This window comes from Bradyrhizobium sp. HKCCYLS1011 (genome assembly GCF_051167795.1).
GTDB lineage: Bacteria > Pseudomonadota > Alphaproteobacteria > Rhizobiales > Xanthobacteraceae > Bradyrhizobium.
Genome location: NZ_JBNPTT010000003.1, coordinates 230,687 through 286,359, shown reverse-complemented (window position 1 = coordinate 286,359; position 55,673 = coordinate 230,687). Strand labels below are relative to the sequence as shown.

At 64.7% G+C, this 55,673-nt stretch carries 53 protein-coding genes and 1 tRNA gene (2 of these 54 running past the window's edge); 23 read left to right on the top strand and 31 right to left on the bottom strand.

Features of this window, described 5'->3' with window-relative positions; all coding sequences use genetic code 11:
* From ACQR1W_RS10230 to ACQR1W_RS10200, 7 genes are all read right to left on the bottom strand, one after another.
* Positions 1–107 carry the 5' end (the start) of an Hsp20 family protein gene (locus ACQR1W_RS10230; RefSeq protein ID WP_008971965.1) on the bottom strand. The gene continues 319 nt to the left of window position 1, outside the view, so 107 of the gene's 426 nt are visible here — the first part of the coding sequence; its start codon is at positions 105–107; its stop codon lies off the left edge, out of view.
* 134 nt (positions 108–241) lie between these two features.
* Positions 242–1,345, bottom strand: coding sequence for a sn-glycerol-3-phosphate import ATP-binding protein UgpC (locus ACQR1W_RS10225; RefSeq protein WP_434850667.1), 1,104 nt, complete (start codon positions 1,343–1,345; stop codon positions 242–244).
* A gap of 96 nt (positions 1,346–1,441) precedes the next feature.
* On the bottom strand, positions 1,442–2,290 hold the full coding sequence (gene ugpE / locus ACQR1W_RS10220; protein WP_434850666.1) for a sn-glycerol-3-phosphate ABC transporter permease UgpE: 849 nt from the start codon (positions 2,288–2,290) through the stop codon (positions 1,442–1,444).
* Positions 2,290–3,171 carry a sn-glycerol-3-phosphate ABC transporter permease UgpA gene (ugpA, locus tag ACQR1W_RS10215; protein ID WP_434850665.1) on the bottom strand — a complete coding sequence of 294 codons (882 nt, stop codon included), beginning with the start codon at positions 3,169–3,171 and terminating at the stop codon, positions 2,290–2,292. The genes ugpE and ugpA overlap by 1 nt, the downstream gene beginning before the upstream one ends.
* A 48-nt stretch (positions 3,172–3,219) precedes the next feature.
* Positions 3,220–4,542 carry a sn-glycerol-3-phosphate ABC transporter substrate-binding protein UgpB gene (ugpB, locus tag ACQR1W_RS10210; RefSeq protein ID WP_434850664.1) on the bottom strand — a complete coding sequence of 441 codons (1,323 nt, stop codon included), beginning with the start codon at positions 4,540–4,542 and terminating at the stop codon, positions 3,220–3,222.
* Between the two features lie 210 nt (positions 4,543–4,752).
* A complete protein-coding gene (locus ACQR1W_RS10205) occupies positions 4,753–5,958 on the bottom strand; it encodes a CaiB/BaiF CoA transferase family protein (protein ID WP_434850663.1) in 1,206 nt (401 codons plus the stop codon).
* Between the two features lie 147 nt (positions 5,959–6,105).
* Positions 6,106–6,531, bottom strand: coding sequence for an organic hydroperoxide resistance protein (locus tag ACQR1W_RS10200; RefSeq protein WP_434850662.1), 426 nt, complete (start codon positions 6,529–6,531; stop codon positions 6,106–6,108).
* A gap of 162 nt (positions 6,532–6,693) precedes the next feature.
* Here ACQR1W_RS10200 and ACQR1W_RS10195 point away from each other — a divergent pair, with 162 nt between their 5' ends.
* Positions 6,694–7,164, top strand: a complete 471-nt coding sequence (locus tag ACQR1W_RS10195; RefSeq protein ID WP_434850661.1) for a MarR family winged helix-turn-helix transcriptional regulator — start codon at positions 6,694–6,696, stop codon at positions 7,162–7,164.
* Positions 7,165–7,185: 21 nt separating this feature from the next.
* On the opposite strand, the gene ACQR1W_RS10190 is transcribed toward ACQR1W_RS10195, so the two are convergent.
* The 3 genes from ACQR1W_RS10190 to ACQR1W_RS10180 form a co-directional block, all read right to left on the bottom strand.
* Complete coding sequence (locus ACQR1W_RS10190; RefSeq protein WP_434850660.1) at positions 7,186–7,437, bottom strand: GIY-YIG nuclease family protein; 252 nt, start codon at positions 7,435–7,437, stop codon at positions 7,186–7,188.
* Between the two features lie 141 nt (positions 7,438–7,578).
* A tRNA-Ala gene (locus ACQR1W_RS10185) sits at positions 7,579–7,654 on the bottom strand.
* A gap of 65 nt (positions 7,655–7,719) precedes the next feature.
* Positions 7,720–8,130: a TIGR02300 family protein gene (locus tag ACQR1W_RS10180; RefSeq protein ID WP_008971957.1), complete on the bottom strand. Its 411-nt coding sequence runs from the start codon at positions 8,128–8,130 to the stop codon at positions 7,720–7,722.
* Positions 8,131–8,284: 154 nt separating this feature from the next.
* Here ACQR1W_RS10180 and aroA point away from each other — a divergent pair, with 154 nt between their 5' ends.
* The 12 genes from aroA (at position 8,285) to ACQR1W_RS10120 (ending at position 20,269) form a co-directional block, all read left to right on the top strand.
* Complete coding sequence (aroA, locus tag ACQR1W_RS10175) at positions 8,285–9,622, top strand: 3-phosphoshikimate 1-carboxyvinyltransferase (protein ID WP_434850659.1); 1,338 nt, start codon at positions 8,285–8,287, stop codon at positions 9,620–9,622.
* Positions 9,619–10,257: a (d)CMP kinase gene (gene cmk / locus ACQR1W_RS10170; protein WP_434850658.1), complete on the top strand. Its 639-nt coding sequence runs from the start codon at positions 9,619–9,621 to the stop codon at positions 10,255–10,257. The genes aroA and cmk overlap by 4 nt, the downstream gene beginning before the upstream one ends.
* 249 nt (positions 10,258–10,506) lie before the next feature.
* On the top strand, positions 10,507–12,216 hold the full coding sequence (gene rpsA, locus ACQR1W_RS10165; protein WP_008971954.1) for a 30S ribosomal protein S1: 1,710 nt from the start codon (positions 10,507–10,509) through the stop codon (positions 12,214–12,216).
* A gap of 229 nt (positions 12,217–12,445) precedes the next feature.
* On the top strand, positions 12,446–13,426 hold the full coding sequence (gene sppA, locus ACQR1W_RS10160; RefSeq protein ID WP_434850657.1) for a signal peptide peptidase SppA: 981 nt from the start codon (positions 12,446–12,448) through the stop codon (positions 13,424–13,426).
* 173 nt (positions 13,427–13,599) lie between these two features.
* Positions 13,600–13,914 (top strand): integration host factor subunit beta, encoded by a 315-nt coding sequence (locus ACQR1W_RS10155; RefSeq protein WP_008971952.1) that lies wholly within the window; start codon positions 13,600–13,602, stop codon positions 13,912–13,914.
* A 71-nt stretch (positions 13,915–13,985) separates the two neighbouring features.
* Positions 13,986–14,378, top strand: coding sequence for a lipopolysaccharide assembly protein LapA domain-containing protein (locus tag ACQR1W_RS10150; RefSeq protein WP_008971951.1), 393 nt, complete (start codon positions 13,986–13,988; stop codon positions 14,376–14,378).
* 62 nt (positions 14,379–14,440) lie between these two features.
* Complete coding sequence (locus ACQR1W_RS10145; RefSeq protein WP_434850656.1) at positions 14,441–15,100, top strand: phosphoribosylanthranilate isomerase; 660 nt, start codon at positions 14,441–14,443, stop codon at positions 15,098–15,100.
* Positions 15,097–16,314 (top strand): tryptophan synthase subunit beta, encoded by a 1,218-nt coding sequence (trpB, locus tag ACQR1W_RS10140; RefSeq protein WP_434850655.1) that lies wholly within the window; start codon positions 15,097–15,099, stop codon positions 16,312–16,314. Before ACQR1W_RS10145 ends, trpB begins: the two co-directional genes overlap by 4 nt.
* A complete protein-coding gene (trpA, locus tag ACQR1W_RS10135) occupies positions 16,311–17,147 on the top strand; it encodes a tryptophan synthase subunit alpha (protein ID WP_434850654.1) in 837 nt (278 codons plus the stop codon). The genes trpB and trpA overlap by 4 nt, the downstream gene beginning before the upstream one ends.
* A 90-nt stretch (positions 17,148–17,237) precedes the next feature.
* Positions 17,238–18,176: an acetyl-CoA carboxylase, carboxyltransferase subunit beta gene (gene accD, locus ACQR1W_RS10130; protein ID WP_008971947.1), complete on the top strand. Its 939-nt coding sequence runs from the start codon at positions 17,238–17,240 to the stop codon at positions 18,174–18,176.
* Positions 18,173–19,516: a bifunctional folylpolyglutamate synthase/dihydrofolate synthase gene (locus ACQR1W_RS10125; RefSeq protein WP_434850653.1), complete on the top strand. Its 1,344-nt coding sequence runs from the start codon at positions 18,173–18,175 to the stop codon at positions 19,514–19,516. Before accD ends, ACQR1W_RS10125 begins: the two co-directional genes overlap by 4 nt.
* Before the next feature lie 12 nt (positions 19,517–19,528).
* Positions 19,529–20,269: a metallophosphoesterase family protein gene (locus ACQR1W_RS10120; protein ID WP_434850652.1), complete on the top strand. Its 741-nt coding sequence runs from the start codon at positions 19,529–19,531 to the stop codon at positions 20,267–20,269.
* Between the two features lie 133 nt (positions 20,270–20,402).
* Here ACQR1W_RS10120 and ACQR1W_RS10115 read toward each other — a convergent pair whose 3' ends face one another.
* The 9 genes from ACQR1W_RS10115 to ACQR1W_RS10075 all read right to left on the bottom strand — a co-directional run bounded on the left by ACQR1W_RS10115 (position 20,403) and on the right by ACQR1W_RS10075 (position 33,165).
* The gene (locus tag ACQR1W_RS10115; RefSeq protein ID WP_434851134.1) at positions 20,403–21,416 is read right to left on the bottom strand and encodes an ATP-dependent DNA ligase; all 1,014 of its coding nucleotides are present in this window, start codon (positions 21,414–21,416) and stop codon (positions 20,403–20,405) included.
* A 145-nt stretch (positions 21,417–21,561) separates the two neighbouring features.
* Positions 21,562–21,882, bottom strand: coding sequence for a thioredoxin (gene trxA / locus ACQR1W_RS10110; protein WP_008971943.1), 321 nt, complete (start codon positions 21,880–21,882; stop codon positions 21,562–21,564).
* A gap of 98 nt (positions 21,883–21,980) precedes the next feature.
* On the bottom strand, positions 21,981–25,457 hold the full coding sequence (gene addA / locus ACQR1W_RS10105; protein WP_434850651.1) for a double-strand break repair helicase AddA: 3,477 nt from the start codon (positions 25,455–25,457) through the stop codon (positions 21,981–21,983).
* Positions 25,451–28,627, bottom strand: a complete 3,177-nt coding sequence (gene addB, locus ACQR1W_RS10100) for a double-strand break repair protein AddB (protein ID WP_434850650.1) — start codon at positions 28,625–28,627, stop codon at positions 25,451–25,453. Before addB ends, addA begins: the two co-directional genes overlap by 7 nt.
* Positions 28,628–29,031: 404 nt before the next feature.
* Positions 29,032–29,754, bottom strand: coding sequence for a nucleotidyltransferase family protein (locus ACQR1W_RS10095; RefSeq protein WP_434850649.1), 723 nt, complete (start codon positions 29,752–29,754; stop codon positions 29,032–29,034).
* A 148-nt stretch (positions 29,755–29,902) separates the two neighbouring features.
* On the bottom strand, positions 29,903–30,214 hold the full coding sequence (locus ACQR1W_RS10090) for a PilZ domain-containing protein (RefSeq protein WP_008971938.1): 312 nt from the start codon (positions 30,212–30,214) through the stop codon (positions 29,903–29,905).
* A gap of 156 nt (positions 30,215–30,370) precedes the next feature.
* Positions 30,371–31,852 (bottom strand): M20 family peptidase, encoded by a 1,482-nt coding sequence (locus ACQR1W_RS10085; protein ID WP_434850648.1) that lies wholly within the window; start codon positions 31,850–31,852, stop codon positions 30,371–30,373.
* 108 nt (positions 31,853–31,960) lie between these two features.
* Positions 31,961–32,497 (bottom strand): inorganic diphosphatase, encoded by a 537-nt coding sequence (gene ppa, locus ACQR1W_RS10080; protein ID WP_008971936.1) that lies wholly within the window; start codon positions 32,495–32,497, stop codon positions 31,961–31,963.
* Between the two features lie 158 nt (positions 32,498–32,655).
* Positions 32,656–33,165, bottom strand: coding sequence for a GNAT family N-acetyltransferase (locus tag ACQR1W_RS10075; protein WP_008971935.1), 510 nt, complete (start codon positions 33,163–33,165; stop codon positions 32,656–32,658).
* A 235-nt stretch (positions 33,166–33,400) separates the two neighbouring features.
* Here ACQR1W_RS10075 and ACQR1W_RS10070 point away from each other — a divergent pair, with 235 nt between their 5' ends.
* From ACQR1W_RS10070 to ACQR1W_RS10040, 7 genes are all read left to right on the top strand, one after another.
* Positions 33,401–34,300 carry an alpha/beta hydrolase family protein gene (locus ACQR1W_RS10070; protein WP_434850647.1) on the top strand — a complete coding sequence of 300 codons (900 nt, stop codon included), beginning with the start codon at positions 33,401–33,403 and terminating at the stop codon, positions 34,298–34,300.
* 10 nt (positions 34,301–34,310) lie between these two features.
* Positions 34,311–34,778, top strand: a complete 468-nt coding sequence (locus ACQR1W_RS10065) for a DUF2269 family protein (protein ID WP_434850646.1) — start codon at positions 34,311–34,313, stop codon at positions 34,776–34,778.
* Between the two features lie 11 nt (positions 34,779–34,789).
* A complete protein-coding gene (locus ACQR1W_RS10060) occupies positions 34,790–36,118 on the top strand; it encodes an SDR family oxidoreductase (RefSeq protein WP_434850645.1) in 1,329 nt (442 codons plus the stop codon).
* On the top strand, positions 36,118–36,525 hold the full coding sequence (locus ACQR1W_RS10055; protein WP_434851133.1) for a thiol-disulfide oxidoreductase DCC family protein: 408 nt from the start codon (positions 36,118–36,120) through the stop codon (positions 36,523–36,525). Before ACQR1W_RS10060 ends, ACQR1W_RS10055 begins: the two co-directional genes overlap by 1 nt.
* Before the next feature lie 260 nt (positions 36,526–36,785).
* On the top strand, positions 36,786–37,760 hold the full coding sequence (locus ACQR1W_RS10050) for a YeiH family protein (RefSeq protein WP_434851132.1): 975 nt from the start codon (positions 36,786–36,788) through the stop codon (positions 37,758–37,760).
* A gap of 6 nt (positions 37,761–37,766) precedes the next feature.
* On the top strand, positions 37,767–38,660 hold the full coding sequence (locus ACQR1W_RS10045; protein ID WP_434850644.1) for a LysR family transcriptional regulator: 894 nt from the start codon (positions 37,767–37,769) through the stop codon (positions 38,658–38,660).
* Between the two features lie 228 nt (positions 38,661–38,888).
* Positions 38,889–39,725, top strand: a complete 837-nt coding sequence (locus ACQR1W_RS10040) for a CPBP family intramembrane glutamic endopeptidase (protein ID WP_434850643.1) — start codon at positions 38,889–38,891, stop codon at positions 39,723–39,725.
* A 139-nt stretch (positions 39,726–39,864) separates the two neighbouring features.
* On the opposite strand, the gene ACQR1W_RS10035 is transcribed toward ACQR1W_RS10040, so the two are convergent.
* From ACQR1W_RS10035 to ACQR1W_RS10005, 7 genes are all read right to left on the bottom strand, one after another.
* On the bottom strand, positions 39,865–41,124 hold the full coding sequence (locus tag ACQR1W_RS10035; RefSeq protein WP_434850642.1) for a flavin monoamine oxidase family protein: 1,260 nt from the start codon (positions 41,122–41,124) through the stop codon (positions 39,865–39,867).
* Between the two features lie 165 nt (positions 41,125–41,289).
* On the bottom strand, positions 41,290–43,116 hold the full coding sequence (gene typA / locus ACQR1W_RS10030; RefSeq protein ID WP_434850641.1) for a translational GTPase TypA: 1,827 nt from the start codon (positions 43,114–43,116) through the stop codon (positions 41,290–41,292).
* Between the two features lie 346 nt (positions 43,117–43,462).
* Entirely contained in the window at positions 43,463–43,720 is a 258-nt protein-coding gene (locus tag ACQR1W_RS10025; RefSeq protein ID WP_434850640.1) for a hypothetical protein, read from the bottom strand.
* A 33-nt stretch (positions 43,721–43,753) separates the two neighbouring features.
* The gene (locus ACQR1W_RS10020) at positions 43,754–44,008 is read right to left on the bottom strand and encodes a hypothetical protein (RefSeq protein WP_434850639.1); all 255 of its coding nucleotides are present in this window, start codon (positions 44,006–44,008) and stop codon (positions 43,754–43,756) included.
* A complete protein-coding gene (locus ACQR1W_RS10015; RefSeq protein WP_434850638.1) occupies positions 44,008–45,417 on the bottom strand; it encodes a radical SAM protein in 1,410 nt (469 codons plus the stop codon). The genes ACQR1W_RS10020 and ACQR1W_RS10015 overlap by 1 nt, the downstream gene beginning before the upstream one ends.
* Positions 45,398–46,117 carry a prolipoprotein diacylglyceryl transferase gene (locus tag ACQR1W_RS10010; protein WP_434850637.1) on the bottom strand — a complete coding sequence of 240 codons (720 nt, stop codon included), beginning with the start codon at positions 46,115–46,117 and terminating at the stop codon, positions 45,398–45,400. The genes ACQR1W_RS10015 and ACQR1W_RS10010 overlap by 20 nt, the downstream gene beginning before the upstream one ends.
* 76 nt (positions 46,118–46,193) lie before the next feature.
* Positions 46,194–46,955 (bottom strand): Crp/Fnr family transcriptional regulator, encoded by a 762-nt coding sequence (locus ACQR1W_RS10005; protein WP_434850636.1) that lies wholly within the window; start codon positions 46,953–46,955, stop codon positions 46,194–46,196.
* A 162-nt stretch (positions 46,956–47,117) separates the two neighbouring features.
* On the opposite strand from ACQR1W_RS10005, the gene ACQR1W_RS10000 reads away from it, so the two are divergent.
* Positions 47,118–47,492, top strand: a complete 375-nt coding sequence (locus ACQR1W_RS10000; RefSeq protein ID WP_434850635.1) for a response regulator — start codon at positions 47,118–47,120, stop codon at positions 47,490–47,492.
* 96 nt (positions 47,493–47,588) lie between these two features.
* Here ACQR1W_RS10000 and ACQR1W_RS09995 read toward each other — a convergent pair whose 3' ends face one another.
* Together ACQR1W_RS09995 and ACQR1W_RS09990 are read right to left on the bottom strand one after the other, a co-directional pair.
* A complete protein-coding gene (locus tag ACQR1W_RS09995) occupies positions 47,589–49,163 on the bottom strand; it encodes an alkaline phosphatase D family protein (RefSeq protein ID WP_434850634.1) in 1,575 nt (524 codons plus the stop codon).
* 153 nt (positions 49,164–49,316) lie between these two features.
* Positions 49,317–50,657: a TAXI family TRAP transporter solute-binding subunit gene (locus tag ACQR1W_RS09990; protein WP_434851131.1), complete on the bottom strand. Its 1,341-nt coding sequence runs from the start codon at positions 50,655–50,657 to the stop codon at positions 49,317–49,319.
* Between the two features lie 360 nt (positions 50,658–51,017).
* On the opposite strand from ACQR1W_RS09990, the gene ACQR1W_RS09985 reads away from it, so the two are divergent.
* Together ACQR1W_RS09985 and ACQR1W_RS09980 are read left to right on the top strand one after the other, a co-directional pair.
* Positions 51,018–51,320, top strand: a complete 303-nt coding sequence (locus ACQR1W_RS09985) for a 4a-hydroxytetrahydrobiopterin dehydratase (protein ID WP_008971918.1) — start codon at positions 51,018–51,020, stop codon at positions 51,318–51,320.
* Positions 51,321–51,426: 106 nt separating this feature from the next.
* A complete protein-coding gene (locus ACQR1W_RS09980; protein WP_434850633.1) occupies positions 51,427–51,828 on the top strand; it encodes a YkvA family protein in 402 nt (133 codons plus the stop codon).
* A gap of 117 nt (positions 51,829–51,945) precedes the next feature.
* Here ACQR1W_RS09980 and ACQR1W_RS09975 read toward each other — a convergent pair whose 3' ends face one another.
* The 3 genes from ACQR1W_RS09975 to ACQR1W_RS09965 form a co-directional block, all read right to left on the bottom strand.
* Positions 51,946–53,124: a TAXI family TRAP transporter solute-binding subunit gene (locus ACQR1W_RS09975; RefSeq protein WP_434850632.1), complete on the bottom strand. Its 1,179-nt coding sequence runs from the start codon at positions 53,122–53,124 to the stop codon at positions 51,946–51,948.
* Positions 53,125–53,151: 27 nt separating this feature from the next.
* Positions 53,152–54,174 carry a hypothetical protein gene (locus ACQR1W_RS09970; protein WP_434850631.1) on the bottom strand — a complete coding sequence of 341 codons (1,023 nt, stop codon included), beginning with the start codon at positions 54,172–54,174 and terminating at the stop codon, positions 53,152–53,154.
* Between the two features lie 572 nt (positions 54,175–54,746).
* On the bottom strand, positions 54,747–55,673 hold the 3' portion of the coding sequence (locus ACQR1W_RS09965) for an NADPH:quinone oxidoreductase family protein (RefSeq protein WP_434850630.1). It continues 48 nt past the right edge of the window; the window shows 927 of its 975 coding nt (coding positions 49–975); the start codon falls outside the window, past its right edge; the stop codon is at positions 54,747–54,749.

Here is a 55,673-nt window from a genome sequence, read left to right as displayed (position 1 = left end):
TTGTAGGGCGGATAGCCGTCGGCACCTTTGACGACGCGGTCGAGCACGCGCTCGATCTCGTCGAATCCCAGCAGAAACGGACTGGAAAGCGTAGGAACACGAGACATAGTTTACAAAGTCCTCTCGAAGCGACTTTGACGTTTCAGGGCCCTGTCGGCACCCCTTGAACAGCAATATGGGCACGAGCCCCGGGCGGTTCAAGCGCCCGCCCAACCCCTAAACCGCGTGTGTCTCGAACGGGTTAAAGCGCGATCCGGCGGCGTCCGTCGGCCGAAAACAGATGCAGCCTGTTGCGCGGCGCCACCACGCGGATGGCGGCGCCGATTGCGGGCGCCGTTGTGCCGGGCACCCGCACGATGACGTCGTTCGCCGTCGCCGCGAGGGTCGGCGTGCCGTTCGCATCGGTCTGGACGGCCGTATTGGACGGCCGGCGCGCGCCATAGACGAACGTCTCCGCCCCGACATGCTCGATCGCCTCCACGGTCAGATCGAGCGCGAGACCGCCGGCCGGCTGTCCCTCGGCAAGCTCGAGATCCTCCGGCCGGATGCCGAGCAGGCCGGCGTCGCCCGGGATCTGGCCCGAGCCATCCAGCTGCGATCTGGCGCCGTCGAGCGGCATCAGGTTCATCGGCGGCGCGCCGATGAAGGACGCGACGAAGGTCGTTGCCGGCTTGTGATAGATGTCCAGCGGATTGCCGATCTGCTCGACCTGTCCGCCATTCATCACCACCAGGATGTCGGCGAGCGTCATCGCCTCGAGCTGGTCGTGGGTGACGTAGATTGCCGTGGTGTTCAGCCGGCGTTGCAGCTTGCGGATCTCGACCCGCATCGCGATCCGGAGCTTGGCGTCGAGATTGGACAGCGGCTCGTCGAACAGAAACACCTTGGGCTGGCGCACGATGGCGCGGCCCATCGCCACGCGCTGGCGCTGGCCGCCGGACAATTGCCGCGGCTTGCGCTGGAGCATCGCGCCGAGCTCGAGGATACGCGCAGCCTCTTCGACGCGCGTCTTGATCTCGGCCTCGCTCATGCCGCGGTTGCGCAGGCCATAGGCCATGTTGTTGTACACGCTCATATGCGGGTAGAGCGCGTAGTTCTGGAACACCATGGCGATGTCCCGATCGGCCGGCTCGATCGTGTTGACGATCCGGCCGCCGATATCGATCTCACCCGAGGTGATCGTCTCCAGCCCTGCGACCATCCGCAGCAGCGTGGATTTGCCGCAGCCGGAGGGGCCGACCAGAACACAGAACTGGCCGTCGCCGACCTCGAAATCGATGCCTTTGATGGCCTCGAAGCCGCCTTGGTAGACCTTGCGGACGTTGCGGAGCGTGACGTTAGCCATGGAGATGTCCAGCGAATGGCGAATAAGAAGGAGCGAATAGGGGGCAGGCGTCGGCGGGAATCTCTATTCGCCATTCACCACGCGCGATTTGCCCTCTCATTTTTCCGTCTCCACCAATCCGCGCACGAACAGCTTCTGCATGACGACGACGACGAACACCGGCGGGAGCATTGCGAGCACGGCGGTCGCCATCACCACCGGCCACTCGGTCAGCGCGTCGGTGGTGGTGATCATCTTGCGGATGCCGATCTGGATGGTCTGCATGTCGTCGCGTGTCGTGATCAGCAGCGGCCAGAGATACTGGTTCCAGCCGAAGATGAAGAGCACGACGAACAGCGCCGCCATGTTGGTGCGCGACAGCGGCAGCAGCGTATCCCAGAAGAAGCGCAAGGGACCTGCGCCGTCGATGCGCGAGGCTTCCAGGAGCTCGTCCGGCACGGTCATGAAGAACTGCCGGAACAGCAGGGTTGCGGTGGCGGACGCGATCAAGGGCAGCGCCAGGCCCGCATAGCTGTCGAGCATGTGCAGGTCGGCCGTGATCTTGTAGGTCGGATAGATGCGCACTTCCACCGGCAGCATCAGGGTGATGAAGATCACCCAGAAGATCGGCATCCGGAACGGAAAGCGGAAGTAGACGATCGCATAGGCCGAGATGATCGAGATCGCGATCTTGCCGACCGCGATCAACAGCGCCATCACCAGCGAGTTCAGCAGCATGGTGGCGACCGGCTCGCGGGTCGTGCCACTCGTGCCGACGAAAATGGTCTGGTAATAGGTCTGCAGGAAATGGCCGCCCGGCAGCAGCGACATCTGCCCGTTGGCAATCACGGCATTGTCCTGCGTCGAGGCGATGAAGGCGAGGTAGACCGGGAAGGCGACGATGACGATCCCGATCCACAGGATGAGATGGGCGACGTAGCGCCGAATGCCCTCTTGCTCGACCATCAGTAGGTCACCTTGCGTTCGACGAAGCGGAATTGGACCGCCGTCAGCACGATGACGATCACCATCAGGATCACCGACTGCGCCGCCGAGGAGCCGAGATTGCCGCCGATCAGACCCTCGGTATAGACCTTGTAGACCAGCGTGACCGTCGACTTGCCGGGGCCGCCGCGGGTCATCGTGTCGATGATGCCGAACGTGTCGAAGAAGGCATAGACGATGTTGACGACCAGCAGGAAGAAGATGGTCGGCGACAGCAGCGGGAAGATCACGGTCCAGAAGCGTCGCATCGGGCGGGCGCCATCGATCGCGGCAGCCTCGATCACGCTTCTCGGGATGCTCTGCAGGCCGGCGAGAAAGAACAGGAAGTTGTAGGAAATCTGCTTCCAGGCGGCCGCCAGGATAATCAGCAGCGCCGCCTGATTGCCGTCGAGCAAGGGGTTCCAGTCGACGCCCATCGCGCGGAGATAGCGGGCAAGCACGCCGAGCGAGGGGTGCAGCATGAAGATCCAGAGCACGCCGACCACCGGCGGAGCCACCGCATAGGGCCAGATCAGCAGCGTCCGATACAGCGTGCCGCCACGTAGCGGCTTATCCGCCATCACGGCGAGCAGCAGCGCAAACGAGAGTGACGAGAACGCGATCGCGAATGAGAACGCGAAGGTGCGGCCGATCGTGGCGAAGTAATCGGCGTCCTGCAGCAGATCCTGATAGTTCTCGAACCAGACGAAGCTGGTCGAAAGTCCGAACGCGTCCTGCAGCAGGAACGACTGCACGACGGCTTGCGCCGCCGGCCAGTAGAAAAAGATCAGGACGATCGCGAGCTGAGGCGCAATCAGCGCGTAGGGCAGCAGCTTTGATTGGAAAATCGCGTTCTTCTGCATGGGTGTTTTGGAGCGGCAGGCCGTCAATTCGGCCTGCCGCTCACGGCCTCACTTCACGGCCGTCTTTTCGAACTGCCGCAGCATCTGGTTGCCGCGCTCGACGGCGGCATCAAGCGCCTGTTTGGCGGTCTTCTTGCCGGCGAGCGCCTGCTCGATCTCTTCGGACCAGACGTCACGGAGCTGCACCATGTTGCCGAGCCGCAGCCCGCGCGAATTCTCGGTCGGCTCCTTGTTGGTCAGTTCGAGCAGCGGCGTTTCGAGGTAGGGCTGGTCCTTGTAGAATCCTTCCGCCTTGGCCTTCTCGTAGGCCGCCTTGGTGATCGGCAGATAGCCGGACTCCTTGTGGATGTAGACCTGACGGTCGGTGTCCGAGAGGAAGGTCAGGAATTTGGCGACGCCCTTATATTCCTCTGCGGTTTTGCCGCCCATGACCCAGAGCGAGGCGCCGCCGATGATGGAGTTCTGCGGGGCACCCTTCACGTCGGGGTAGTAGGGCATCGGCGCTGCGGTGAAGTTGAACTTGGCCTGGGCCTTGACGTTGCCGAAGAACGACGACGAGGTCAGGTAGATCGGGCATTCGCCCGAGGTGAAGCGGCCTTCGCCGGTGTTGGTCCGGCCGGCATAGTCGTAAGTCTTGTCCTTCTGCAGCTCGACCAGGTTCTCCAGGTGCTTGACCTGCAGCGGCCCGTTGAACTCGAGAACCGTGTCGAAGCCGTCGAGGCCATTGGCCTTGCTGGCAAGCGGCACGTTGTGCCAGGCCGAGAGCTGCTCGAGATTGACCCAGGTGACCCACGAGCCGGAGAAGCCGCAGGTGGAATAGCCGGCAGCCTTCAGCTTCTTCGCATCGTCGAAGACTTCCGGCCAGGTCTTCGGAATCTCGGCGATGTTGGCTTTCTTCAGCGCATCGAGATTGACCCACATGACTGTGGAGGACGAATTGAAGGGGAACGACAGCATCTCGCCCTTCGAGGTCGAGTAATAGCCGGTGATCGCGGGCAGGTAGCTCTTGGGATCGAACTTCTCTCCGGCCTCCTGCATCAGCTTGTAGACCGGCTTCACGGCGCCGGTCGCGGCCATCATGGTCGCGGTGCCGACCTCGAAGACCTGCATGATGTGCGGCGCGTTACCGGCACGGAAGGCGGCGATGCCGGCATTCATAGTATCGGCGTAGTTGCCCTTGTAGGTCGGGACCACCTTGTAGTCGCTCTGCGACGCGTTGAAATCATTGGCGAGCTTGACGATGACGTCATTGTTCGCGCCCGTCATCGCGTGCCACCACTGAATCTCGGTCACGGCATGAGCCGGCGAGGCGGCCGTGAATGCCAAGGCGGCTGCAGTTGCAGCGGCAGCGCAAAATTGTCGAAGTGACATCAAAAAATACCTCCCGTGGAGCGTCATCGGCGTTGGGGCCGTAGCAGTGTCAGATGACGGTTATGTGAACTTATAACCGTCTGTACAGGCGGGGAAAAGTGCGTCGCACGGGCTGCGGGAAATGGTCGAAGCAAGCACGCGCAAACTCAGCTCTCATGCGAGCCCGCCATCCCGTAGCTTGTAAGGCGACGAGACGACAGGTCGATGGCGTCAGCGTTTGCGTTCGGTGCAAACGACGCCTTGCTGCATCAGCGTCTCGATCTCCGGTTCCGAATAGCCGAACTCGCCCAGCACTTCGCGGGCGTGCTGGCTGAATTTCGGGGGCGTCGCGCGCAGGCTCGGTTTGGTGCGGTCGAGCCGGATCGGCGAGGCGACACCCTTGTACCAATCCTTTTGGATAATATCGCCCCGGTAGAGCGTATGCGGATTGGTCAACGCCTGATCGATCTTCTGGACCGGCCCGGCGGGCAGGCCGGCTCCGAGCAGCCGGTCGCACAGCGGCTCGGCGTCGAACTCTTTGAATACGGCAGCGAGCTCTTCGCGCAGCGCCTCGCGGTTGGCGACGCGGTCGCGATTGCGGGCAAAGCGCGGATCGGTGCCGAGCTCGGGGCGGCCGATCTCCTTGCACAGTTTCCGGAACGTGCCGTCATTGCCGACGCCGATGAAGATGTCGTCGGTCTTGGTCGGGAAGATCGCGTAAGGCACGAGATTCGGGTGCTCGTTGCCGGTCAGCGACGGCGGCTTGCCATGCATGAAATAGTTTGCCGTGTGCGGGTGCATGATGGCGAGCCCGGTCTCGTACAGCGTCACTTCCAGGAACTGCCCGATCCCGGAGCGTTGCCGCTCCGACAGCGCCATCAGGATGCCGATCGCGGCATAGAGGCCGGTGGTGATGTCGACCAGCGGCACGCCGATCCGCATCGGGCCGCTCTCGGGCGAGCCGGTCGCGGCGATCATGCCGGTCATCGCCTGGATGATCGCATCATAGCCGGGATTGCCGCCACGAGGTCCGTCGGCGCCGAAGCCGCAGATGCGGCAATGCACCAGCTTCGGGAATGTCTCGCGCAGGACATCGCTGCCGATGCCCCACTTCTCCAGCGTACCCGGCTTGAAGTTCTCGATCAGGACGTCCGCCGTGTCCAGCATCTTCATCAGCACCGTGCGACCGCCTTCTGCGGCGAGGTCCAGCCCGACCGAGCGCTTGTTGCGGTTGATGCCGACGAAGTAGGCCGCGTCCTCCTCGTGAAAGGGCGGACCCCAATCGCGCACCTCGTCGCCGGCCGGCGGCTCGACCTTGATCACGTCGGCGCCGTGATCGGCAAGAATCTGGGTGCAATAGGGACCGCCGAGCACGCGCGTCAGATCGATTACGCGCAGGCCGGCCATCGCGCCAGGAGCAAAGGGTGGTGGTGTCATCTTTGGGTTCGCGAGGTTCTGAGCCAACTCGCGATCATTAAGCATTGGCGGCGCGATGGCGCAAATCCGAGATCGCGACGCGGCGATGCACAAAAGAGCAGGGGACCGCTGGGTGCGATCCCCTGCCGTATCATGGAATAACTAAGGTCAAACCACGCTCAGCTTGACGTCGACATTGCCGCGAGTGGCGTTCGAATAGGGGCACACCTGATGCGCCTTCTCGACCAGCGCTTCCGCGTCGGCCTTGGCGAGACCGGGCAGCGACACTGCAAGCTCGACGGTGATGCCGAAGCCGCCTTCCGAGCGCGGTCCGATGCCGACGGTGGAGGTCACGGAGGTGTCGGCCGGCACCTTCGGGCCGCCCTGGGAGGCCACGAACTTCATCGCGCCGAGGAAGCAGGCGGCGTAGCCGGCGGCGAACAGCTGCTCGGGGTTGTTGCCGGCGCCGCCGCCACCGCCGAGTTCCTTCGGCGTTGCGAGCTTGACGCTCAGCGCGCCGTCGAGGGTCTTGGCCTCGCCGTCGCGGCCGCCGGTTGCCTTGGCGCTGGTCTTGTAGAGCACGTTCACGGACATGGTCGGGTCTCCCGCTTTGTGAATTTCAATGCGAAAGCATATTGCACGCAATTCAATTGTGTACAATATAGTTGTCGATCGAAAATTCGTGATCACGACGCCCGCCGTTGATCGGCGGACCCGTCGCACCCTAGATGGGTCACGATCTGCGCTGAGGTCAGCATGCCTAAGAAAGCCGCGGCGGACGCGCCGCTTCTGCTCGGAAACCAGCTCTGTTTTGCGGTGTATTCGACCGCGCATGCGTTCAATCGCGTCTATAAGCCGCTGCTGGACCGGCTCGGGCTGACCTATCCGCAATATCTGGTGATGCTGGTGCTTTGGGAGCGCGACAGCCTGTCGGTCAAGGAGATCGGTGAGCGGCTGTTTCTGGACTCCGGCACCTTGACCCCGCTGCTCAAGCGGCTGGAGAGCGCGCATCTGGTGAAGCGCACGCGCTCGGCCGAGGACGAGCGGCAGGTGCTGGTGGCGTTGACCACGCAGGGCGCAGGCTTGCGCGAGAAGGCCAGGACCATCGTGCCGCCGGCGATTCTCGCCGCGACCGGATGCTCGGTTGCCGAATTGACGGCGCTGCAGAAGAACCTGGTGGCGCTGCGGGACAGCCTGAACGCGGCGGCGGCGGCGGGGGAGGGGTGAGCTTTGCCGCAGAGGCCCCGTTCAAGCAGGGCCGCCCAGACGCTTCTTCGAGAATGCCCGTCCCGAATGCGATTTGAGATAGGCCTCAAACGCAAGCGCCCGCTGTTTGTCCGGAAAGGCGCAGTACCAGACCAGTGTCCACGGTCTGAACTTCGCTGTGTGCGGCGATCGGCCTGCGTTATGGTCTGGGAGGCGCTGCCTCAGATTAGCAGTCGCGCCAACATATTCTTGATCGGGAAAGGCAACGCTACGGATAATGTAGACGTACCACATCGATCATTGCGCTCGTAGGCCTGAAACGAAAGCTTGGAGTATGCCTCGGCCCGTCTTCGCCCGTTGGGCTTCGCCGGGCACCACGCTTCGCCCTTCAGGCTGCGGCGCGGCTGCGCCACGCGTAGCCCGAAGGGCGAAGCGTGGTGGAGCCAGGCGGGATCGAACCGCCGACCTCTTGCATGCCATGCAAGCGCTCTCCCAGCTGAGCTATGGCCCCTTAACAGCACCGGCGGTCTGGGCGACGCGCCGGGATGCACCGTGAAACACGTTTTCAGAATTATCTCAAGTGTCTTCGTCACCGCCGACGTCGCCAATGATGTCGGTCACGTCCTCATCACCTTCTTCTTCGTCGGCGATGAAGGTCGAGTCATCGTCCTCATCGTCGTCGAGGGTCTCATCGATCTCGATGTCGTCTTCCGATTCGGGAACGGCCGCCTTGACCTTCCCGGTGTTCTCCTCGGCATCGGCCTCCTCGAGCGAGACCAACTCTTCGGTCTCCGCCGGCTCCGGCGTGGTGTCGGCATGGGCTGCAGCCCGGGCGGCCTCGCCGCGCGGCATCCGCGCCGGTGCCACAGGCGCAATCGGCACCACCTCGCCGGTGTAGGGTGAAATCACCGGGTTCTTGTTGAGGTCATAGAACTTTTTGCCCGTCGTCGGGCAAACGCGTTTGGTTCCAAGCTCGGCTTTGGCCACGTGCAGCGTCCTGGCAATGTCTGAAAAGCGGTGCTTCACTTGGCTAGTTGCGGGGCCGCTGTCAATAGCGCTGCGCACGAGAATTTCGTTGGCCGGTGACGGCCGGGCAGGCGTGTGATACCTGCCGACCCCGACTTGACCCGAGGGTATGACCTTGTCCGCTTCAGTAGCCCCGACCCCGCTCGAATCCCGCGCCAGTGGCCCCCTGACGGGTACGATTCGCGTCCCAGGCGACAAATCGATCTCTCACCGCGCCCTCATTCTGGGGGCCCTTGCGGTCGGCGAGACCACGATTTCCGGCCTGCTCGAGGGCGAAGACGTGCTCAACACCGCCAAGTCGATGCGGGCGCTGGGCGCCACCGTGCAGCGCACGGGCGATTTTGCCTGGTCTGTCCGCGGGGTCGGCGTCGGTGGTTTCGCCCAGCCGAGCGAAACCCTGGATTTTGGCAATTCCGGCACCGGCTGCCGGCTGGTGATGGGCGCAGTGGCGGGCTGCCCGATCACGGCCGTGTTCGACGGCGACGCGTCGCTGCGCAGCCGGCCGATGCGCCGGGTGCTCGATCCGCTCGCTTTGATGGGCGCCAAGGTCATTGCCGGCGGCGAGGGTGGCAAGCTGCCTTTGACCCTGCAGGGCGCCCGTGACCCGGTTCCGATCGAATATCGCACTCCGGTGGCCTCGGCGCAGATCAAGTCGGCGGTGCTGCTGGCGGGACTGGCCGCCCCCGGCATCACCACCGTGATCGAGCGGGAGGCGAGCCGCGACCACACCGAGCTGATGCTGAAGCATTTCGGCGCCGAGATCGTCACGACTGCGGAAGGCGCGCACGGCCGGCGTATCGCGCTGACTGGCCAGCCCGAGCTGTGCGGCGCGAGGGTGATCGTTCCGGCCGACCCCTCTTCGGCGGCGTTTCCGGTGGTGGCCGCGCTGATCGTCGAGGGCTCCGACATTGAATTGCCGGACGTGATGACCAATCCGCTGCGCACCGGCCTGTTCACGACGCTCCGCGAGATGGGCGCGTCGATCGAGGAGCGCGACGTCCGCGGCGATGCCGGCGAGCCGATGGCGCGGCTGCGGGTCCGGGCCTCGCGCTTGCGCGGGGTCGAGGTGCCGCCGGAGCGCGCGCCATCCATGATCGACGAATATCTCGTGCTGGCGGTGGCTGCAGCCTATGCCGAGGGGACCACGGTCATGCGCGGCCTGCACGAGCTGCGCGTCAAGGAGTCCGATCGGCTGGAGGCGACCGCGGCGATGCTGCGGGTCAACGGTGTCAAGGTCAAGATCTCGGGCGACGACCTGATCGTGGAGGGCAGGGGCCATGTGCCCGGCGGCGGATTGGTGGCAACCCATATGGATCACCGGATCGCGATGTCGGCCCTGGTGATGGGGCTGGCGGCCGATCAGCCGGTCAAGGTCGACGACACCGCCTTCATCGCCACCAGCTTCCCGGATTTCATCCCGCTGATGCGCAAGGCGGGCGCGGATTTCGCATGATCATCGCCATCGACGGCCCGGCGGCCTCCGGCAAGGGCACGCTCGCCAAGCGGCTGGCGGCGCATTACGGATACCGGCACCTTGATACCGGCGTGATCTACCGTGCCGTGGCCCATGCCCTGCTGACCACCGGTATCGACCTGAACGATGAAGCCAGGGCGGTGCAGGCGGCCTTGAAGCTCGATCCGGAAAGCTTCGACAATCCGGCCCTGAAATCGCAGGCGGTGGGTTCCGCGGCCTCGGTCGTCTCGGCCCTGCCGAAGGTCCGGGAGGCGCTGGTCACGTTTCAGCGCCAGTTCGCAGCAGGCCCGCCGGGCGCCGTGCTCGACGGCCGCGACATCGGCACGGTGATCTGCCCCACCGCCGACGTGAAAATCTATGTCGTCGCCGATCCCAAGATCCGCGCCCGGCGCCGGACGCTGGAGGCGCGTGCCCGGGGCGAGGAGGCGGATGAAGCCGTCGTCCTGGCCGACATCCTGGCGCGGGACGAGCGCGACCAGAACCGCGCAGTCGCTCCTTTAAAACAAGCACCGGATGCTTACTTGCTTGACAACTCTCAGTTGGATATAGAGAGCGGCGTCCGGGCCGCCATCGATATTGTCGAGGCCGTCCGAGCGGGCCGTCAGCGGGTTTGATATTTTCCGCCGGCGTCATTGGAGGAATGCCCGCTCCCGCCCTTGATCATCGATAGCTCGATTGCGGTTCAATCGAGTTCGATCAGCCGGACACATTCAAACGTATCGCATGTGCAGGCACTGCCGGCCCGCTTTTGCGCGTTTCGCGCAAATCAGCGGTCGTCTGGGGTTTTCGCGGACCTCCAGGCACTGTGCGTTCGATGCGCCGATCAACCCCCGCCGGCGAGACTGTCCGCGTCTGGAGAACCAATGGCTTCGAGTACCACTGCTGCTTCCTACAACCCCAGCCGCGATGATTTTGCCGCGATGCTGGATGAGTCCTTCACGCGCGGCAACCTGCAGGAAAGTTCCGTCGTCAAGGGCAAGGTGGTTGCGATCGAGAAGGACATGGCCGTCATCGACGTCGGCCTGAAGACCGAGGGCCGCGTTGCGCTGCGCGAATTCTCAGGCCCTGGCCGTGATAGCGATTTGAAGGTCGGCGACGAGGTCGAAGTGTTCCTCGATCGCATCGAGAACGCGCTCGGCGAAGCCGTGCTGTCGCGCGACAAGGCCCGCCGCGAAGAGAGCTGGGGCAAGCTCGAGAAGGCCTTCCAGAACAACGAGAAGGTCAACGGCGTCATCTTCAACCAGGTCAAGGGCGGCTTCACCGTCGACCTCGACGGCGCCGTGGCGTTCCTGCCGCGCTCGCAGGTGGACATCCGTCCGATCCGCGACGTCGCGCCGCTGATGAACAACTCCCAGCCGTTCCAGATCCTCAAGATGGATCGCCGCCGCGGCAACATCGTGGTGTCGCGCCGCACCGTGCTGGAAGAGACCCGCGCCGAGCAGCGCCAGGAGCTGGTGCAGAACCTCGAAGAGGGTCAGGTGATCGACGGCGTGGTCAAGAACATCACCGATTACGGTGCGTTCGTCGACCTCGGCGGCATCGACGGCCTCTTGCACGTCACCGACATCGCCTGGCGGCGTGTCAACCACCCGACCGAGGTGCTCTCGATCGGTCAGACCGTCAAGGTCAAGATCATCAAGATCAACCACGAGACGCACCGCATCTCGCTGGGCATGAAGCAGCTGTTGGATGATCCGTGGCAGGGCATCGAGGCGAAGTATCCGCTGGGTGCGCGCTTCCACGGCCGCGTCACCAACATCACCGACTACGGCGCCTTCGTCGAGCTGGAGCCGGGCATCGAAGGCCTGATCCACGTCTCGGAGATGTCGTGGACCAAGAAGAACATGCACCCCGGCAAGATCGTCTCGACCTCGCAGGAGGTTGAGGTGCAGGTGCTCGAGGTCGATTCGGTCAAGCGCCGCATCTCGCTCGGCCTCAAGCAGACCATGCGCAATCCGTGGGAGGTCTTCGTCGAGAAGCATCCGACGGGTTCGGTGGTCGAGGGCGAGGTCAAGAACAAGACCGAGTTCGGCCTGTTCCTGGGTCTCGAGGGCGACGTCGACGGCATGGTCCACTTGTCCGACCTCGACTGGAAGCTCCCGGGCGAGCAGGTCATCGACAACTACAAGAAGGGCGACATGGTGAAAGCCGTGGTGCTCGACGTCGACGTGGAGAAGGAGCGTATCTCGCTCGGCATCAAGCAGCTCGAGGGCGATCCCTTCGCCGAGCCGGGCGATGTCAAGAAGGGCGCGGTCGTCACCTGCGAAGTGCTCGACGTCAAGGATGGCGGCATCGACGTCAAGATCGTCGGCACCGACTTCACCACCTTCATCAAGCGCTCCGAGCTGGCGCGCGATCGCAACGATCAGCGCTCCGAACGCTTCGCGGTCGGCGAGAAGGTCGATGCCCGCGTGATCCAGTTCGACAAGAAGGCCCGCAAGGTGCAGGTCTCGATCAAGGCGCTGGAGGTCGCGGAAGAGAAGGAAGCCATCGCGCAATATGGCTCCTCCGATTCGGGCGCGACGCTCGGCGACATCTTGGGCACGGCGCTCAAGAATCGCGACCAGAAGTAAGCCTGCGTCTCATGACAAGCATCAAAGCCCCGGTTTCGACCGGGGCTTTTCTGTTTTTGCGGGGAAAAACCCAGTGTGCTTCGGCACCTGCCCGGCGCGCCGCGTGGCGATCCTCCGGCGGCATCGTGGCGAGCCATGCTTTCTTCAAATTGGGCCGCAATTGATGTAATCCAGCAACCTCGTATTCGGACGGTTGTGCAAAACGCGCTGATATTTCCGGGAGAAATCCATGTCGCTTGATTCGGACGTGATCGTCGATCGCCGCAGGCTGCGGCGCAAGCTGACCTTCTGGCGCGTCGCTGCCGTGCTGATCGCGATCGGAGCGCTGTCGGTGGTTGGTCTCGTGATGTCGCCGCGCGGGCGCACCGCGCTGACGACGTCGGGATCCATTGCCCGCATCAATATCGAAGGCCTGATCCGCAGCGACCAGGACCGTGTCGAGGCATTGGAGCGGCTGGAGAATTCCGGGGCTGCCGCGGTGGTCGTTCATATCAATTCGCCGGGCGGCACCACCGCGGGCTCGGAGCAGCTCTATGATTCGCTGACGCGGCTGAAGGCCAAGAAGCCGCTGGTCGTCGTGGTCGAAGGGCTTGCGGCATCGGGCGGTTACATCACCGCGATCGCGGCCGATCACATCGTCGCCCAGCAGAGCTCGCTGGTCGGTTCGATCGGCGTGCTGTTCCAATATCCGAATGTCAGCGAGCTGTTGAAGACCATCGGCGTCAAGGTCGAGGAGGTGAAGTCCTCGCCGCTGAAGGCCGCGCCGAACGGCTTCGAGCCGACCAGTCCTGAAGCGCGTGATGCGCTCGATGCGCTGGTGAAGGATTCCTATGCCTGGTTTCGCGGGCTCGTGAAGGAGCGGCGCGGCATGGATGATGCCCAGCTCGAGAAGGTTGCCGACGGCCGCGTGTTCACGGGCCGGCAGGCGATCGATCTGAAGCTGATCGATGAGCTCGGCGACGAGAAGAAGGCAATTGCCTGGCTTGTCGAAAACAAGAACGTCAAGAAGGATCTGCCCGTGCGCGACTACAGGCTCACGCCGCAGTTCGGCGATCTCACCTTTTTGCGCACGGCGACCTCGATCGCGCTCGATGCCATGGGTCTGGGCGCAATTGCGCGTCAGATCGAGCACGCCGGCGTCACGCATGCGGTGGATCGCTTCGGACTGGATGGGATGCTGGCTCTCTGGCAGCCGGCGGGAGGCAACTGAAACCCGCCAAGACCGGCGTCATCGCATTTTTCGCGTTTTACGTGTGGTCCGTGAGAGCCGGTTTTCCGGCTTTGTCACGCAATTTCACGTAGGCAACGAATGATTTAGCGTCTTGACAGTTCAAGGTATTTTCACGGAAATGGACGCTGAATTTTTGCGGATACAGCCTCTCGATGATCAAATCCGAGCTTGTTCAGCGTATCGCCGAGCACAACCCGCATCTCTATCAGCGGGATGTCGAGAACATTGTGAATGCGATCCTCGACGAGATCGTCGCCGCGCTGGCGCGCGGCGATCGGGTCGAGCTGCGCGGTTTCGGCGCCTTTTCCGTCAAGCACCGTCCGGCGCGGGCCGGGCGCAATCCCCGCACCGGCGCCCATGTGCCGGTCGACCAGAAATGCGTGCCGTTCTTCAAGACCGGCAAGGAAATGCGCGAGCGGCTGAACCGCGAGCCTGGGACGGAAACGACTGAACCCAGTTCGTCCTGAAGCCTGTTGCGCAAGGCGGCGGTTGCCGTCGGGCGGGTTGCGATCTGCTCCGATCGTCGCGAGCGAGTGTCATGCGAAAATTCCTCACCGCCGTGATCGTCATTCCGCTGTTCCTGTTGTTCATCGCATTTGCGGTGGCCAACCGGCATTTCGTTACCGTGTCGTTCAACCCGTTTGACCCGACCGATGCCGCCTCCGCGGTGCCATTGCCGCTGTTCGTGCTGATCCTCGCTGCGGCCGTTGTCGGCGTCATCGCCGGCGGCTTCGCAACCTGGGTCGGCCAGCGACGCTGGCGTCGGGCCGCGCGTCAGCATCAGGCCGACGCTGAGGCTGCGCGGGTCGAGCTCGCCAATGTCAGGGCGACTTCGGCGGCGGCGCGGGGCTCCCAGGGGCAGCTGGTCCCGTCCGCTCCGGCTGGGCTTTTTGCGCCTTATGGGCGAGACAAGCAGGGCGCTGCGTTGTAGAACCCGCGGCAAGCCCCCCTGACGGGGGTGATCTTTTTCGCCCGGAATTGCGTTTCCAATTGATGTCCCTGCTCGTCAAAATCTGCGGCCTGACCACGCGCGAGACGCTCGACGCGGCGCTGGACGCCGGCGCTGACATGGTGGGGTTCGTGTTCTTTCCGCCATCGCCTCGGCATCTCGGCCTCGAAGCGGCGCGCGAGCTCGGCCGCCACGCCAAGGGCCGCGCGCTCAAGGTGGCGCTGACGGTCGATGCCGACGACGTCACGTTCGAGAATGTCATCGAGACCTTGCGGCCGGATCTCCTGCAGCTTCATGGTCGCGAGAGCGTTGCCCGCGTCCGCGACATCAAGCAACGTTTCGGCCTGCCGGTGATGAAGGCGATCCCGGTCGAGACCGCGGCCGATCTGGCCTCGCTGTCCGGCTATGCAGCCGTCTGCGACCGGATCCTGTTCGACGCCCGCGCGCCTAAGGACGCCACGCGCCCGGGCGGGCTTGGCGCCACGTTCGACTGGCATCTGCTCGAAAATCTGAAGCTCGATCTGCCGTTCATGGTGTCGGGAGGATTGAGCGCCGGCAATGTCCGCGAGGCCGTCCGAATCACAGGTGCGGGAGGGGTCGACGTTTCCTCTGGCGTCGAGCGCGCACCGGGCGTGAAAGATAGCAATATGATCCGAGAGTTTGTGCGCGCCGCGCGTGCCAGCGAAGAGTTGAGCGTCCGATGACGACACTACGTCCGAATTCCTTCCGCAGCGGCCCCGACGAGCGCGGGCATTTCGGCATTTTCGGCGGCCGCTTTGTCGCCGAAACGCTGATGCCGTTGATTCTCGATCTCGAAAAGGCCTACGCCGAAGCGAAAGCCGATCCGGCATTCCAGGCGGAGATGAACGGCTATCTCAAGCACTATGTCGGCCGTCCCTCGCCGCTGTATTTCGCCGAGCGGCTGACCGAACATCTCGGTGGCGCCAAGATCTACTTCAAGCGCGAGGAGCTCAACCATACGGGCTCGCACAAGGTCAACAATGTGCTCGGCCAGATCATGATGGCACGGCGCATGGGCAAGAAGCGGATCATCGCCGAAACCGGCGCCGGCCAGCATGGCGTGGCAACGGCCACGCTCTGCGCGCGCTTCGGCCTGGAATGCGTGGTCTATATGGGCGCGGTCGATGTCGAGCGGCAGCAGCCGAACGTGATCCGCATGGAGATGCTGGGCGCCAAGGTCGTCCCCGTGCAGTCGGGCGCGCGCACCTTGAAGGACGCGATGAACGAAGCCCTGCGCGACTGGGTCACCAACGTCCACAACACCTTCTACTGCATCGGCACCGTTGCCGGGCCGCACCCTTATCCGATGATGGTGCGCGACTTTCAGTCGGTGATCGGCAACGAGACCCGCGTCCAGATTCAGGAGATGGAAGGTCGTCTGCCGGATTCGCTCATCGCCTGCATCGGCGGCGGCTCGAACGCGATGGGCCTGTTTCATCCCTTCCTCGATGATCCCTCGGTGGAGATCTTCGGTGTGGAGGCGGCGGGCCACGGGCTGACGCAATTGCATGCGGCTTCGATCGCCGGCGGTCGGCCCGGCGTTCTGCATGGCAACCGTACCTATCTCTTGATGGACGAGGACGGACAGATCCAGGAGGCGCATTCGATCTCGGCCGGCCTCGATTACCCGGGTATCGGACCGGAGCATTCCTGGCTGCACGAGATCGGTCGCGTGACATACTTGTCTGCGACCGACGAGGAGGCGCTCGCGGCGTTCCAGCTGCTGTCGCGCCTGGAAGGGATCATCCCGGCGCTGGAGCCGGCGCATGCGATCGCCAAGGTGATGGAGCTCGCGCCGCAACGGCCAAAGGATCACCTGATGGTGGTCAATCTCTCCGGTCGCGGCGACAAGGACGTGCCGCAGGTCGGTGATATCCTGCGAGGGAAAAAGTCGTGACCACCCGCATCGAGGCGCGTCTGGCGCAATTGAAGAAAGAAGCGCGTTCGGCGTTCGTCACTTTCGTGATGGCCGGCGATCCCGATCCCGACACCTCGCTTGCGATCGTCAAGGCGCTGCCGCAGGCCGGCGCCGACATCATCGAGCTTGGCATGCCCTTCACCGATCCGATGGCCGATGGCCCGTCGATCCAGGCAGCCGGGCTGCGCGCGCTCAAGGCCGGCATGACCTTGCGCAAGACGCTGGCGATGGTGCGCAGCTTCCGCGCCAGCGACGACGCGACGCCGATCGTGCTGATGGGTTACTACAACCCGATCTACATCTATGGCGTCGAACCGTTTCTGGCTGATGCGAAGGCGGCCGGCGTCGACGGCTTGATCATCGTCGACCTGCCCCCGGAAGAGGACGACGAGCTGTGCGTGCCGGCGCTGAAGGCCGGGCTCAACTTCATTCGCCTGGCAACGCCGACCACCGACGACAAGCGCCTGCCGGCCGTGCTCGCGAACACCTCCGGTTTCGTCTACTATGTCTCGATCACCGGGATCACCGGCGCGGCGGCGGCGGATGCCAAGGCGGTCAGCGCCGCGGTGTCGCGGATCAAGGGACACACCGCGCTGCCGGTCTGCGTCGGCTTCGGCATCCGGACCCCCGAGACCGCGCGCTCGATCGCCGAACATGCCGATGGTGCCGTGGTCGGGACGGCTCTGGTCGATGCCGTCAGAGGCAGCCTGGATGGCGAGGGACGTGCGACCGCCAAGACGGTGAGCGCGGTGGCCGACCTTGCCGGGGCGCTCGCGCAGGGCGTGCATGGTGCCAAGCAAGCGGCGGAATAGCGTCACCGCGGTCCGGTGTCGGCTCCGGCTTGCCGGGCCAAAGCTTCACCGCCATATATGGATTTGGGCGACCGTCCTACGGAGCGATACATGAACTGGCTTACCAATGTGGTCCGGCCGAAGATCCGTAACATCCTGCGGCGGGAGACGCCGGAGAACCTGTGGATCAAGTGCCCGGATTCCGGGCAGCTCGTGTTCTACAAGGATGTCGAGGCCAACCAGTTCGTCATCCCCGGCTCGAACTACCACATGCGCATGGGCGCAGTGGCGCGGCTCAAATCCGCCTTCGACAACGAGACTTGGTTCGACGTCGCGCTGCCCGAGGTCACACCTGATCCGCTCAAATTCCGTGACGAGCGCCGCTATGCCGACCGCATCAAGGATGCGCGCGCCCGCACCGGCCTGAATGACGCCGTCAAGGTCGGCTATGGCAAACTCGAAGGCATGGGCGTCGTAATCGCCGTACAGGATTTCGACTTCATGGGCGGTTCGCTCGGCATGGCCGCAGGCGAGGCGATCGTGCGCGGGCTTGAGCTTGCGGTGGAGAAGAAGTGCCCCTTCATCGTGTTCGCGGCCTCCGGCGGCGCGCGCATGCAGGAAGGAATTCTGTCCCTGATGCAGATGCCGCGCACCACGGTTGCGGTGCAGATGCTGCGCGAGGCGCGGCAGCCCTATATCGTCGTGCTGACCAATCCGACCACCGGCGGCGTGACGGCATCCTATGCGATGCTCGGCGACGTCCAGATCGCCGAGCCCGGGGCGTTGATCGGTTTCGCCGGCGCCCGCGTGATCGAGCAGACCATCCGCGAGAAACTGCCGGAGGGCTTCCAGCGCGCCGAATATCTCCGCGACCACGGCATGGTCGACATGGTCGTGCATCGCCACGACCTGCGCCCGACCTTGGCGCGGCTCTGCCGGCTGTTGACCAAATCTCCGGCCATCGAGCCTCCAAAGCCGATGCCGCAGCTGCCGCCGCCTGAGAAGGCGATCGCTGCACCCGAAGCGCCTGCCATCGCGCCGTCAGCGTGAACGACTCCGCGTTCCAGCACGCTGCTTCGCTTGACGAGCTGATCGCGCGGCTCTCCGCCTTGCATCCGAGCCAGATCGATCTAGGTCTGGATCGCATGCATCGATTGCTGGCGCAGCTCGGCAATCCCGAGCGCCAGCTGCCGCCGGTGATCCATGTCGCCGGCACCAATGGCAAGGGCTCGACCGTCGCTTACCTGCGCGCGATGCTGGAGGCCGCAGGCCTGCGGGTTCATGTTTTTACCTCGCCCTGGCTGGTCCGTATCAATGAGAGCTATCGGCTCGGCCGTGTCGGCGGTGGCGTTCTGGTCGACGACGCCCAACTGCGCGATGCGCTGGCGACATGCGAACAGGTGAATGCTGGCGCGCCGATCACGTTCTTCGAGGTGAAGACCGTCGCCGCCTTTCTGCTGTTCGCGCGGCATCCGGCGGACGTCGTCCTGCTTGAAGTGGGCCTCGGCGGCCGGCTCGACTCGACCAACGTGGTCGAGCAGGTCGCGGCGAGCGTGCTGACGCCGATCAGCATGGATCACATGGAATTCCTCGGCACTACATTGGCCTCGATCGCTGCCGAGAAGGCTGCGATCATCAAGCGGGGCTGTCCGGTGATCTCGGCCGAGCAGGAGCCGGAGGCGATGGCCGTGATCGAGCAACAGGCCAAGCGCATGCGCGCGCCGCTGTTTGCGGCCGGCGAAGGCTGGCATGTCAATGTCGAGCGCGGCCGGCTGGTCTATCAGGACGATCGCGGGCTTCTGGATCTCCCCGCACCCAAGCTGTTCGGCCGCCATCAGTTCGGCAACGCCGGGCTTGCGATCGCCACCTTGCGCGCGATCGATACGTTCAAGCTTCCGACCCGCGCTTTCGAGGCCGGCATCACCGGTGCCGAATGGCCGGCACGGATGCAGCGGCTGTCGACCGGCGCGCTGACCACGCTCGGACCGCAGGGCTCCGAGATCTGGCTGGATGGCGGCCACAATGCCGAAGGCGGCCGCGTCGTCGCTGCCGCGATCGGCGACCTCGAAGAGCGGGTGTCGCGGCCGCTGGTCGTGATCGTCGGCATGATGGCCAACAAGGACGCACGGGCCTTTCTCGCCAATTTCGCCGGGCTGACGCGCCACATCATCGTGGTGCCGATCCCGGATCAGGACAAGGCGATGGCTCCTTCCGATCTGGCTGATGCCGCGCGCACGCTCGGCATGCGCGTCGAGGTCGCCGCTGGCGTCGAAGCGGCGCTGTCCGGCGTCGCGCGCCTCGCCTACGAGCTGCCACCGCGCATCCTGATCACTGGCTCGCTCTATCTCGCCGGCCATGTGCTGGCGATCAACGGCACGCCGCCGGCGTAGATCGAATCCGCCATGCGCTTCGCCGCGATCGCCGACGTCCACGGAAACCATCTCGCGCTGGAAGCCGTGCTCGCTGACGTCCGCGCGCAAGGCATTACGGAGATCATCAATCTCGGCGACATGGCGAGCGGGGCGCTCGATGCGCGCCGGACCATGGACATCTTGATGGGCCTCGATGCGGTCCACGTGCTCGGCAATCATGACCGCTATCTGATCGACCGACCGGTCGAGAAGATGGGCTCCTGGGACCGGCCGGCCTATGCCCAGCTCGACGTCGCGCATCTCGATTGGCTGCGCGCGATCCCGGCGACGCGCGTCTTCAACGACGAGGTCTTCCTCTGTCACGCCACGCCCGCGAGTGACGAGATCTATTGGCTCGAGGCGGTGCATGCTGACGGGACGATCGCGACGGCAACGTTGGAGACGATCGAAGCCGTTGCCGAGGGCATCGAACAGCCCCTCGTCCTCTGCGCCCATAGCCACATCGCTCGCGCGGTGCGTCTGAGGGACGGCCGGCTGATCGTCAATCCGGGCAGCGTCGGCTGTCCCGGCTATCGCGATCGACATCCGTATCCGCACGTCGTTCAAGCCGGCACCCCGGATGCGCGCTACGCCATCCTGGAGCAAAGTGCGGGCGCATGGTCGGTGACCTTCCGCCATGTGCCTTATGATCACGAAGCGATGGCGGCCCTGGCGCTGCGGAACGGCATGCCGGAATTGGCTTCCGCACTGGCGACGGGCTGGATCAGGTAGAGCATGATCCGGAAAAGTGCGAAGCGGTTTTCCCTCGCGACAAACGCGGAACGCGTTTGCACGGAGATCATGCTCAAACAATAACCTAAAGCGCGATGACAATTCATCCTAATCTCATCGCGCTTTAGCGGCCTCACGCCAGCAGCTTCATCGGATCAGCCGCCTTCTGCTTGAGCTGATCGAAGGTGCATTGCCGCGGCGCCTTGTCGGGGCGCCAGCGCAGGATCGAAGTGCCGTGGCGAAAGCGCTCGCCGGAGAAATGGTCGTAGCAGACTTCGATGACGAGCTTCGGCTTCAGCGGGCACCATTGCGTCGAGCGTTCGGTGGACCAGCGGCTCGGGCCGCCAGGCGCATTGCCCGTAAAACCGGGCGGCGAGATCAACGGCTCCAGCTTGGCGGTCAGCGCAGGTTTCTCCTCCTTCTTGATCGCCGAGGTGAAGCCGACGTGATGGAGCTGCCCGTCGTCATCATAGAGGCCGAGCAGGAGCGAGCCGACCACCTTCCTGCCGCCCGCGCCCTTGTTGGTCGCGTAGCGGAAGCCGCCGATCACGCAGTCGGCTGAGCGGAAGCGCTTGATCTTCTGCATGCCGTCGCGGCTATCGGGCTGATAGGGCAGGTCGATGCGCTTGGCGATCACGCCGTCCGAGCCGCCGCCGGAGCGCGCCAGCCACTTCTCGGCGGTCGCAAAGCTGGTCGTGACAGGCGACAGCCGAAAGGTCGGATGGCCGCGGAAGTTCGCCTCCGCGAATGCTTCCAACGCCGGCCGCCGTTCGTCCAGCCTGTGCTCCATCAACTCGCCGTCGCGCTCCGTCGCAAGCAGATCGAAGGCCAAGAATAACGCCGGCGTTTCCTGCGACAGCTTTGTCACCCGGCTCGCGGCGGGATGAATCCGTTGCAACAGTTCGTCGAACGAGAACGTCTTGCCATGCGGCACCACGAGCTCGCCGTCGAGCACGAAGCGCTCGGCTTTCAGCTCGCGCGCGGCCGCGGCCACCTCCGGGAAATAGCGCGTAAGGTCCTCGCCTGCTTTGGACTGCATCGTCACGTTATCGCCCTCGCGTGACAGGAGACAGCGGAAGCCGTCCCATTTCGGCTCGTACTGCCACTCCTTCCCGCGCGGGATGGCATCAACTGAGCGCGCCTCCATCGCCTGCAAACCGGCGGGGCGGGAAGCGGATTTGCGGGGGCGGGAGGGCATGGCGGGCAACGCTCAAAACGCGACAAACTCCTCGCTTTAACGCAAACGGCCGGCGAAATCGCCGGCCGTTCAACCAAAAAATCCTCTGCGCCGATCAGACCGAGGCCGTGATCCACTGCTGGAGCTTCGCCTTCGGCGCCGCGCCGACTTGGCGGGAGGCCATCTCGCCGCCCTTGAAGATCATCAGGGTCGGGATCGACATCACGCCGTATTTGGACGCCGTCTTAGGGCTCTCATCGACATTGAGCTTCACGATCTTGACCTTGTCGCCCATTGCGCCCGCGATCTCATCCAGCGCCGGCGCGATCATCCGGCAGGGGCCGCACCATTCAGCCCAGAAATCCACGACGACGGGGCCGTCCGCCTTCAGCACCTCAGTGTCGAAATCGGTATCGGAAACCTTGCCAACGGCCATGGGAATACCTCGTTTGGTTGGAGAGCGGCGCGAGATTCGCGCCCATAATCGTGCCTGCAAAGCTATGAACGGTCGGTTGCCGGGTCAAGTTGCGTCACTCAGATGTGCGGGGATAGCAGTTCCGCGTCCAGAGCGGAGGCCGAAAGCTCCATCAGTTCAGGGGCTTCGGTCCAGAGCAGGGCGGCGCGGACGGCGCGGTCCGGGTACAGCTGGCGGAGCACCGCGCGGTAGAGCGCGAGCTGGCGGACATAGGCCGGCGGCACCTCGGCGAGGTCGGACGGCGGGCTTTGGTTGGTCTTGAAGTCGACGATCAGCACCTCGGCATCGGTCACGACCAGCCGGTCGATCTGGCCGGACACCAGCGCCGGCGGCTGGTCGGGCAGGCTGAGCCGACCGACGATGGAGACCTCCGCGCGGCTGCCTGCGGCGAACACGGCGGCAAAGCGCGGCTCCTCGATCACCCCAAGCACACGTGCCGCCAGCTTCTCGCGCTCGTCCTCCGGCCAATCGGCCGCGTTACGCGCCAGATATTTGAGCGCCGCATCACGGCGCCGCGTCGGTGCCACGTCGGGCAGGGATTGCAACAGGCGGTGCACCAGCGTGCCGCGCTGCATCGCCTCGCTCCGTGCCATCGTCGCCTCGCCCGCCTTCGTCGGCCGGCGGTCGGCGGCTGCTGGATCGGATGGCCGCAACACCAGATCAGGTGCAGGCGCCTCCGCGGCCTCGATGCGCAGCCAGGACGGCAGCTCGATCGCTTCTGCGGTGACGCGCCGCTCTTCCGCTCCGGGCAGCGACGCAATGTCTTCGGCACGTGCGTAGCGCTTCACCGGTCCATCTGGCGTCTCGATCGTCTGCACCTGAAGGCCGGCCGCATCGAGCCCGCGCGCCATCAGGTCGTACCAGCTGCCGGGGCGGACATTGTTCATGTTGCCGGGCATGCAGCCGCCGATGACGAGCCGGTCGGCCGCACGGGTCATCGCGACATAGAGCAGGCGCCGATATTCGTCCTCGGTCTCCTGCAGCATCGCCGCGCGCGCGGCTGCGACAGGTTTGGGATCGTCGGCTTTGCGTCCAGCCCAGACCACGATCTCCTTCTCGCCGTCGGGTACATGGATCAGCCGCAACCGCTGCGTATCGGACGGCGAGGACGTCGTATCGACCAGGAAGACGACCGATGCCTCCAGGCCTTTGGCGCCGTGCACGGTCATCACCCGCACCTCGTCGCGCGAGATCTCCATGTCGCGCTTCACCTCGGTGTCGGCGGCGCGCAGCCAGGCCATGAACCCCTGCAGCGACGCCGGCGCCTTGCTTTCATAGGACAAAGCGAGCTCGAGGAATTCATCCAGCGCATCATTGGCTTCGTGGCCGAGCCGCGCCAGGATGCGGCGGCGGCCGCCATCGCCGCCGAGCAGCCAGGCATAGAAGCCGAACGGCGTTTCCTCGTTGGCGCGGCGCTCGCATTGCTGCAACCGCCGCACCACACGCTGCAGGCGCTCGTCCGCGGCCGCATGCGCCACCAGCGCCTCGCGCAAGCTGCCCTTGCGCTGCCAGGCCAAGGTGAAGAGATCATCGTCGGTCAGGCCGAACAGCGGGCTTTTCAGCGCGGTCGCGAGCGCGAGATCGTCTTTCGGCAGCAGCAGCGCGTCGGCGAGATTCATCAGGTCGATGATCGCGATGTGCTCGGTCAGCTTCAGACGATCGGCGCCCGCGACCGGAATGCCGGCGTGCTTGAGCGCCTGGATCACGGCATCGAATGCGTTGCCGCGCCGGCGTACCAGGATGAGCATGTCGCCATAGCTCAAGCGCCGGCGCGAGCCGTCGTGGCCGGTCATGGTGCCGTCGCGGATCAGCCGCTTGATCTCGGCCTGGATGCGCCGGGCGAGCTTCACCTCGGGGCTCGTCACCGCGACGCCGTCGAATGGCGCGCGCCAGCCCTCGATGTCCTTGGTGTCGTCGCGCTCGCTTAAGCTCCAGAGCTCGACCAGGCTCGGACCGGCGTCGGCCAGCGAGTTATGGATGGGATAGCCGATATCGGGCGAATGGATGCTGCGATAGATTTGCGGATCGCGGAACACCTGATCGACCGCGTGCAGCACCACGGCACCCGAGCGGAACGAATAGGTGAAGGAGACGGGATCGAAGACGAGCCCCGCCTCGGTGAAGCGCTTCTGCAATTGTCGCCGCCGCGCGTCGAACTCATGCGGGTCTGCGCCCTGGAACGAAAAGATCGACTGCTTCTCGTCACCGACAGCAAAGATGGTGCGGACCAGGTCGTCGCGGGCGCCGGCGCCGGCGGTGAACTCCTCGATGATATGGGCGACAATCTCCCATTGCCGGGGGCTCGTATCCTGAGCCTCGTCGATCAGTACGTGGTCGACGCCGCGGTCGAGCTTATAGTGCACCCAGCCCGACGAGACGCGGTTGAGCATCGCCAGCGTCTTGTCGATCAGATCGTCATAGTCGAGGAGACCGCGCTCCTGCTTCTCGCGCCGATAGTTCGCGGCGGCCGCTGTTGCGATCCGCAGCAAGGCCTCCGTGCGGTCGCGCATGACCGCGGCGCGGCGCTTCTCGATCAGCAGGTCGAGCCGGCGCGCTTCGACCTCGAACAAGGACGCCACGGCCGGGTTGGCGTCGGCGAACTTCTTGGTCAGCAGCGATTTCCGCGGCTGCTTCTCGTCGGTCAGGAACAGGCAAAGATATTCGTCGACCTGGTCGCTGCCGGAGAAGGTGAGCGCCGCGCGGAGTTGATCCGCCTGCTTCTGCTCGGTCTTGGCGCCGGCGTCGAGCTGCGCGGCGATCTGCAGCCAGTCTGCGCGCGGCAGATTGGGGCCGTCGAGGATGTCGCGTTCGATGGCCTCGATCGTGTCGGTGGCTGCGACGCCGAGCACCTGTGAGAGCTGCGCCGCGGCGACATCGACATGGTCAGCGCCATCGGTCCAGGCCATGAAATGATCGCGGCTGAGACAGGCCTCGCGCACGACGTCCTTGAAGGTGACGTCGGCCGCGCTCGCCATCGCGACCTGGAGCGCGCGGCCGATGGCGCTGTCCGGTGCGCGCGACGCATCCAGCAGCACCTTCAGGTTGGCGCGTTCCATCATCTCGGTCTGGTCGCGCTCGTCCAGCACCGCAAACCGCGCCGGCACATTGGCCTCGAACGGAAACTGCTGCAGCAGCCGCGTGCACAGCGCGTGGATGGTCTGCACCTTCAATCCGCCGGGCGTCTCCAAGGCGCTCGCGAACAGCTTTCGTGCAGCGGCGCGCAGCGCGGCATCGGGATGCGGAATGCCGGCTTCTTTGATCGCATGATCCAGCGCGGTGTCGTCGAGCGTGACCCAATGGCCCAATGTCGAGAACACGCGCTCCGCCATGTTGGCAGCGGCCGCTTTGGTGAAGGTGATGCAGAGGATCTTTTCCGGCGGCACGCCATCCAGCAGCAGCCGGATCACGCGCTGCACCAGCACATGGGTCTTGCCCGAGCCGGCATTGGCCGACACGAACGCTGACGCGGCCGGGTTCGAGGCGCGGGTCTGCGCCTCGCGCACGGCTGCAGGAATCGGGCGCGGCGCCTTCACCATTCCTCGATCCCCAATCCGCCCGCCGCCGACCATTCCTTGATGCGCGCGAGGTCGTCATAGGCGCCATAGCGGTTCGCCCACATCGACAGGTTCAGAGAGGTGTAGGCCTGGTTCTCGTCCTCGAAGCTGCGGATCAGCGCCTCCAGCTTGTCGCGCGCCTCGCGCGCGGCGGCATCGGGCGGCTGCGGCGCATCGCCCTTGTTGATCTTCAATTCCAGCACGCGCTCTTCGCCCGGCGGATTGTTGCCGGACAGCCTGACATAAGCGAGCTGGCCGACCAGGCTGCCGGCGGGAATCCCATCGAAGCCGCCCTCGCGCAGGATCGCCGCTTCCAGCGTCAGCTGCGGCGCCAGTCCCATCCTGACCTGCTTGCCGGTCGGCGGCTGTCCGGTCTTGTAGTCGAGGATCGCGAAGGAGCCGTCGCTGCGGCGCTCGATCCGGTCGGCGCGCGCGGATAAGGTGAAAGTCCTGTTGTCGCCGAGCGGAATGCCGATCTCGCCGCGGATCTCGGCGGTCAGTTCTTCGATGTGCTCGCGCCGCGCACTCTCCCAGGCTGCAAACCACGTCGCGATCCGCTGGAAGCGCGGCCACCACAGTGCACGGGCTTCGGGGCGTTCCATCAGCGGCGCGAAATGTTTCTCACCGATCAGGCGTAGCGCGTGGGCCGGATGCAGCGGCAAGGCTTGTGCGAAGTTCTCCGTGAACTCGCCGATTGCCTGATGGATCGCCGAGCCGCGATCGGCGGCCGAGAGTGGCATGTCGACAGGATCGAGCGCATCGAGGCGCAGAATATAGCGGGCGAAGATGGTGTAGGGATCGCGCAGCCAGTCCTCGATCGCGGTGACCGACATGCGCAGGGGGCGCGCGGCCAGCGGCGGCCTCGGCATCGGCTGCGCGATCGGCCTGACCTCCGCCGGTTGGTCCAGCGCCTCGGCGTAGCGCACATAGATCTCGCCGCGCGACGTCGCGGCGTTCCAACTGACATCACCGGCGACCGCCTCCAGCCGATGCAGGAAGCGCGAGGCCACCGCCGGTGCGCCGCCCGCCTTGGCGGAATAGGTGAGGATCACTTCGGGGCTGCCGAGGAGCTGCGCAAAGTCGTGCGCCGACAAGCCGATGCGTCTTTCAGGGAGATCGAGGCCAAGCTGATGCCGCATCGGGCGGCTGAGCCAGGGATCGATGCGCGGCGCCGGCGGCCACACGCCTTCGATCAGCCCGCCGACGATGACGCGGTCGGCCTGCATCAGGCGTGATTCGAGCGGACCATAAATCTGCAGCTGTGCGCCGGGCCGCTCGGGGCGTCGCACCGCGCGATCGCTGAACGCGGTCTGGAAGACATCCGGATAGTCGGCGAGCGGAAGCATCAGGCCGCAGCGCTCGCCTTTGCTGAGCAGATCGTCGAAGCAGCGCGCCAGGCCTGCGCCATCGCGTTCGGCGAAGCCAAGGCTGAAGCCGAGATCGTCGCGCGACAGCGCCGCCAGCACCTCGCGATGCCGCGCCGCGAGCTCGGCGAAGTCATAGGGTTTCGGCGAGGTGAGATTCTCCAGCGGCGCCAACGCCTGCTGCAGGCGCTCGATCAGACCTTGCGCGCGATCGAGCTGCTCCGAGGACAGCCGCGCCCGCGGCTCGGCCTGATGCAGTGACGATGCCTCGCCCTGGTGCAGCTTGGTGTGCTCGTCGCGGAAGCGTGCGAAGTCACGCGCCAGGCCCGCGCTGCCCGGTTGTGGCCTGGTGCCGCGCAAGACCGCCAATTCCAGCGTCTCGATCGCGCCTCTGAACGCGCCCGATGCGCTGCCGAGCCGGCACAGCGGATGCTTGAGCAGCGCCAGCAAGGCCGGCGGCTCGAGGCCCCTGGCGGCGACTTCGGCCGCGAGCCGCGCAAAGATGCCGGCGGGCGTGTCCAGCAGCGCATCGCCGCCGGAGTCGTCGAAGGTCAGATGCCAGCGCGTCAGCGCCGCCATCACCCGCCGCGCCAGCGCGCGGTCCGGCGTCACCAGCGCGGCCGATTTGCCGAGATGCCGCGCCTCGCGCATCGCGATCGCGATCGCCAGCGCCTCCATCTCCGGATTGGGCGCGGGCACCACGGCGAGATGATCCATGGCGGCCGCGATGTTCGCGGCCACGTCGATCTGGCGCAGCCGGTCGTGCCAGGCTGCGGTCGCTTCCGATGGCCGCATCACCTCCGAGATCAGCACCTCGCGTCCGCTGCGGGCGGGATGGGCGAGGCGGATGACGTCGCGTCGTTGGATGCCGAAGCGGCGCAGCAGCATCTGCATGGCATATTGCGGATGGTTGTAGGAGGCCTGCGCGCGGCTGACGGCGTCCTGCTTCGCATCCTTGTTAGTTGTCTTGTTTGCGGCCCTGATGCCGCCGATGGTGCGCCACGCTTCCTCGTCGAGGTCGGTATCGAGCCCCGGCAGCACCACGGCGCCATGAGGCAGCTTCGCCACCGCCTGCAGGAATTTTGCCGTTGCCGGCATCGAGCCGGTCGAGCCGGCCGCAACCACCGGTCCATCCGGATGGGCAGTGAGGCGCGCAGCTTCCGCCGCGATCAGCAGATCGCGCCGGGCCGCCGGCTCGATGCGCTGGATTTCCTCGAGGTAAGCCGGCCAGGCGGTGCGCGCGATGCGCAGGAAGTCGAGCGAATGCTGCCAATACCGATCGAGCTGATCGGGCACCAGGCCGTCGAGTGCATCCCAGGCGACGTCGCGCGTGACCATGTCGTCGATCAGCCGAGCGAGGTCGCCGGCGAGCGCCAATGTCGAGGCGGGGCCGCCGACCACCAGCGGCGCGGAGACCGGAGTCTTGGCCCAGGCCGCGACTAGCCGCGCCAGCGTCAGGCGGCGCTCGAGCTCGCCGAGTTTTTCGGGAATCTCCAGCGGTGCCGTGCCGGCGAAGGATTCACTGTCCTCGGCGAACGCAAGCTCGTCCTCATCGATATCGCCGAGCGCGACCAGGCGCGGCAGCACCACGGCATCGGTCTTGAGTTCCTCGAGGAACATGTCGCGCGCGACGCGCAGGGAGCGCCGGGTCGGCAGATATAGCGTTGCGCTCGCCAGCCGCGCCGGATCGGTCCGCGCCTCGAAGCCATCGACCAGGCGGCCGTCAATCAGCGCCGCGATCACGGTGCGCAGGAACGGCGCTGAGATGGGAACGGTGAAGACGCGCATGATCCGCTGATTCGGGCTCCTCAGCGTCTATATAAGAAGTCAGCGGGGCGGGGTCATGTGCGGCCTGTGGACGGGTGTTGATAGGTTGATGGTCTTGAGGCCCAAGGTGGCGGCTCGCGGAGTCGAACTTCCGACGTCGTCGCCCGGTTTAGCCCGGCGACCCGGTATCCACAGGCGGTCGTTGTTGGCCGGAACGCCACGGCTTACTGGATGCCCCGCCTGCGCGGGGCATGACAGCGAGGCACGCGTCATGTGTCCTCCTCGCGGCGCATGGTGCGTCCGAGCTTTGCAAGACATTCGTCCCCCCGTAGGCGGGACGGCTAGGCTAGCCGGGGCAATGCGATGATTGTTAGTTGGGAACTGCGTTGCAGTTCGAGGCTGGAGCGAGAGGACTCCGCCGTCACCTACGCCGCGCTCTCCAGCAGCGCCTCTTCCGCGGCGCTGACCGCCTCGGGCGTGCCGACATGCATCCAGACGCCATCGAGCCGCAGTCCGAACAGACGGTCCTGCTCGTTGGCCTTGTCGAAAATCCTGACCAGCGAGAACTCGCCCTGCGGCGCGCCATCGAAGATCGCCGGCGACATGATCGCGGCGCCTGCATAGACGAACGGAACCACCTGATGCTCCCGGCGCTTGCGCAAGGCGCCATCGGCCAGCATCGAATAGTCGCCCTGGCCGCTATAACCGATCGAGCTGGCGGTCGGCGCCATCAGGAGCAGGATGTCCATCCGCTCTGGATCGAAGGCATCGGCCAGCCGCGTCAGATTGTGCCGCACGCCTTCGATCCACATCGTGTCGGAATTGACATGGAAGAATGGCTCGTGGCCGAGCAGGGGCAGCGCCTTCACCACGCCGCCGCCGGTACCGAGCACCTGATCGCGCTCGTCGGAGATGATCACCCGCGGCGCCCTGCGGCTCGCGACATGATCGATGATCTGGTCCGGCAGATAATGCACATTGACCACCGCCTCGGTGACGCCGGCCTCGGCGAGCCGGTCCAGCACATGATCGAGCAGCGGCCGGCCGGCGACGCGCACCAGCGGCTTCGGCACGCTGTCCGTCAGCGGGCGCATGCGCAGGCCCAGACCGGCGGCGAGAACCATGGCTTTGTGCGGCTTCACAGGCATCCTTCGGCGTCTCGAACCAGGGAACCCGAATCATACCACGGCGGGCATGAATCGTCTCGACCCGCTGCGATAGCGAGCCGTGATGACGATTATGCGACGCGGATTCTACGGTAGTTTGGCAGCGTTAAAGCGCCGCGGCTCCTGGCAATCAGGCGTCCTCGGCCGCGCGGCGGTTGGCCTTCTTCTTACGGTCGCCAAGCTTCAAAAAGTTAACGCCAATCTGGTCGCCGTTCACCCAGGCGAGTTCGCAACGCCGATAGGCCAGGCCCGTGGACGACAACAGCAGGAAGAACTCCTTCAGGTGCAATCCCTCGACCGAGCCGTCGACAGTGAGTTTGGCGCCGGTCTCGGACACATCCTCGATGGTGCAATTGCGCCGCCAGGTTCCGTCGATGCCCATCATGAAGGCGGGGATGCCGCGCTCGAAAACGACGCGCTCGCCCTTCTGCCGTTCTGCCATCGGACCCTCCACTCCGCCCCGCGCTGGGGCGCACGGATTGATCCGAAACAGCGTAAAGCCGGATGGCTAAGAACCCGTAAATGTACCGGGGGGCGCAAGACGAAGGCGCGGCCGCCTGGCTGCGCCCTGCGCCCTCTATCAGAGGCTTGGCTTGCCTCAGGAAGCGCTCGCCTCCAGCAGCCGCCGATAGAAGCGGATCATGTCGGCATAACTGTCGACGGAGAGCCGTTCATTGGTGCCGTGAAAACGCTTGAGGTCCTCGTTGGTGGCCCGCAGCGGCGAGAAGCGGAAGACGTTGTCGGCAACGCCGACATAGTGCCGGGAGTCGGTGCCGCCGATCATCAGGCCCGGCGTTACCACAGCGTCCGGAAAGATCTCGCGGATGGTGCGGCTCATCAGCTGATAGGGAGCGCTTGCAGTCGAGGTCACCGGCGGCGGCTCGGTGTTGCTCGCAACAGTCGCGACCGCGATGCGGTCGTTGGCCACGGTCCGCGTGACATGGTCGATCACGCTGGCTTGGGTGTCGCCCGGCAGCAGCCGGAAATTCACCGTGGCCGATGCCACGCCCGGCAGCACGTTGTCCTTGTCGCCGGCGTTGAAGATCGTCAGCGCCGTGGTGGTGCGCACCATGGCTTCGGTGGGGCCGGTCTTTTCGAATTCGCGTAGCAGCAGCGGTTTGAACAGCCAGAGATTGGACAGGGCGACACGGTTGAAGCCACTCATCTCCGGCGCCAGTGTCGCGAACATCTCGCCGACCACGCCGTCGATCCGCATCGGCAGCTTGTCGGCTTCGAGCTTCGCCAGCGCCGCACTCATCATGCCGATCGCGGTGTCGTGCGGCGGCATCGAGGAATGGCCCGGCGTCGCCTTCGCTGTCAGAACCAGGGTCGCATAGCCCTTCTCGCCGACGCCGATCAGCGCCGCAGGTTTCGCGAGGCCCTTGATGCCGCCTTCGGAGATCAGCAGGCCTTCGTCGAGGACGAAGTCGAGCCGGACATTGCGCGCCGCCAGCGATGCTGCGATCGCCTTGGCGCCCCTGGTGCCGCCGACCTCCTCGTCATGGCCGAAGCCGAAATAGATCGTGCGCGTCGGTGTGAAGCCGGCTTTCGCCAGCGCATCAGCCGCTTCGAGCATCGCATAGAGATTGCCCTTGTCGTCCCAGGCGCCGCGGCCCCAGATGAAGCCGTCCTTGATGTGGCCCGCGAACGGCGGCTCGCTCCAGTCTGCTTCCGTGCCCGGCGCGATCGGGACCACGTCCTGATGCGCGAGCAGCGCGATCGGCTTTGTGGCGGGATCGCTGCCGGGCCAAGTGTAGAGCAGGCTGTGGCCTGCGATCACCTCCTGCTTTGCGGCGGCGTGAAAGGTCGGAAAGCTGGTTTCGATATGCGCCTTCAGGGCCGCAAAGGCGTCAGCATTCTGCTCGGGATCGTCATAGCTGGAAATGGTGCGGAAGCGCACGGCTTCGGCCAGTCGCTGTGCCGCGGCCTGTGCGTCGATCGGGATTTTGGGTGATGCCGCGACCTGCAGCTGGCGCGATCCCTGGCGCTCGGTATTGAAGGTGAGGACCGCGAGCACGACTATCACGGCGAACACTGCGAGCAGAGTGATAGTCCTCACGATCCTGAGCAGCCGGCGCATCGCACTTACCCCCACAGCAAAACGACGCCGCAAGCCTGGCTTGCGACGTCGTTGACCCTGCCTCAAAGCTTGCGAAGAAGTCTATCGCGGGTTGCGTGGCAGCGGCGACTACTTCTTCGCCGCCTTGGCGCGGGCGATGCCTTCGGCGATCAGCTGATGCGCATCGTCGGCATTGCCCCAGCGCAGCACCTTGACCCATTTGCCGGGCTCGAGGTCCTTGTAATGCTCGTAGAAGTGCTGGATCTGCGCCAGCGTGATGTCCGGCAGGTCGCTGTAGGTGCGCACCTTGTCGTAGCGCTGGGTGAGCTTGGAGGAGGGCACCGCGATGATCTTCTCGTCGCCGCCGGCCTCGTCCTCCATCAGGAGCACGCCGACCGGGCGCACGCTCATCACGGCACCCGGCACGATGGCGCGGGTGTTGGCGATCAGGACGTCGCAGGGGTCGCCGTCGTTCGACAGCGTGTGCGGGATGAAGCCGTAATTCCCGGGATAGCGCATCGCCGTGTAGAGGAAGCGATCGACGAACAGCGTGCCGGCGTCCTTGTCGAGCTCGTATTTGATCGGCTCGCCACCCACCGGTACTTCGATGACGACGTTGACGTCGCGCGGCGGATCTTTCCCGATCGGGATGGCGTCGATGCGCATGGGGGACTCCGTTTGGACTGGAAACCTGAAGACTGGAAACGCGAAGGTGAGGCGTTCAAAGCATAAACGCACTCATTCGCAGTCGCAAAAAATTTGCGGCTCTGCAATAACTACTTCAACGCCAGACGATGCGTCCAGTTCGGCAATCGCGCTTAGGCTTAATTGGTCCAGGCGAAGGCGACCTTGTCGAGCGACTTCGGCCCGAATCGCTCCGAGGAGCGCGCCACCATGCGACCGCCCAACGTGCGGTAAAACTCAGTGGCGGGGTCGTTGTCGGACAACGCCCACACCACCATGCTCTTCAGGCCGCTTTGCGCGAGGTCGCGCTTGGCTGCCGTGAAGAGCCGGCGACCGAACCCCAGCCCCTGAAATTCCGGTCGCAGATAGAGCTCGTAGATCTCGCCGTCAAAATGCAGGCTGCGGGCGCGATTGCGGCCGTAATTGGCGTAGCCCGCGATTTTGTCGTTGAACACCAGCACGCTGACCCGGCTGCCCTTGCGGATCGCGCTGTCCCACCAATGCGGGCCGCGGCGATTGATCAGCTTTTCCAGCTCGGCGCCGGGAATGATGCCCTGATAGGCGGAGCGCCAGGCTTCGTCATGGGCAGACGCCACCGCCGCCGCATCTGCAGCCTTGGCCGGACGGACTTCGATCAGGGTTGTGCTCATGGCGGGATCAAAGCAAGTCGGCGGCGCCGCTTCAAGGTCCAACGTTAAAGATCGGTTAACCTGTGGATTTTCTGCATCACAAGGTAAGAAAGCTGTGCCGAAAGGGGACAATTCGGCAACACCGGAGCGGGCGGTGGTGGTCGCGATGTCGTCGTTGCCGAGGTCGGCAACAGCCGGCCTGATTCTATTGCCGGTTCGGCTAATCTCCGCCGGTGGTTCACTTTCCGGACACGCGATGCGCTTCGCATATGGCCTGTTATTGCTGCCGGCGCTGCTGATGCCGTTGGGATCGGTCGCGCGCGCACAGGCGTTCGGCCCGGTCGGTGATGGCGCGGCCGGCGCGCAGGTCTGGCAGATTCCGTCACAAGATCCGGCGCGGCCGGCTTTGGCGCTGCTCTACAGGCCTGCCGGCGCCGGGCCGTTCCGGCTCGCCGTCGTGGCCCATGCTTCGACACAGAATGCCCTGCGCCGCGCCCAGATGCCGCAGCCGGATTATCAGGCGCTGGCGGCCTTGCTGCTGGCGCGCGGCTTCGCCGTGCTGGTGCCGCAGCGGCTCGGTCATGGCGCGACCGGCGGGGCCTATCTCGAGGACCAGGGTGGCTGCGAGGAGGCCGACTATCTCAACTCTGGCCGCGCCACGGCGACGCAGATCTGGCGTGCGCTCACATTCATGCGAGATCAGGATTTCGTGCGCAAGGAAGGCGCCGTGATCATCGGCCATTCCGCCGGCGGCTGGGGCGCACTGGCCCTGGCCGGGCAGGATCCGAAAATCCTTGCCGCAATCGTCGTGTTCGCACCCGGCCGCGGCGGTCATGCCGATGATGTCGCCAGACGCTTCTGCTCGCCCGAGCGGCTGGTCGAAGCCGCACGCGAATTCGGCGGGCACGCGCGGGTGCCGGTGACCTGGCTCGTGGCGGCCAATGACAGCTATTTTCCGCCGGCATTTTCAGGCCAGCTGGCCGAGGCGTTCAAGGACGGTGGTGGCAAGGTGACATTCTCGATACTGCCGGCCGCAGGCCAGGACGGACACTGGCTGGTCGAGCATGAGGACGGCGTCGCGCTGGCCGCCTATGCGCTGGACCGTGCGCTCAAGTGCGGCACCGCTGCGACGCGCGACGCTGGCAAGCCAAGGTGATCGAGCCACGATGACGCTGTATTTCCTGATCAAATATCTGCACGTGCTCGGCGCCATCGTCATTCTCGGCACCGGGACGGGTATCGCGTTCTTCATGCTGATGGCGCATCGCAGCGGTGAGCCTGCCTTCATCGCGCGCACCGCCGGCGTGGTGGTGATCGCGGACATGCTGTTCACGCTCTCGGCGGTGCTGCTGCAGCCGGTCAGCGGAGGTCTGTTGATGTGGCTGAGCTCGACCAGCCTTGAAGAGCACTGGCTGATCACATCGCTCGTGCTGTACGCGATCGCCGGATTGTTCTGGGTGCCCGTGATCTTCATGCAGATCGAACTGCGCGATCTCGCGCGCAAGGCCGAAGCGGAATCGATGCCGCTGCCGGCGCGCTATTTCACGGTGTTCCGCCGCTGGTTTCTCTGCGGCATTCCCGGCTTCGGCTCGGTCATGGCCATTCTCTGGCTGATGATCGCGAAGCCGTTTTGATGCGAGCAGCGATGAACATCACGCCAAACCCTCGCATCCTGGTGCTCGGCGCCTCCGGCCTGATCGGCCGCTTTGTTACCGACGATCTGCGTCGGCGCGGCTTCCATGTCGTCGGTGCCGCGCGGAAGTTCTCGGCGTCGCAGCGTGTCTCGCCGCTCGATCTGCAGGTGCCGATCCTGTCGCTCGATGCCTCCGCGCTTGCCGGGCTGTTCGCCGCGCACGACATCGGCGTGGTCGTGAATTGCCTGGGCGTGCTGCAGGACGGTCCGGGCAGCGACACCGATGCCGTGCACCGCGAGTTCGTCGCGCGCCTGCTGGCGGCGATCGCGCGCTCCGAACGCGCGGTGCGCATGATCCACATCTCGATTCCCGGCAGCGCGAATGACGATCGTACCGCGTTTTCCAGCACCAAGCGCGAAGCCGAGCGCTTGATCGCGGCGTCAGGTGTTGCGCATGCGATCCTGCGTCCCGGCTTCGTGATCGCACCGAGCGCCTATGGCGGCAGCGCGATGGTGCGCGCGCTCGCAGCGCTGCCGTTTGATCTGCCGGAGAAAGACCGCGCATCGCCGTTCCAGCCGGTCGCGGTCGCGGATATCGCCGCCACGATTGCCTGGCTCGCGGCGCGGCCGTTGGACGAGGATGCGACCCGCGCGGTCATGTGGGATCTGATGCAGCCGCAGCCGGTCACACTGTCGGGCGTGATCGAACAGTTTCGCCGCGCGCTCGGGACCGGCAACATCCGGCGCATCACCTTGCCGCGCATGCTGCTCGATCTCAGCGCGCGGCTCGGTGATCTCGTGAGTTTTCTCGGCTGGATGTCGCCGCTGCGATCGACGGCGCTGGCCGAATTGCGCCGCGGCGTGGCCGGCGATCCGCAAGCCTGGATGGCCGCAACCCGCATCGCGCCAAAGACGATCGATGACACCGTTGGCGCACATGGCGCCAGCATTCAGGACAAATGGTTCGCGCGGCTGTATTTGATCAAGGCGCTGACAATCGCCAGCCTTTCGCTGTTCTGGGTCGCCTCCGGCGTCATTGCGCTCCTGATCTCATTCCCGGCGACGGTCGCGATCCTGACCAGCCGCGGCTGGCCGGACGCGATTGCATCGCCTTTTGCAGCTATCACCAGCATGATGGACATCAGTATCGGCCTGTTGATTGCGCTTCGCCGCACGGCGGCGTTCAGCCTTGCCGCCGGCATCGTGGTCTCGCTCGGCTACCTGATCGGCTGCGCTATTTTCACGCCAGACCTGTGGCTCGAGCCGCTGGGCGCGCTGGTCAAGACCGGGCCCGCGATCGTGCTGATGCTGGTCGCGCTATCGACCCTGGACAACAGATGATGACGCAATGGCCCGACGATGACGTGATCCTCTACGATGGCGTCTGCGTGTTCTGCTCGCGCTGGGTCCAATTCGTGATCGCGCGCGATCGCGACAAGCGCTTCCGCTTCACGCCGATCCAGTCGGCTTACGGCACACGGCTGGCGCGGGCGTTCGGCATCGATCCCGACGATCCCGACACCAATGCCGTCGTGCATGGCGGCAAGGCGCATCTGAAATCCGATGCGGCGCTGACGGTGCTATCGAACCTGCCGGGCTGGGGCTGGACGCGGGCGCTGTTCGCGGTGCCCAAGCCGCTGCGCGACGTGGTCTATGGCCTGGTCGCGCGCAACCGCTACCGCATCTTCGGCAGATACGAGTCCTGCTTCGTGCCGGATGCCGAGCTGCGGAAACGGGTGCTGGAGTGACTGCTGTCTGGCTCGCCGCGCGTTCCGACCCGGGGTTTTGTATTACCTCATTGTCAAACATTTGATCGTTTTGATCGAACGATTTATCCGCTATAATGCGTTGGATCGATTGATTGGAGCATGAAATTCTTCTCCCGAACCCCGGTTTGGGAGATTGTTTCATGACCGCCCCTTCGCACGACCTGGCTGCCGATGCACCCGCCATCGTCTCCCATCATCATCCCGCTTCTGTTTCGGTCCGGCATGGCGTGCCGGAGCTGTTGCCCGGTCTGTTGCTGTCAGCCGCGATCGCAGGCGCCGGTTTCGGCTTGCGGCAGTTGCCGGGGCTCGCTGTGTTCAGTCCGATGATCCTCGCCATCGTCAGCGGCATGGCCTTTCATAACCTGATTGGCACCCCTCACCGGGCCAAAGCCGGCGTCACCTTCTCGCTGCGGCGGGTGCTGCGGCTTGCCATCGTGCTGCTCGGCTTGCAGCTGACCGCAGAGCAGGTCGTCGAGGTCGGCGCGCGCGGGCTTGCGGTGATCGCGCTCAGCCTGACCGGCACCTTCCTGTTCACCGTGTGGATGGGTCGGCTGCTCGGGGTCGAGCGCAAGCTGACCGAGCTGATCGCGGCCGGCACCTCGATCTGCGGCGCGTCTGCGGTCATTGCCACCAACACGGTCACCCGCGCGCCTGACGAGGACGTCGCCTATGCCGTGGCGTGCGTGACCGTGTTCGGGTCGATCGCGATGTTCAGCTATCCGCTGCTGCCTGCGTTGTTGCACCTGGATGCGCATGCCTATGGGCTGTGGAGCGGCGCGTCGATCCACGAGATCGCGCAGGTGGTCGCGGCCGCCTTCCAGCAGGGGCAGCAGGCCGGCGAGTTCGGCACTGTCGCCAAGCTCGCTCGCGTGATGCTGCTGGCTCCGGTCGTGATCACGCTCGGCGTGTTGGCCGCGCGACGTGCGCGGCACGGCGGTCATGGTCATGCCGGCGCGAAAGCGCCGCTGCCGTGGTTCGTCCTGGGCTTTGTTGCGCTGGTGGGCGTCAACAGCATCATCACCATTCCCGCTGACGTCCGAACAATGATCGTGACCGCGACCACCTTCCTGCTGTCGATGGCGCTTGCCGCGATGGGGCTCGAGACCGATTTCGCCAAGCTCAAAGCCAAGGGACTGCGGCCGCTCACGCTCGGTCTGCTCGCCTTCCTCTTCATTGCAAGCTTCAGCCTGGCGCTGGTGAAGCTGACAACATAGGACGTCATGACGCTCGAGCAGCTCAGGATCTTCGTTGCCGTCGCGACCCGCGAGCATGTCACGCAGGCCGCGCGCGACTTGAACCTGACGCAGTCGGCGACATCGGCGGCGGTCGCCGCGCTCGAAGCGCGCTATCAGACCAGATTGTTCGATCGCGTCGGTCGCCGGATCGTGCTCACCGCCGCCGGCAGGGCGTTTCTCGTCGAAGCCAAGAGCATTCTTGCCCGCGTCGCCAGCGCGGAGACCGTGCTCGATGATCTCGCAGGCCTCAAGCGCGGCTCGCTTGCGCTGGCCGCGAGCCAGACCATCGCCGGCTATTGGCTGCCGGCCTTCATTCATAGGTTCAATGCCGCGCATCCGGCGATCAGGCTGTCGCTGTCGATCGGCAACACCGAGCAGGTCGCGGCTGATGTGCGCGAGGGCTCGGCTGACCTTGGCTTCGTCGAAGGCCATGTCGACGATCCCGTGCTCGCAGCGACCCCGGTGGCGGAGGATGAGCTGGTGCTGGTCACCCCGCCTGGTCATCCGCTCTGCCGGGCGTCATCGGTCACGGCCAGCGATCTGAGGTCGGCGCGCTGGGTGCTACGCGAGGCGGGATCCGGCACGCGGTCCGTGTTCGAGGCGGCGCTCAGACAGCTCAGTGTCGATCCTGCCGAACTCGATGTTGCCTTCGATCTCCCGTCCAACGAGGCCGTCCGCGGCGCGGTCGAGGCCGGTGCGGGCGTCACCGTGATCTCCCGCCTTGTCGTCATCCGCGCCTTGAAGGCTGGCCTGCTGGCTGTGGCCGACCTCCCACTGCCCCGGCGGCATTTCTTCAGCCTGCGCCACAAGGAGCATCACCAGACCCAGGCGATGCGGGAATTTTTGCGGATGGTGGGTGAGGTGGGCAAAGCGCCATGACGGTACCCTAACGCAGTTCGTACACTCACGTGTCACGCCGCGATCACGATTCCACGGGGCCATAGCCCACCAAAGCTTGATCGCCGGCTGCTTTACATTCGACAGCTTAGCGTGATTTTCGACAACCTCTTACGCGCGAGCAGGATGGGGCCGTTCGCAGGCGGTTATCTCATCCAGCTCGTGCACTTATCGCGGCGCCGTCGTGTTTCTCATTTTCGGGTCTGACCGATGATCGTGGTCCAATGGAGCTTCATCCTTGCCGGCGCTCTGCTCATGGTGTGCGGCGTCCGCCTCATCGCTCTCGGCGTTCTCGCGATCGGTTATGTGCTTGCCTTCATCAACGGCCAGCTGGATTTGTTTGCCGTGCCGACGCTGGTGCTGCTGGTCGCTGCCGCAGCCTGCATATCACCCAAGCGGCCACGCTGGCTCCAGATTCTCGGGCATGTGGTCTTCATCATCCTGACGCTGGGGCTGTCCTACAATCTGCTGCCTGGCTTCCATAACCAACGGGTGATCGGCCCGACGCAGTTCACGCCGGACGCGATCCCCTTCAGCATGTATCTCAATCTCGACAAACCGCTGGCTGCGTATTGGCGGGTGCTGGCATCGCCTTTTCTCGCTTTGTCGAGACCGAAAGAGGGATGGCCGAAAGCCGCAATCGCGGCGGCGCTGACGATCGCGGCCTGCATCATCATCGCGCTGCTTACCCGCTTCGCGACCTGGGAGCCGAAATGGCCGCAAGCCGGCTGGCTCTGGGCGCTCAACAATCTGCTGCTGGTGGCGTTTGCGGAAGAAGCAATGTTTCGCGGCTATCTTCAGGAAGGTCTCGGCCGCGCGATGAGCCGCTGTCGGCTTGGCCCATGGCTGGCGATCCTGATCGCAGCGGTCCTGTTCGGACTAGCGCATTTCCGCAGCGGCGCGGCGATGATCGGTCTCGCGAGCATCGCGGGCATCGGCTACGGGACTGCTTATCGTTTTGCCGGATTACGCGGCTCGATGCTGACGCATTTCGTCTTGAATGCGACCCACTTCCTGCTGTTCACCTATCCGGCACTCGTGCACTGACGAAGAAAGCAGGATGGATTGAGCGCAGCGATACCCGTCACCTTTTGAAACGGGTGGAAAGTTGAAAACGGGTGGAAAGTCTTTACGCGGAGCTCTGGATTGCATCGTCGCTTTGCTCCACCCATGAACGAGGAGAAAGCTACCGTTTCTTGAACGACCTCAGCACGTCCCGCGCGGCGCGTTCGCCGGAGTCGCGCGCGCCGTGGGCGGTGGAGAAGAAGTGAGGATGGGTGGCTTCGCCGGCGAAGAACAGCCGGTCGTCGACCGGCGAGGCCAGCACCGCGCGCTTGCCGGCGTGGCCCGGCAGGGCGTGCGAATAGGCGCCACGCGCAAACGGATCATGTGCCCAGCGCGACTCCGCGAGCGGCTTGAGCTTGGCCCGGATGTCGCTGCCGAGCAGGGCCACCACCTCATCGATCGCCTGCGCGGCCAAAGCGCCGTCGCCGACATCCTCCAACTCGCGCGCGAAGCTGCCGCCGTAAAAGCCCTCGATGCAGGGCTGGCCGAACGGGCGCAGCTGGAAGCCACCGCCGCCGACCCGCTCGCTGATGCCGCGCAGCCCACCGTCCGTCGGCAGATGATCGTAGCCGTCGAGCGCCAGCATCACCTTGTTGTTGACACCGAGCGGCAGGCCGGCCGCCGCGTCGATCTTGTCGGGCAGCGGTGGCAAGAAGCGCAGCGCTTCGTCCGCGATCAGATTGGTCGGCACGGTGATGATGACCTTGTCGGCGGTCAGCGCGCCGCGGCTGGTCTCGATCCGGATGCGGGTGTCCGCATGATCGATCAGGGTGACGTTGCAATTGAAGGCTGCAGGAATCGACGCGCCGTACGCGGCGATCAGTGCGCCATAGCCGCGGCGGACGCGCCAGTTGATGTCGCTGTCCTCATAGGACTCGCTGTCGATCAGCGACACTTGGTCGAGCTCGCACCCGTTCACATAGGTGCAGATCGTGTCGATCATCGCATTCCAGCGATTGCCGGGCTCCAGATAGTCGCTCGCCGGCGCGTCGCGGCCCGTTCTCACCGCCTCTGCCGCCGCTTCAGCGCTGCGTGTGTAGTACGCTTCCAGCGCGGTCAGAAATTCCTCGCGTTCGGCGCGCGGAAAGCAGGCGTCATAGGCCTGCTCGCGCCAGGGCGGGCGGCGCTTGTCGACCTTGAAGCCGAGCTTTTTGGCGATCGCAACGAATGAGTTCTGGTCGGCCGAATGCAGCCAGCCGCAGCCGCGGTCGAACGTCACCTCAGGGGAGGCCATGACGGTGTGGGCGCGGCCGCCGAGGCGGTCGCGTGCCTCCAGCACGATGAACGAAAGGCCCGAGTCCCTCAGCGCATGTGCCGCGCCAAGCCCCGCCGCGCCGGCGCCGATGATCGCGACATCGATGGAGGAGGGCAGACTCGTCATGAGCCCGCTGTAGCACGATCGCTGTGGGCGCTGGAGTTGCCAAGTGTGCAGCTGTCATCACCCGCGAAAGCGGGTGATCCAGTATTCCAGAGGCGGGAGTGAGTGCGATCGAGACTCCACGGCGTACTGGATGCCCCGCCTGCGCGGGGCATGACCACCATGGCGTTACGCCACAGCTTCCTTGGCCTTCTCCGCGCGCTTGCGCTCGTTCGGGTCGAGGTGCTTCTTGCGCAGCCGGATCGACTTCGGCGTCACCTCGACGAGCTCGTCGTCCTCGATATAGGCCAGCGCCTTTTCCAAGGTCATCCGGATCGGCGGCGTCAGCTTGACGGCTTCGTCCTTCGACGTGGTGCGGATGTTGGTGAGCTGCTTGCCCTTGAGGACGTTGATCTCGAGATCATTGTCGCGGGTGTGCTCGCCGACGATCATGCCGCGATAGACCTTCCAGCCGGGCTCGATCATCATCGGGCCGCGGTCTTCCAGCTTGAACATGGCGTAGGCCACTGCCTCACCTTGGTCGTTGGAGATCAGGACGCCGTTACGGCGGCCCTGGATCTCGCCCTTGTAGGGGGCGTAGCCATGGAACAGGCGGTTCATGATCGCGGTGCCGCGGGTGTCGGTGAGCAGTTCGCCCTGATAGCCGATCAGGCCGCGGGTCGGCGCGTAGAACACCAACCGGAGCCGGTTGCCGCCGGACGGGCGCATCTCGATCATCTCGGCCTTGCGTTCGCTCATCTTCTGCACGACGACGCCCGAATGCTCCTCGTCGACGTCGATCACGACCTCCTCGATCGGCTCCAGCCACTGGCCGGTCGCCTCGTTCTTCTGCAGAACGACGCGCGGGCGTGACACCGAAAGCTCGAAGCCCTCGCGGCGCATGGTCTCGATCAGGATGGCGAGCTGCAATTCGCCGCGGCCGGACACTTCCATGGCGTCCTTGTCGGCGGATTCGACGACGCGCAGCGCGACGTTGCCCTCGGCCTCGCGCAGCAGACGGTCGCGGATCATGCGGCTCGTCACCTTGTCACCCTCGGTGCCCGCCAACGGCGAGTTGTTGACGATGAAGGACATCGACACGGTGGGCGGATCAATCGGCTGAGCCGCTAGCGGCTGCTCCACCGTCGGATCGCAGAAGGTGTCGGCGACGGTGCCCTTAGTGAGGCCCGCGATGGCAACGATGTCACCAGCCCCGGCCTCATCGAGCGGCACCCGCTCGATGCCGCGGAACGCCAGAATCTTGGAGATACGGCCCTGCTCGACCACCTTGCCCTCGGCGTTGAGCACCTTGACCGCCTGATTGGGCTTGATGCTGCCCGAGGTGATGCGGCCGGTGATGATACGGCCGAGGAAGTTGTTGGCTTCGAGGATGGTGCCGATCATGCGGAACGGACCCTCTTCGACCGACGGCGCCGGCACATGGCGCAGCACCAGGTCGAACAGCGGCTGCATGCCCTGGTCCTTCGGACCCTCGGGGCTGTCGGCCATCCAGCCCTGCTTGGCCGAGCCGTACAGGATCGGGAAATCGAGCTGCTCTTCGCTGGCGTCCAGCGCGGCGAACAGGTCGAACACCTCGTTGATGACCTCGGTCGGCCGCGCGTCGGGACGGTCGACCTTGTTGATGACGACGATCGGCTTCAGCCCGACCTTGAGCGCCTTGGAGACCACGAATTTCGTCTGCGGCAGCGGGCCTTCGGCGGCGTCGACCAGCACCAGCGCGCCATCCACCATGTTGAGGATGCGCTCGACCTCGCCGCCGAAATCGGCGTGGCCGGGGGTGTCGACGATGTTGATGCGGGTGTCCTTCCACTGCACCGAGGCGGCCTTCGCCAGGATGGTGATGCCGCGCTCGCGCTCGAGATCGTTGGAGTCCATGGCGCGCTCGGCCACCTTCTGGTTTTCGCGGAAGGTACCGGATTGCTGCAGCAGGCGGTCGACCAGGGTGGTCTTGCCGTGGTCGACGTGGGCGATGATGGCGATGTTGCGAAGGTTCATGGTCGGTGTCTTCTAAGCTTTCTCAGAGCCCGTGCTCTGTCCCCGGCGCAGCGCGCTTTCTTATAATCAAATCAGGCTGTTAGCTTTTCGGCGCGCGCTCGCGAAACTCGTTCTGCGGCAGGGGCCGGCAACCCCAAAAAGGAAGCCCGGCCAATGGACCGGGCAAACCTTACGCGTTGCGGCGCAATATAGGCGAGAAATGCCAAAAAACAATGACTGCTTTCACGTCTGCGGCTGGGTTTCGGCGGCGTGGTCGGTAGATCGCTGATTGTCCCGGCCGCGGCGGAACGATCGTTTCGGACCAGGAAGCCGGCTCCCCAGGGACCGAGGTCATGCACGGGCCGGCTCAGCGCCAGCGGCGCAGCGCGAGCACGAACAGCGCTAGGCCCGCGGCAGCCGCGCCGAGGAAGATCAGCCCGATCGGGCTGGTCCAATCGCTGGACTTTAGCTGCTGGCCAAACACCAGGATGACGCAGGCGCTGGGAAACATCAGGACCAGGCCGGCAAGCACCATCAACCCGGTCAGGCAACCCTCGCCCTGCTGCTCGGGCGGATAGGGCTGGCGAGGTGGAAGTGGCGGCGGGGTGCCGTCGTGTTCACTCATGGCAGTACGTGACCGGGTGGGAGCAGTGAGCTGTCATCGCCGAAATGCCTTCACGATCAGTGCGACTCCGCCAGTGCCGACGGCAAGTCCGAACAGGATCAGCCCGGTGAGTTCGCCGGGCCAGCTCTTTTCGCTCAGGGCTACGAAGCTGAAGAATGCCGCGCAAAGTCCCGGCAACAACAGGATCACGCCAGCCAGGAACAGAAACGCCGTCATGCAGCCGCTGCGTTGCTCGCCGTTGGCGACGGGTGCGAGGGACCGATATCCGGTGCTGTCGGGATCGCTCATCAACGGCCTCTGCTCAAGCGGGCGCGGATGCCCTCGATGGCCCCGTTGCGATAAAACAGGTTGTAGGTGTCGAACGGAATGATCTCACCGCCCTCAGTGACGAAATGGATGCAGGAGCGCTTGACGTTGCCGACGCAGAAGTTGAAGCGGTCGAGAAATTGCACGATGGTGACGCGGAAGACGTTTTCGTAACCGAGGTTCTCCGGCACTTCGACCGCCGGCAGACAGCAGAGAAATTCGGCGACGCGCTGGCCGGTGTTGAGCGGGCCTGATGACAGCGAGAACAGCTCGATGAATTTCTCGCGCAGCGCCGGATATTTTTCCGGGCTGATCGTATTCGGCATCACCGACAGCAGCTCCTCCTGCGGAATCATCGAGGTCAGCGGCAGCACGGTGGTGCCGTTGCGCAGGCCGTAGCCGATCGAGATGCTTTCGGGGTTGCAGGGCAGCGGGATCATGTCCTGCTCGCCGAACACGCCGGTCTCGACGACGCGCCGACGGATCTCCGACAGCATGATACGGTCGGTATCCTTGTTGAAGTTCTCGTTGCGGCCGGCATCCTGCACCGGCTGCAGCGTGACCCCGCGGACGCAGCGCCATTGCAGCGCGTGGCGGACGATGTCGCCGATCTCGTGATCGTTGACGCCGCGTTTCACGGTTACGACCAGCGTGGTCGAAAGCCCGTGCCGTTCGAGAGTCTCCAGCGCCTCCTGGCGGATGCGGCGCAGATCGGCGCCGCGCAGCTCGGTGAGCCCCTCGCGCGAGAGCGAATCGAACTGCAGATAGACTTCCAGGCCGCGCTTGTTTTCCGCCAGCCGAGCTGCGAAATCCGGCTCGCGGGCAATCCGCAAGCCGTTGGTGTTGATCATCACATGGCGGATCGGCCGCGCCCGCACCGCGGCGAGAATGGCGAAGAAATCCGGATGCAGGGTCGGCTCACCGCCGGAGATCTGCACCAGGTCCGGCTCGCCTTCGCTTCGCACCAGCGCATCCAGCATCCGCTCGATCGTCGGGAGCGGCGTGAAATGCGACCGCTGCGGCGAAGATTCGGCGAAGCACACCGGGCAGGTCAGGTTGCAGTGGTCGGTGATCTCGATCAGCGCCAGGCAGGAATGCTGCTCGTGATCCGGGCAGAGGCCGCAATCATAGGGGCAGCCGAATTCGGTGCGGCGTTGAAAGGCGAGCGGCGTGTCGCCCGGCTTGATGAAGTCCTTGCAGCGCCGCCAATAGGCCGCATCGTTCGAGATCAGCGTCGATTGCACCCCGTGCTCCGGGCAGCGCTTCTCGTACCAGACCTCATTGTCGAGGATCTGGATCTTGGTCGGTACCAGCGCGAGGCAGGTTTCGCAGAGCGATTCGGTCTGGCCCCAGAACACGTAGGGCCGGGATTTACGCAACGGCGCGCTCATGCATGACCTTTGCTGGCGGCGCTGTCGCCAGCATGGCGGCACTGTAGGCGACAATGCCGAGCGACAGCAGGTGAAACAGCGTCAGCGGTCCGACGATTGGACCGTAGGGCTTGAGGAATTCCCATAGGAAGCGCTGGGCGCCATAGAAGCCGAGCGCAAGATAGAAGCCGTTCGTGATGATGGTTTCGTTCCGCCGCAGCACGGCGGCGACGTAAGCGGCCGCGAAGGCGGCCATCGCGGCGCTCTCATAGAGCTGCACCGGATGACGCCGGAGGCCGTCGCCGAAATCATGACCCCAGGGCAAGGTCGTCGGCGTGCCGTAGGTGAAGTCGTCGAGCCCGGCCACATAGCAGCCGATCCGGCCGACCGCGATGCCGAGCGCCAGCGGCAGCGCGAAACGCGCGCCGGTGCGCAAGCTGATGCCATGCCGCCACTTGTACAGCTCGACGGCGACGATACCGCCGGCCAGCGCGCCTTCGACCGAGCGCGCGACGCCGGCAAGGCCGGAAAGCCAGAGATTGAGGGTGCCGAACAGATACGCGCCGACGCCGGCGCCGAACAACAGCGCCGCGACGTAGGGCCATGCGGTCGACTGCTTCGGAAAGCTCAGGCGCTGGACGCGCGACAGCCACCAGCCCGCGGCGCCCGCGGCGAGCCAGGCAGCAACGTCGAAAATCGCATGCAGAGCCGCCCCGTCCATGACCCCCCATCGTCCGACCTGGTCCGGACTATGGCAAGTTCCACGCGGGGATGGCAAATGCCATTTGCAGCGGCAGCTAGCCGACCGCGGCCTGATCGGTCGGGTAGACGCCGCGCAGCACTTCCTCGAAATGGCCCTTCACCGCTTCGTTGCAGAGGCAGGAGCGGTGCTTCAGCGCGTCTGCGGCGCGCACCATGATCGCGCCGCGCCGGGTGTCCAGGATGCCTTCGGCCTTGAAGGTCTGGATCACGCGGCTGGCATAGCTGCGACCGACCCCGAGCAGAGTCGCGAGCTGCTCGTGCGTCAGCGGCACCGTACCGTTGCCGTCAGTGCGCTCCATGGCCGAGATGATCCATTTCGCCGTGCGCTGTTCGATCGAGTGGATGGCATTGCAGGCGGTGGACTGGAACATCTGCGCCAGCATGCAGTCCGCGTAGCGGGCGAACACGTTGCGCAAGGTCTTCGATTGCAGTTTGGCGGCGGCCAGCCGGGCGACGGGAAGCCGGGCAAACGGGCCGCCGAATTTGACGACGATGCGCGTATAGGCTGGCAGATACCCTTCGCTGACGATACCGCCGACTGCGCCTTCGCGGCCGACCAGAATGGTCTCGACGTCACGGCCGTCCTCGTTGGCAACGAGATAGGACGTCAGCGCTGGGCCGCAGGGAAAATGCACGATCTGCACGTCGTCGCCCGGACTGTAGAGCAGCTCGTTCGGCGCCGCGTGGTCCTCGGTCAGGTAGGGTGCGATCAGCGCGTAGTCTGCCGGGCTCAGCCGCCGCAGGAGATTGTTGTCGGGACGTTCCCGGGCAAGTGTCGTCACACCTTGGCTCAGCATCTCGATTCCCCTGCGGCACGCATGCGTGATCTGTGCACCTTGTGTTCACAAGTGCACCGACAAAGGAACTCTGGTATGGTGGTTTCGTTCCAGGAACCCGCCGGCGTGCTTGTGCGAAGGCGCTGGCTGCGGGGGCCGTCCTCCATATCTGGAACCCCGCTTATGACCGGCTCGCAGCCCGGCTTGCCCGCGTATTATCAGGACGTTCTGATCGTCGAGGACGATCCGATCATCGCGCTGGGTCTGGAAGATACGATCCTCGGCTTCGGCGTGCCGGCCGTGCGCGTCGCCGCAAGCGTTGCAAAAGCGCTGGTGATGATCGATGCACGTGCGCCGGATTTCGCGCTGCTCGACGTCGGCCTGGTCCGCGAGAACAGCTTCGCGGTGGCTGAGCGGCTCGCCGCGCTGGAGATTCCCTTTGCCTTTGCGACGGGCTACGACGCCGACCGCGTGCCGGCGGAATTTGCCGACCGGCCACGGCTGCCGAAGCCATGCTCCCTCGATGCGCTGGAAGCGGCGCTGCGGCGGAAGGGCTGACGCCGCCGCTCGGTGCCAGGAGCTCGCTTGAAAGCCTCGCCCCGCGCGGGGAAAGGGACGAACTGTGCGAGCGATGGCTGGGTCAGCAGATGTCGGTTACCCCAGCTTCGGATCGAGCGTGGTCGACCACAGCGCGATGTCGGTGCGATCGCGCAAGGTCACGGTCATCAGCCCGGTGGCACCTTCGATCTTGACGTGACCGAAGAACTGCATACCGGCCGACGGCGGCAGGTTCTGCTTGTCGAGGCCGGGTGCCTTGATGAAGCGCACCTCGGGGCCGAAGGTGTTGTCGAGCTCGTTCGGCCCGAACGTGCCGGCGTGCAGCGGGCCGGAGACGAATTCCCAGAACGGCTCGAAATCCTGGAACTGTGCCTTGTTCGGATCGTAGTAATGCGCCGCGGCGTAATGCACGTCGGCGGTCAGCCACACCGTGTTCTGGATCGGCGCCGTCTTGATGAAGCGCAGGATCTCGGCGATCTCGAGCTCGCGGCCGCGCGGCGGCCCGTCGCCTTGCGCGAAAGCTTCGGAGCCCTTTTTGTTGGCGGCATCGTCATAGACGATCAGGCTGAGGGGCATGTCGGAGGCGATCACTTTCCAGGTCGCGCGCGAGTTCAACAGCGCCCGCTTCAGCCAGCGCATCTGCTCCGGCCCGATGAAATAGGCGTCGGGACCATATTCGCTCTGTTGGTTCGGACCGTTAGGGCCGCGATAGGAGCGCTCATCCAGCATGAAGACGTCGAGATGCGGTCCGTAGGAGATGCTGCGATAGACGCGGCCGGGCTCGACGATGCTTTCGCGCAATGGGTACATCTCGTGGAAGGCGCGCGCGGCACGCGCCGCGAGCAGCTGGATGTTGCGCTCCTTGTAGGTCGCGGGAAGATCCTTCGAGGCCGACCAGTTGTTTGTCACCTCGTGATCGTCCCACTGCACGAAGATGGGCACCTCGGCATTGAAGGCGCGGACATTGTCGTCCAGGAAATTGTACTTATGCGCGGCGCGGAATTCGTCGAGGGTTTCGGCGACCTTGGCCTTCTCCGGGATGGTCAGGTTCTTCCAGAGCTTGCCGTCGGACAGTTTCACCTCGGAGGTGATCACGCCGTCGGCATAGATGGTGTCGCCGGAATGGATGAAGAAGTCCGGCCGGTGCTTCTTCATCGCCGAAAAGGTGAACATGCCGCCGTCGTCAGCGTTGATGCCCCAGCCTTGCCCCGCGACATCGCCACCCCACACGAAGCTGACATCGCGCTTGTCCGACGGCGCGGTGCGGAAGCGGCCGGTCACCGGCTCGCTTTCGACATCGGGATGCGACAGGTCGCGGAATTTCACGCGGTAGAAGATGTCCTGTCCGCCCGGCAGGTTCTCGACCAGCATCTTGGCGGTGTAGTCGCTTTCCGGCAGCGCCGCGATCGGCGGCAGTGCGCGGGCATCCTTGAACGTGTCTGACGTCGCGACCTCGACCAGCATCTGCGAGGGGCGGTCGGCGCGCGACCAGATCACGCCGCCATCCATGGTGATGTCACCGGACTGCACGCCGTGGGTGACCTGCGGCCGGTCGGCGGCGCGGCTGAGATAGGGCAGGGCCAGCGTGCCGACGCCGGCAGCGGCCGCGGTGGACAGGAAGCGGCGGCGCGACAGCCTGCGCAAATTGTGGCGTGGGATTCGGATCGTCATGGACATCTCCCGGGTTGGCCGACGGACTGTGCCGGCGCAACGGCGCAAGACAGGTAGGAAAACTCCGTGACATCCGGATTACAGCGAAACGCCGCTGTGGCGGATTGCGATCGATGACCGCCTGTCCGGGATGCGCCGGCGACGCTGATCCAGCTAGGTGCCGGTGGCGCGCAATTGCGCCCCGGTGCGCTGAAGATTTTGCGGCATGCTCATCAGGATCAATTTGCGATCGGCCACCGCGTTGTGGAACTGCTCGAGCGCGATGTTGAAGGCGGTCAGTGCGGCGTGATCGATCGCGCCGTCCTCGAAACAGGCCAGCGTGTTGCGCAGGATATCGTCGGCCTCGCTCTGCAGATTGTCGAGCTCCTCGGAGGAATCGCTCTTGCGCGCGATCGTGATCATGTCGAGCAGCCGGTCGCGCATCGAGGTGTTGATGATCCGCTCGTCCTTTTTCAGGTAGCCGGCAAACCATGCGCCGGCCGAGCCCATCGCAGACAGCGCCATCAATCCCCACCAGATGAAATCGCTGTAGCGGTCGAGGAAGGTCTTTTCCTCGCCGTCGACGAAGGCGGCCGCGCCCGGATGCGCCGGAATGGCGGCGTCCTTGTCGGTATCGGGGGTCTCGATCTTGGCGGCCAGCGGGAATTCCGACATCAGCTGCTGACGCACCGAGAACAGCTGGCGGGTGAAGGCCGCAACGGTCGATTCCGACAGGCCCTTGCGCGCCACGATGTGGTGGTTGAAGCTGATCGTCTTCACCTCGTCATCGGGCCGGTCCGGCGAGCCGCCGAAGGCGCCGGCCGGGATGTCGGCCGATTCATATTCCTGGTGGTTCTGCGCGATTGCTTCCGCCGAGTCGATGGCAAGGAAGGTCGGCGTGCCGCCGTCCTTGGTCGAGGCAGCGATCGCTTCGGTCGTGATCTTGCTGTTGACGGGCCCCGCCGCCAGCCAGACGTCGGCCTTCTGGCTGCGCACCGCATCCAGGGCCTCCGTCACCGGGAATTGGAGGATCTCGACCTTGCCGGGATCGACGCCATATTGCTGCAGGATCACCTTGAGCAGGTTGACGTTGGCGGGGGTGCGGCCGATGACGCCGATCTTGTGGCCGGCAAGCTGCGAGATCTTGGTGATCTTGCCGCCTTTCTTGCCCTTGCCGCGACCCGGCGGCACCCACAGCACCACGACATTCTTGCGCAAGGTCGCAACGGCTTGCGCATTCTTCGGCACGTTGAGGTCGCCTCTGATGATGGCGAGATCGACCTTGCCGTCGGCGAGCGCCTGCGCGCTTTCAGCGGCGCCTTCGGTCTGTACCGGCCGCAGCCGCACATAAGAATGATTTTGCGAAAAGGCCTGGGTCAGCGCCTGCACCACCTTGAGGTCGTCGCTGTTGGGGGGGCCGACCGCGATCTTCAGCGGTACCGGGCGCATCGCGAAGTAGTAGCCGCCAGCCAGCGCGCCGATGATCGCGAGGAGGCCCGCGATGACGATGAACACGGCAGGCCGCACCGTGACGCGCGGTGTCGCTGGGGTCTGAGCTTCCACCAGGTCCAATCCTCCCATGATCGCGCTGGCAACAATCGCCGAGGGTCTGGTTCCAAGCCGCTAGACCAAACTTGTAGCAAATATCTTGCAACAGCTGGGTTACATCTGCGTCATGGTTACTCGGATGTGCGCAAGCCGTCTGAATGCGACAGATCGATGATTTCGGGTCTGTTCCGGTGAAAGTTCCCCTTGCGGCGAAGGGGCGCGGGCAGAAGTATGTTCGTACCGGATCTGTCGGTCGCGCCGTGTCCGGCGTGGGCTGTGCCCTCATCAGGGACAAATGAGGGAAAATGAACGAGAGGGAGTCCGATCATGGCGGAGAGATTGTCGGCCGACGCACGGGCCTCAGCCCTGGAGACGCTTTCCGGCTGGACTGAACTGACCGGGCGTGAAGCGATCACCCGGACCTTCACCTTCAAGGACTTCAACGCCGCGTTCGGCTTCATGTGCAGGGTCGCGCTGGTGGCCGAAAAGCGCGACCATCATCCGGAATGGCGCAATGTCTACCGCACCGTCGAGGTGGTGCTGGCGACGCATGACGCCGGTGGCGTCACCGCTCTGGATATCGAGCTGGCCCGGGCGATGGATGCAATCGCCACGCAGATGGGCGCTTGAGCCCTCGGTCTTCCTTGGTCATGCTCCTGCACGTCTTGCGGGCAGCGTCGCCGTCCCCACATTTTGGCCGGGACACTGTCGAGGAATGACAGAAGGGGAACCAGACGTGGCATCCGACAGCACCGACTACACCGTGGGTTTCGAACCGGCCGAGCGCCTGGCGCGGGACCGCGACAGCGTGCGCCGCAGGTTCTGGATCAAGTTCAAGCAGGTGGTGGCGAAGCTGCCCTTCGCCGAGGACCTGCTGGCCGCGTATTACTGCGCGTTCGACCATGAGACGCCGCGACATGTGCAGGTCGCGCTGCTCGGCGCGATCGCCTATTTCATCCTGCCGTTCGACTTCATTCCGGACATGATGCCGGTGCTCGGCTTCACCGATGACGCGGCGGTGCTCGCCACCGCCATTCGCATGGTCGCCTCGCACATCACGCCGGACCATCGCGCCGCAGCCCGCGCCGCCCTGAAGCGGGGGCTGGACGACGCGGCGAAGGCGGACGAGACGACGTGACCTGCGTCGATACACCTCCCGGTAACAGGGCCGTTGCGAGCGAGCCACAAAACAAAAAGCCCCGCGGCGATGCCGCGGGGCTTTTGTTTGCTTGAGGCTAGCTAAGCGTTCGTGTCTTCAGCGCTGGCCCGTCTGGGCGCGTGTGTTGCCGGTCCGCTCGGCTTCCCAGGCCTGGAACTGCTTGAACAGGGCCTCGCGATCGGCGTCGGACTGCACACCCTTGGCCGCGTTACTTTGCTTCATGAAATCATCAAACCGGTCCCGCGCCGAGCCTTCGAACGAATGGGTTTCCAGCCATTGCTTCGCATAGGGGAAGCGTTGCCAGCCCGCGAGCGGCGCCGACAGCGAAACCTCCTTCCACTTCGGATGGAATGGCGGCTTCTGGAAGCCCGGAAACTTCGAAAAGAAAGCGTCAACGAACAAAGAGAGCTTGCGATAACGGTCGGTGTTCGGCGCCCAGTTGTAGGCAGCGAGCACCGCGGGCACCGCGATGGTGTCGACCTTGTCGCCTTCGGCGATCAGGTTCGGATAGTCCTTGGAGGTGAGGGTTGCCGGCAGATAATCGGTCTGCAACGGCCGCTCATAGTCGACATTCACGAGATGGAAACGGCCGCCGTCATTGACGAAGTTGCTGACCGACTTATAGGGCTTGCCGCCGACCACGATCACGGCATCGAGCTCGCCCTTCTTCAGCCTTTCCATCGCGATGCGCTGCTCAACATAGCGGAAGTTGGAGGCGTTGAGCCCGAGCCGCTCGAAGGTGGTCAGCGCCGTGACGAACGTGCCGCCGTCCGGAAGGTCGACGCTGACCCGCTTGCCGTCGAGCTCGCGCAGATTGTGGACCGAAAGCGGCGCGATGACCTGCATTTCCTCGTTGTAGAGCTTGGTCACATAGGTGAACTGCTTCTTGATGTCGTGCGCGAAGCCCTTGCGCTCGAGATAATCGAGCGTGTCGGCGCGCACCACGCCGAGATCGACGCCCTGCAGGAACAGAATGTCGGCCACGCTCTGCACTGAGCCGCGGCCCACGATCGGGAGCACGCGCAGCTTGTTGCCCTCATCGAGCACGGAGGAGAGGTCGGCGCCGAACTGCACATAGGTGCCGCCGATGGTGCCGGTGATCATCGTCACGGTGTTGGCGTTGAGCGCCTGCTTGGTCTGCGCCGAGCCGAACTGGAAGATGGCCTTGAGGCTGTCGCTGACCTTAGCCGGATCGTATTCTTCTGCCGCATGAGCGCTGAACGCGGCCGTCATCATGATGGCAGCGAGGGCTGCCAGCCCACTGAAACGTGTCATGTGTTCCCCTGCCTTGGAAGTCTATAATTAGTTCTGCAATTGATCGAGGCGTCGCTGCGCCTCGGCAGAGCCGAGCTGGGCAGCGCGACGATACCAAGTGCGCGCTGCCGTCGGATCGGCGTTGATGTTGCGGACGTCGCTCGTCCCCAGCACCTGAACGTCGTAGGTCTGGGCCAGCATCAGCGCTGCGCCGGCTTCCTGCGCGTCGGCGGCGCGCTCGAGCAACAGCCGCGCAGCGGGGATGTCGCCGGCTGCCAGCAGGCTCCTGGCCCGCTTCATGATTCCGGCAAGCTCGTCGGCATCCATGCGACGGGCCCTGGCTTGCTGGGACTGCATCGGAGCGGTCACCGACGGTCCGACGATGGCGGGGGCCACTATGGCGGTCGCCGCGCCCGGAGCGGTGATCGAATTTGGCGCGGTGACAACCGGCGCCGACGCGGCCGGTGGCGGCGCGACAGGTGCCGGCGGCGCAGCAGCGACCACCGGTTCGACTACAGCGCGGTTTTGCAACGCGGCCTGATAGGCGTTGGCGATGTCCTCACGGCTCGGCGCGACCGAGGCGGTCTGCACCGGGGTGCTGACCGGCGCCTGCACTGGCGGCAGCCGGGCCGGCTCATTCAGTTGCAAGTCGCGCGCGGTCAATTGCGTGTCGGCTGGCTGCGGCGGCGCGGTCGGATCGGTGGGCGCACCGATGATCGAGGCCTTTGCAGTGGCGATCAGGTCGCGCGTCGCATCCGACGTCACGAGTGCGAACAACATCGCCACGCCGGCAGCAGCGACAACGGCAAGCAGGATGCGCGACGACAAGGACGCGCGTCGCGGGCGCGCTGGCCAATGCTCCTCATAGGGAAGGCCCGCCCCGTCATGTTCATCGTCGTAGTCCGACAAGAACATCGGCATTGAATCGTCGGAAGGATAGGTATCCTGAGATGACCGTCCGAAACGGTAGACCCCCGGGCGTTCTTGGGCGGTCTCCTCGGGATACGAACTATATTCGGGACCGCCTGAAACTCTGTCGTGTGACCGACCGTAGGTCGTACGCTCACCCATAGCTATTCCCCATCATCTTCACGCAACAATTGTGACCTTCAAGCTGTCAGACTTCAAGGCCAGTCGCTTTTGCTAAAGGCACCCCATTGCCTTGGCTAATTGACTATCCGAATCGGCCCAAAAGTGGACGACCGCTGGCGTGAATCTGGAAAATCCTTGATCTCATTGCGGCATAGACATGCAAAACAGCGTGCAGTTAAAACCGGAATCGTAAGCAGAACAGTAACTAAGTGTTAACATTAACCATGCCACAATTTTTCTCGGTTGTATTTATCCGTAAATACACGGGTCGTGATTTTCGTCCTCCAATTGATCTGGCTCGATGTCGATTTCGCGCTCGCTGTGGCTTCGCCGCATCGGTGGACTGCATCCATTCCGTGTATTGACGTGCAATACATGCAATAATTGCATTCTTTTCTGGGAAATTCCGATTTTCCGAATAAGGCAACGTCATAATTGTGGCCGCGCGACATGGGCGCCGCGCGGCAGGCATGTTTCTGCCGCATGCTTCCGCAGGGGTTGCGGCTGCGGATGTGACGCAATGACGCGCGTCCCGCGATCTGCCGCGCCGCTCAAGGGTGCAAGATCACCTTGCCCATGGCCTGGCGCCCACCGAGAATCTTCAGGGCATCGGCGGTCTGTGACAGCGGGAAGACGCGGTCCACATGGGACGATAGCTTGCCTTCGGCCGTCCAGCGCGCGAGCTTTTCCAGATTGGCGCGGTGTTTGGCCGGGTTGACCCGGGTCCAGGCGCCCCAGAACACGCCGCGGATATCGCAGCCTTTCAGAAGCGCGAGGTTGAGCGGCATCTTTGGAATGTCGCCTGCGGCAAAGCCGATCACCAGAAACCGCCCTTCCCAGGCGATCGAGCGCAGCGCGGCTTCGGCGTAAGCGCCTCCGACCGGATCGAAGATGATGTCCACGCCCTTGCCGTCGGTCAGCCGACGCAGGCCTTCCTTTAGATCCTCTTTCGCGTAATTCAGGGTCAGCTCGGCGCCATGCGCCTTGGCGAAGGCGAGCTTTTCGTCACTTGAAGCGCAGGCGATGACCTTCAGGCCCATCAGCTTGCCGAGCTCGCACGCCGCAAGCCCGGTGCCGCCGGCGGCGCCGAGCACGGCCAGCGTTTCGCCGGGCTTTGGACTGGCGCGATCCTCAAGTGCATGCAGCGCCGTGCCGTAGACGATGATGATGCCGGCCGCACGGTCGAAATCGAGATTGTCCGGGATCTTCACGATGGATGCTGCCGGCAGCGCAATCTTTTCCCGCGCGCCGTTGTGCCCGCAGGAGGCCATCACGCGGTCGCCCACCTTCAGATCCGTCACGCCGTCGCCGACGCTCTCGATCACGCCCGCGACCTCGGCGCCGGGCGAGAATGGAAACGGCGGTTTGATCTGGTACTTGCCCTGAATCATCAAGATATCGAAGAAATTCAGCGCAGCCGCCTTGATCGCAATCACCGCCTCACCGGGTCCCGCGACCGGATCGGCGACATCGGCCAG

Excerpts from the sequence above, each read along its gene's own strand:
- ACQR1W_RS10025 (WP_434850640.1), bottom strand. The coding sequence starts at position 43,720 with ATGAGTGAACACGACGGCACCCCGCCGCCACTTCCACCTCGCCAGCCC.
- ACQR1W_RS10120 (WP_434850652.1), top strand. The coding sequence starts at position 19,529 with ATGCGCTTCGCCGCGATCGCCGACGTCCACGGAAACCATCTCGCGCTG.
- addA (WP_434850651.1), bottom strand. The coding sequence starts at position 25,457 with ATGGTGAAGGCGCCGCGCCCGATTCCTGCAGCCGTGCGCGAGGCGCAG.
- typA (WP_434850641.1), bottom strand. The coding sequence starts at position 43,116 with ATGAACCTTCGCAACATCGCCATCATCGCCCACGTCGACCACGGCAAG.
- ACQR1W_RS10195 (WP_434850661.1), top strand. The coding sequence starts at position 6,694 with ATGCCTAAGAAAGCCGCGGCGGACGCGCCGCTTCTGCTCGGAAACCAG.
- ACQR1W_RS10225 (WP_434850667.1), bottom strand. The coding sequence starts at position 1,345 with ATGGCTAACGTCACGCTCCGCAACGTCCGCAAGGTCTACCAAGGCGGC.
- ACQR1W_RS10015 (WP_434850638.1), bottom strand. The coding sequence starts at position 45,417 with ATGAGCGCGCCGTTGCGTAAATCCCGGCCCTACGTGTTCTGGGGCCAG.
- ACQR1W_RS10075 (WP_008971935.1), bottom strand. The coding sequence starts at position 33,165 with ATGAGCACAACCCTGATCGAAGTCCGTCCGGCCAAGGCTGCAGATGCG.
- ACQR1W_RS10145 (WP_434850656.1), top strand. The coding sequence starts at position 14,441 with ATGTCCCTGCTCGTCAAAATCTGCGGCCTGACCACGCGCGAGACGCTC.
- ACQR1W_RS10200 (WP_434850662.1), bottom strand. The coding sequence starts at position 6,531 with ATGTCCGTGAACGTGCTCTACAAGACCAGCGCCAAGGCAACCGGCGGC.
- ACQR1W_RS10000 (WP_434850635.1), top strand. The coding sequence starts at position 47,118 with ATGACCGGCTCGCAGCCCGGCTTGCCCGCGTATTATCAGGACGTTCTG.
- ACQR1W_RS10005 (WP_434850636.1), bottom strand. The coding sequence starts at position 46,955 with ATGCTGAGCCAAGGTGTGACGACACTTGCCCGGGAACGTCCCGACAAC.
- ACQR1W_RS10040 (WP_434850643.1), top strand. The coding sequence starts at position 38,889 with ATGATCGTGGTCCAATGGAGCTTCATCCTTGCCGGCGCTCTGCTCATG.
- ACQR1W_RS10010 (WP_434850637.1), bottom strand. The coding sequence starts at position 46,117 with ATGGACGGGGCGGCTCTGCATGCGATTTTCGACGTTGCTGCCTGGCTC.
- ACQR1W_RS09985 (WP_008971918.1), top strand. The coding sequence starts at position 51,018 with ATGGCGGAGAGATTGTCGGCCGACGCACGGGCCTCAGCCCTGGAGACG.
- ACQR1W_RS10020 (WP_434850639.1), bottom strand. The coding sequence starts at position 44,008 with ATGAGCGATCCCGACAGCACCGGATATCGGTCCCTCGCACCCGTCGCC.
- accD (WP_008971947.1), top strand. The coding sequence starts at position 17,238 with ATGAACTGGCTTACCAATGTGGTCCGGCCGAAGATCCGTAACATCCTG.
- sppA (WP_434850657.1), top strand. The coding sequence starts at position 12,446 with ATGTCGCTTGATTCGGACGTGATCGTCGATCGCCGCAGGCTGCGGCGC.
- trpB (WP_434850655.1), top strand. The coding sequence starts at position 15,097 with ATGACGACACTACGTCCGAATTCCTTCCGCAGCGGCCCCGACGAGCGC.
- rpsA (WP_008971954.1), top strand. The coding sequence starts at position 10,507 with ATGGCTTCGAGTACCACTGCTGCTTCCTACAACCCCAGCCGCGATGAT.
- ACQR1W_RS10060 (WP_434850645.1), top strand. The coding sequence starts at position 34,790 with ATGAACATCACGCCAAACCCTCGCATCCTGGTGCTCGGCGCCTCCGGC.
- ACQR1W_RS10090 (WP_008971938.1), bottom strand. The coding sequence starts at position 30,214 with ATGGCAGAACGGCAGAAGGGCGAGCGCGTCGTTTTCGAGCGCGGCATC.
- ACQR1W_RS10035 (WP_434850642.1), bottom strand. The coding sequence starts at position 41,124 with ATGACGAGTCTGCCCTCCTCCATCGATGTCGCGATCATCGGCGCCGGC.
- ACQR1W_RS10070 (WP_434850647.1), top strand. The coding sequence starts at position 33,401 with ATGCGCTTCGCATATGGCCTGTTATTGCTGCCGGCGCTGCTGATGCCG.
- ACQR1W_RS10190 (WP_434850660.1), bottom strand. The coding sequence starts at position 7,437 with ATGTGGTACGTCTACATTATCCGTAGCGTTGCCTTTCCCGATCAAGAA.
- ACQR1W_RS09970 (WP_434850631.1), bottom strand. The coding sequence starts at position 54,174 with ATGGGTGAGCGTACGACCTACGGTCGGTCACACGACAGAGTTTCAGGC.
- ACQR1W_RS10055 (WP_434851133.1), top strand. The coding sequence starts at position 36,118 with ATGACGCAATGGCCCGACGATGACGTGATCCTCTACGATGGCGTCTGC.
- trxA (WP_008971943.1), bottom strand. The coding sequence starts at position 21,882 with ATGGCCGTTGGCAAGGTTTCCGATACCGATTTCGACACTGAGGTGCTG.
- ACQR1W_RS09975 (WP_434850632.1), bottom strand. The coding sequence starts at position 53,124 with ATGACACGTTTCAGTGGGCTGGCAGCCCTCGCTGCCATCATGATGACG.
- ACQR1W_RS10095 (WP_434850649.1), bottom strand. The coding sequence starts at position 29,754 with ATGCCTGTGAAGCCGCACAAAGCCATGGTTCTCGCCGCCGGTCTGGGC.
- addB (WP_434850650.1), bottom strand. The coding sequence starts at position 28,627 with ATGCGCGTCTTCACCGTTCCCATCTCAGCGCCGTTCCTGCGCACCGTG.
- ACQR1W_RS09995 (WP_434850634.1), bottom strand. The coding sequence starts at position 49,163 with ATGACGATCCGAATCCCACGCCACAATTTGCGCAGGCTGTCGCGCCGC.
- ACQR1W_RS10205 (WP_434850663.1), bottom strand. The coding sequence starts at position 5,958 with ATGACACCACCACCCTTTGCTCCTGGCGCGATGGCCGGCCTGCGCGTA.
- ppa (WP_008971936.1), bottom strand. The coding sequence starts at position 32,497 with ATGCGCATCGACGCCATCCCGATCGGGAAAGATCCGCCGCGCGACGTC.
- ACQR1W_RS10115 (WP_434851134.1), bottom strand. The coding sequence starts at position 21,416 with ATGGAGGCGCGCTCAGTTGATGCCATCCCGCGCGGGAAGGAGTGGCAG.
- ACQR1W_RS10085 (WP_434850648.1), bottom strand. The coding sequence starts at position 31,852 with ATGCGCCGGCTGCTCAGGATCGTGAGGACTATCACTCTGCTCGCAGTG.
- ugpA (WP_434850665.1), bottom strand. The coding sequence starts at position 3,171 with ATGCAGAAGAACGCGATTTTCCAATCAAAGCTGCTGCCCTACGCGCTG.
- ACQR1W_RS10045 (WP_434850644.1), top strand. The coding sequence starts at position 37,767 with ATGACGCTCGAGCAGCTCAGGATCTTCGTTGCCGTCGCGACCCGCGAG.
- ACQR1W_RS10150 (WP_008971951.1), top strand. The coding sequence starts at position 13,986 with ATGCGAAAATTCCTCACCGCCGTGATCGTCATTCCGCTGTTCCTGTTG.
- cmk (WP_434850658.1), top strand. The coding sequence starts at position 9,619 with ATGATCATCGCCATCGACGGCCCGGCGGCCTCCGGCAAGGGCACGCTC.
- ugpB (WP_434850664.1), bottom strand. The coding sequence starts at position 4,542 with ATGTCACTTCGACAATTTTGCGCTGCCGCTGCAACTGCAGCCGCCTTG.
- ACQR1W_RS10155 (WP_008971952.1), top strand. The coding sequence starts at position 13,600 with ATGATCAAATCCGAGCTTGTTCAGCGTATCGCCGAGCACAACCCGCAT.
- ugpE (WP_434850666.1), bottom strand. The coding sequence starts at position 2,290 with ATGGTCGAGCAAGAGGGCATTCGGCGCTACGTCGCCCATCTCATCCTG.
- ACQR1W_RS10065 (WP_434850646.1), top strand. The coding sequence starts at position 34,311 with ATGACGCTGTATTTCCTGATCAAATATCTGCACGTGCTCGGCGCCATC.